The sequence below is a fragment of the Pseudomonas kilonensis genome, assembly GCF_001269885.1.
In the GTDB taxonomy this organism is placed as follows: domain Bacteria; phylum Pseudomonadota; class Gammaproteobacteria; order Pseudomonadales; family Pseudomonadaceae; genus Aquipseudomonas; species Aquipseudomonas kilonensis.
Map to the genome: position 1 here is coordinate 57,672 of NZ_LHVH01000008.1, position 56,730 is coordinate 114,401.

50 protein-coding genes (2 of these 50 running past the window's edge) are annotated in these 56,730 nt (G+C 62.4%); 22 read left to right on the top strand and 28 right to left on the bottom strand.

All coding sequences use genetic code 11. From position 1 onward, the window contains the following. Positions 1-826, bottom strand: partial view of a 50S ribosomal protein L11 methyltransferase gene (gene prmA / locus AD662_RS03310; RefSeq protein WP_018605709.1) — the 5' portion only. It extends 53 nt beyond the left edge of the window; only the first 826 of its 879 coding nucleotides appear in the window; its start codon is at positions 824-826; the stop codon falls past the left edge of the window. A 193-nt stretch (positions 827-1,019) separates the two neighbouring features. On the opposite strand from prmA, the gene AD662_RS29480 reads away from it, so the two are divergent. Beyond that, a complete protein-coding gene (locus AD662_RS29480) occupies positions 1,020-4,991 on the top strand; it encodes a dermonecrotic toxin domain-containing protein (protein ID WP_053185433.1) in 3,972 nt (1,323 codons plus the stop codon). 80 nt (positions 4,992-5,071) lie between these two features. Here AD662_RS29480 and accC read toward each other — a convergent pair whose 3' ends face one another. The 5 genes from accC to AD662_RS03340 form a co-directional block, all read right to left on the bottom strand. Then, entirely contained in the window at positions 5,072-6,427 is a 1,356-nt protein-coding gene (gene accC, locus AD662_RS03320; RefSeq protein ID WP_018605713.1) for an acetyl-CoA carboxylase biotin carboxylase subunit, read from the bottom strand. A 17-nt stretch (positions 6,428-6,444) separates the two neighbouring features. After that, a complete protein-coding gene (gene accB / locus AD662_RS03325) occupies positions 6,445-6,909 on the bottom strand; it encodes an acetyl-CoA carboxylase biotin carboxyl carrier protein (protein ID WP_018605714.1) in 465 nt (154 codons plus the stop codon). A 47-nt stretch (positions 6,910-6,956) separates the two neighbouring features. Then, positions 6,957-7,409 carry a type II 3-dehydroquinate dehydratase gene (gene aroQ / locus AD662_RS03330; RefSeq protein ID WP_018605716.1) on the bottom strand — a complete coding sequence of 151 codons (453 nt, stop codon included), beginning with the start codon at positions 7,407-7,409 and terminating at the stop codon, positions 6,957-6,959. Positions 7,410-7,717: 308 nt separating this feature from the next. Next, positions 7,718-9,664 carry a methyl-accepting chemotaxis protein gene (locus tag AD662_RS03335; RefSeq protein ID WP_053185437.1) on the bottom strand — a complete coding sequence of 649 codons (1,947 nt, stop codon included), beginning with the start codon at positions 9,662-9,664 and terminating at the stop codon, positions 7,718-7,720. A 52-nt stretch (positions 9,665-9,716) separates the two neighbouring features. Then, positions 9,717-11,387, bottom strand: coding sequence for a GGDEF domain-containing response regulator (locus AD662_RS03340; RefSeq protein WP_014336390.1), 1,671 nt, complete (start codon positions 11,385-11,387; stop codon positions 9,717-9,719). Between the two features lie 284 nt (positions 11,388-11,671). Here AD662_RS03340 and AD662_RS03345 point away from each other — a divergent pair, with 284 nt between their 5' ends. The 6 genes from AD662_RS03345 (at position 11,672) to AD662_RS03370 (ending at position 18,493) form a co-directional block, all read left to right on the top strand. Further along, positions 11,672-12,739 (top strand): DUF2333 family protein, encoded by a 1,068-nt coding sequence (locus tag AD662_RS03345; protein ID WP_053185440.1) that lies wholly within the window; start codon positions 11,672-11,674, stop codon positions 12,737-12,739. 3 nt (positions 12,740-12,742) lie between these two features. Beyond that, positions 12,743-13,300, top strand: a complete 558-nt coding sequence (locus tag AD662_RS03350) for an NUDIX hydrolase (protein ID WP_024617882.1) — start codon at positions 12,743-12,745, stop codon at positions 13,298-13,300. A gap of 168 nt (positions 13,301-13,468) precedes the next feature. Then, positions 13,469-13,840, top strand: coding sequence for a translation initiation factor Sui1 (locus tag AD662_RS03355; RefSeq protein WP_003197435.1), 372 nt, complete (start codon positions 13,469-13,471; stop codon positions 13,838-13,840). Positions 13,841-14,051: 211 nt separating this feature from the next. Beyond that, a complete protein-coding gene (gene speA, locus AD662_RS03360; protein WP_014336393.1) occupies positions 14,052-15,965 on the top strand; it encodes an arginine decarboxylase in 1,914 nt (637 codons plus the stop codon). Positions 15,966-16,391: 426 nt separating this feature from the next. Then, positions 16,392-17,699, top strand: coding sequence for a type VI secretion system Vgr family protein (locus AD662_RS03365; RefSeq protein ID WP_053185443.1), 1,308 nt, complete (start codon positions 16,392-16,394; stop codon positions 17,697-17,699). Further along, the gene (locus AD662_RS03370) at positions 17,696-18,493 is read left to right on the top strand and encodes a DUF4123 domain-containing protein (RefSeq protein ID WP_053185446.1); all 798 of its coding nucleotides are present in this window, start codon (positions 17,696-17,698) and stop codon (positions 18,491-18,493) included. Before AD662_RS03365 ends, AD662_RS03370 begins: the two co-directional genes overlap by 4 nt. Before the next feature lie 3 nt (positions 18,494-18,496). Here the strand turns inward: AD662_RS03370 and AD662_RS03375 are convergent, their stop codons facing one another. Then, the gene (locus AD662_RS03375) at positions 18,497-19,846 is read right to left on the bottom strand and encodes an MATE family efflux transporter (protein ID WP_053185449.1); all 1,350 of its coding nucleotides are present in this window, start codon (positions 19,844-19,846) and stop codon (positions 18,497-18,499) included. A 183-nt stretch (positions 19,847-20,029) separates the two neighbouring features. After that, positions 20,030-20,323 (bottom strand): hypothetical protein, encoded by a 294-nt coding sequence (locus AD662_RS03380; RefSeq protein WP_018607618.1) that lies wholly within the window; start codon positions 20,321-20,323, stop codon positions 20,030-20,032. A gap of 164 nt (positions 20,324-20,487) precedes the next feature. Here AD662_RS03380 and AD662_RS03385 point away from each other — a divergent pair, with 164 nt between their 5' ends. Genes AD662_RS03385 through AD662_RS03400 form a run of 4 tightly spaced genes read left to right on the top strand, consistent with a single transcriptional unit; the run spans position 20,488 to position 22,746 of the window. Continuing rightward, a complete protein-coding gene (locus AD662_RS03385) occupies positions 20,488-20,793 on the top strand; it encodes a MazG-like family protein (RefSeq protein WP_003186192.1) in 306 nt (101 codons plus the stop codon). Further along, positions 20,790-21,539, top strand: a complete 750-nt coding sequence (locus AD662_RS03390; protein ID WP_018607621.1) for a methyltransferase — start codon at positions 20,790-20,792, stop codon at positions 21,537-21,539. The genes AD662_RS03385 and AD662_RS03390 overlap by 4 nt, the downstream gene beginning before the upstream one ends. A gap of 11 nt (positions 21,540-21,550) precedes the next feature. After that, positions 21,551-22,168: a DUF4136 domain-containing protein gene (locus AD662_RS03395; RefSeq protein WP_053185452.1), complete on the top strand. Its 618-nt coding sequence runs from the start codon at positions 21,551-21,553 to the stop codon at positions 22,166-22,168. A 20-nt stretch (positions 22,169-22,188) separates the two neighbouring features. Beyond that, the gene (locus AD662_RS03400) at positions 22,189-22,746 is read left to right on the top strand and encodes a DUF4136 domain-containing protein (protein WP_053185455.1); all 558 of its coding nucleotides are present in this window, start codon (positions 22,189-22,191) and stop codon (positions 22,744-22,746) included. A 125-nt stretch (positions 22,747-22,871) separates the two neighbouring features. Here the strand turns inward: AD662_RS03400 and AD662_RS03405 are convergent, their stop codons facing one another. Both AD662_RS03405 and AD662_RS03410 read right to left on the bottom strand, forming a co-directional pair. Then, entirely contained in the window at positions 22,872-23,726 is an 855-nt protein-coding gene (locus AD662_RS03405) for a MaoC family dehydratase (RefSeq protein WP_053185458.1), read from the bottom strand. 2 nt (positions 23,727-23,728) lie between these two features. After that, positions 23,729-25,081 carry a 3-oxoacyl-ACP reductase gene (locus tag AD662_RS03410; RefSeq protein ID WP_018607629.1) on the bottom strand — a complete coding sequence of 451 codons (1,353 nt, stop codon included), beginning with the start codon at positions 25,079-25,081 and terminating at the stop codon, positions 23,729-23,731. 257 nt (positions 25,082-25,338) lie between these two features. Here AD662_RS03410 and AD662_RS03415 point away from each other — a divergent pair, with 257 nt between their 5' ends. Then, on the top strand, positions 25,339-26,616 hold the full coding sequence (locus tag AD662_RS03415; protein WP_018607631.1) for an acetyl-CoA C-acetyltransferase: 1,278 nt from the start codon (positions 25,339-25,341) through the stop codon (positions 26,614-26,616). On the opposite strand, the gene AD662_RS03420 is transcribed toward AD662_RS03415, so the two are convergent. Beyond that, entirely contained in the window at positions 26,603-27,631 is a 1,029-nt protein-coding gene (locus tag AD662_RS03420; RefSeq protein WP_053185461.1) for a bile acid:sodium symporter family protein, read from the bottom strand. The genes AD662_RS03415 and AD662_RS03420 overlap by 14 nt on opposite strands. A gap of 79 nt (positions 27,632-27,710) precedes the next feature. On the opposite strand from AD662_RS03420, the gene AD662_RS03425 reads away from it, so the two are divergent. Both AD662_RS03425 and AD662_RS03430 read left to right on the top strand, forming a co-directional pair. Next, the gene (locus AD662_RS03425; protein WP_018607635.1) at positions 27,711-28,502 is read left to right on the top strand and encodes an AraC family transcriptional regulator; all 792 of its coding nucleotides are present in this window, start codon (positions 27,711-27,713) and stop codon (positions 28,500-28,502) included. Positions 28,503-28,742: 240 nt separating this feature from the next. After that, positions 28,743-29,636 (top strand): PA4780 family RIO1-like protein kinase, encoded by an 894-nt coding sequence (locus AD662_RS03430; protein WP_018607638.1) that lies wholly within the window; start codon positions 28,743-28,745, stop codon positions 29,634-29,636. 1,128 nt (positions 29,637-30,764) lie between these two features. On the opposite strand, the gene cueR is transcribed toward AD662_RS03430, so the two are convergent. The 3 genes from cueR to AD662_RS03450 all read right to left on the bottom strand — a co-directional run bounded on the left by cueR (position 30,765) and on the right by AD662_RS03450 (position 34,183). Next, a complete protein-coding gene (gene cueR / locus AD662_RS03440) occupies positions 30,765-31,166 on the bottom strand; it encodes a Cu(I)-responsive transcriptional regulator (protein WP_018603223.1) in 402 nt (133 codons plus the stop codon). Further along, positions 31,163-33,556 (bottom strand): heavy metal translocating P-type ATPase, encoded by a 2,394-nt coding sequence (locus tag AD662_RS03445; protein WP_053185466.1) that lies wholly within the window; start codon positions 33,554-33,556, stop codon positions 31,163-31,165. Before AD662_RS03445 ends, cueR begins: the two co-directional genes overlap by 4 nt. A gap of 243 nt (positions 33,557-33,799) precedes the next feature. Next, complete coding sequence (locus AD662_RS03450) at positions 33,800-34,183, bottom strand: hypothetical protein (RefSeq protein ID WP_018603226.1); 384 nt, start codon at positions 34,181-34,183, stop codon at positions 33,800-33,802. Positions 34,184-34,331: 148 nt separating this feature from the next. On the opposite strand from AD662_RS03450, the gene AD662_RS03455 reads away from it, so the two are divergent. Together AD662_RS03455 and AD662_RS03460 are read left to right on the top strand one after the other, a co-directional pair. Next, complete coding sequence (locus tag AD662_RS03455; protein WP_053185469.1) at positions 34,332-34,529, top strand: heavy-metal-associated domain-containing protein; 198 nt, start codon at positions 34,332-34,334, stop codon at positions 34,527-34,529. A gap of 95 nt (positions 34,530-34,624) precedes the next feature. Then, a complete protein-coding gene (locus tag AD662_RS03460; RefSeq protein ID WP_053185475.1) occupies positions 34,625-35,827 on the top strand; it encodes a multidrug effflux MFS transporter in 1,203 nt (400 codons plus the stop codon). Position 35,828: 1 nt separating this feature from the next. On the opposite strand, the gene AD662_RS29485 is transcribed toward AD662_RS03460, so the two are convergent. Next, on the bottom strand, positions 35,829-35,999 hold the full coding sequence (locus AD662_RS29485) for a hypothetical protein (RefSeq protein ID WP_014336412.1): 171 nt from the start codon (positions 35,997-35,999) through the stop codon (positions 35,829-35,831). Positions 36,000-36,216: 217 nt separating this feature from the next. Then, on the bottom strand, positions 36,217-37,230 hold the full coding sequence (locus tag AD662_RS03465) for a zinc-binding alcohol dehydrogenase family protein (protein WP_053185478.1): 1,014 nt from the start codon (positions 37,228-37,230) through the stop codon (positions 36,217-36,219). A gap of 113 nt (positions 37,231-37,343) precedes the next feature. Here AD662_RS03465 and AD662_RS03470 point away from each other — a divergent pair, with 113 nt between their 5' ends. From AD662_RS03470 to AD662_RS03480, 3 genes are all read left to right on the top strand, one after another. Then, the gene (locus AD662_RS03470; protein WP_053177950.1) at positions 37,344-38,273 is read left to right on the top strand and encodes a LysR family transcriptional regulator; all 930 of its coding nucleotides are present in this window, start codon (positions 37,344-37,346) and stop codon (positions 38,271-38,273) included. Positions 38,274-38,414: 141 nt separating this feature from the next. After that, positions 38,415-39,149 carry an ArsR/SmtB family transcription factor gene (locus tag AD662_RS03475; RefSeq protein ID WP_018603237.1) on the top strand — a complete coding sequence of 245 codons (735 nt, stop codon included), beginning with the start codon at positions 38,415-38,417 and terminating at the stop codon, positions 39,147-39,149. Between the two features lie 112 nt (positions 39,150-39,261). Further along, entirely contained in the window at positions 39,262-40,644 is a 1,383-nt protein-coding gene (locus AD662_RS03480) for an MFS transporter (protein WP_053185481.1), read from the top strand. Between the two features lie 253 nt (positions 40,645-40,897). Here the strand turns inward: AD662_RS03480 and AD662_RS03485 are convergent, their stop codons facing one another. The 3 genes from AD662_RS03485 to AD662_RS03495 form a co-directional block, all read right to left on the bottom strand. After that, positions 40,898-41,851, bottom strand: coding sequence for an adenosine deaminase (locus AD662_RS03485; protein ID WP_003197486.1), 954 nt, complete (start codon positions 41,849-41,851; stop codon positions 40,898-40,900). Positions 41,852-41,934: 83 nt separating this feature from the next. Then, the gene (locus tag AD662_RS03490) at positions 41,935-42,900 is read right to left on the bottom strand and encodes a 2-oxoglutarate and iron-dependent oxygenase domain-containing protein (protein ID WP_053185484.1); all 966 of its coding nucleotides are present in this window, start codon (positions 42,898-42,900) and stop codon (positions 41,935-41,937) included. Positions 42,901-43,046: 146 nt separating this feature from the next. Continuing rightward, complete coding sequence (locus tag AD662_RS03495) at positions 43,047-44,129, bottom strand: BMP family ABC transporter substrate-binding protein (RefSeq protein WP_033062469.1); 1,083 nt, start codon at positions 44,127-44,129, stop codon at positions 43,047-43,049. A gap of 376 nt (positions 44,130-44,505) precedes the next feature. Here AD662_RS03495 and AD662_RS03500 point away from each other — a divergent pair, with 376 nt between their 5' ends. After that, positions 44,506-45,597, top strand: coding sequence for a calcium:cation antiporter (locus tag AD662_RS03500; protein WP_018603248.1), 1,092 nt, complete (start codon positions 44,506-44,508; stop codon positions 45,595-45,597). A 98-nt stretch (positions 45,598-45,695) separates the two neighbouring features. On the opposite strand, the gene AD662_RS03505 is transcribed toward AD662_RS03500, so the two are convergent. The 3 genes from AD662_RS03505 to AD662_RS03515 form a co-directional block, all read right to left on the bottom strand. After that, the gene (locus AD662_RS03505; protein WP_053178016.1) at positions 45,696-47,054 is read right to left on the bottom strand and encodes an 8-oxoguanine deaminase; all 1,359 of its coding nucleotides are present in this window, start codon (positions 47,052-47,054) and stop codon (positions 45,696-45,698) included. 253 nt (positions 47,055-47,307) lie between these two features. Next, positions 47,308-47,994: an SDR family oxidoreductase gene (locus AD662_RS03510; protein WP_014336422.1), complete on the bottom strand. Its 687-nt coding sequence runs from the start codon at positions 47,992-47,994 to the stop codon at positions 47,308-47,310. A gap of 25 nt (positions 47,995-48,019) precedes the next feature. Further along, entirely contained in the window at positions 48,020-48,370 is a 351-nt protein-coding gene (locus AD662_RS03515; protein ID WP_018605117.1) for a MerR family transcriptional regulator, read from the bottom strand. Positions 48,371-48,451: 81 nt separating this feature from the next. Between AD662_RS03515 and AD662_RS03520 the strand changes: the two genes are divergently transcribed. Further along, positions 48,452-48,880, top strand: coding sequence for a hypothetical protein (locus tag AD662_RS03520; protein ID WP_053185487.1), 429 nt, complete (start codon positions 48,452-48,454; stop codon positions 48,878-48,880). A 68-nt stretch (positions 48,881-48,948) separates the two neighbouring features. Here the strand turns inward: AD662_RS03520 and AD662_RS03525 are convergent, their stop codons facing one another. The 6 genes from AD662_RS03525 to AD662_RS03550 all read right to left on the bottom strand — a co-directional run bounded on the left by AD662_RS03525 (position 48,949) and on the right by AD662_RS03550 (position 55,446). Continuing rightward, the gene (locus AD662_RS03525; RefSeq protein WP_053185490.1) at positions 48,949-49,875 is read right to left on the bottom strand and encodes an ABC transporter permease; all 927 of its coding nucleotides are present in this window, start codon (positions 49,873-49,875) and stop codon (positions 48,949-48,951) included. Further along, positions 49,875-50,981, bottom strand: a complete 1,107-nt coding sequence (locus AD662_RS03530; RefSeq protein ID WP_046064423.1) for an ABC transporter permease — start codon at positions 50,979-50,981, stop codon at positions 49,875-49,877. The genes AD662_RS03525 and AD662_RS03530 overlap by 1 nt, the downstream gene beginning before the upstream one ends. Positions 50,982-50,992: 11 nt before the next feature. After that, a complete protein-coding gene (locus AD662_RS03535; protein WP_053178020.1) occupies positions 50,993-52,546 on the bottom strand; it encodes an ABC transporter ATP-binding protein in 1,554 nt (517 codons plus the stop codon). 534 nt (positions 52,547-53,080) lie between these two features. After that, a complete protein-coding gene (locus AD662_RS03540; protein ID WP_018605110.1) occupies positions 53,081-53,662 on the bottom strand; it encodes an IMPACT family protein in 582 nt (193 codons plus the stop codon). 7 nt (positions 53,663-53,669) lie between these two features. Next, on the bottom strand, positions 53,670-54,320 hold the full coding sequence (locus AD662_RS03545) for a TetR/AcrR family transcriptional regulator (RefSeq protein ID WP_018605108.1): 651 nt from the start codon (positions 54,318-54,320) through the stop codon (positions 53,670-53,672). Between the two features lie 205 nt (positions 54,321-54,525). Continuing rightward, positions 54,526-55,446, bottom strand: coding sequence for a LysR family transcriptional regulator (locus AD662_RS03550; RefSeq protein WP_014336429.1), 921 nt, complete (start codon positions 55,444-55,446; stop codon positions 54,526-54,528). Positions 55,447-55,568: 122 nt separating this feature from the next. Here AD662_RS03550 and aptA point away from each other — a divergent pair, with 122 nt between their 5' ends. After that, positions 55,569-56,730 carry the 5' portion of an omega-aminotransferase AptA gene (gene aptA / locus AD662_RS03555; RefSeq protein WP_053185499.1) on the top strand. The gene runs 188 nt beyond the window's last position, so the window shows 1,162 of its 1,350 coding nt (coding positions 1-1,162); it begins with the start codon at positions 55,569-55,571; the stop codon falls past the right edge of the window.

The window sequence follows — 56,730 nt, forward strand, 5'->3', positions numbered from 1 at the left end:
CCAGGTCAAAGTCCGCGGCATAAGCGGCGGCGACTTCTTCACCTTGTTCGGCGAGGATGCCCGACAGCGCCAGGCGTCCGCCCGGCTTGACCAGGCTCGACAGTTGCGGCGCCAGGGACACCAGCGGGCCGGCAAGGATGTTGGCCACCAGCACGTCGGCCTGGACCTGTGGCAAGTCCTGCGGCAAGTACAGCGGGAACAGGGCTTCGGCAATGTTGTTGCGCCCGGCGTTGTCGCGGGAGGCTTCCAGGGCCTGGACGTCGATGTCGGTGCCGACGGCTTCCCGGGCGCCCAGCAGGAGCGCGGCAATCGCCAGGATCCCCGAGCCGCAGCCGAAGTCGAGCACGTTGCAGCCCTTCAGGTCCTGGCCGTCGAGCCATTCCAGACACAGTGCGGTGGTCGGGTGGGTGCCGGTGCCGAACGCCAGGCCCGGGTCCAGCAGCAGGTTGACCGCCTCCGGTTCTGGCGCGGCATGCCAGCTTGGGACGATCCACAGGCGCTGGCCGAAACGCATCGGCTGGAAATTGTCCATCCAGCTGCGTTCCCAGTCCTGGTCCTCGATCACTTCGCTGTGATGCTCGGGCAGCGGGCTGCCGGTCAGCAACTCGAGATGGGCCAGTACGCTGGCCGCCTCGGTGCCGCCTTCGAACAGGGCCAGCAGGTGGGTGTGGGACCACAGCGGGGTGGTGTTGAGCTCCGGCTCGAAGATCGGCTGGTCTTCGGCGTCCATGAAGGTTACCGATACAGCGCCTACTTCAAGAAAAGCGTCTTCGTAGGTTTCGGCTTGTTCCGGGCTGATGGCCAGACGTACTTGCAGCCAAGGCATGGCGGGCACCTTTGAAAAAAATCTACAGGGGGCAGCGCTGGGCTGCAAAGGCGCGCAGTGTACGCCAGGTCGCGGGCAAAGTGGATAAGCGAGTCTCGTGCCGTCCGGGTGGGTGTTTCGATATATATATGTATGCCATGGGCGTATCGCCGGGCGGATAAGGTGCAGGTCCACACAGCAGGGAGGAATGTGTATGGACATCACTGCCGAACGGCACAGCAACATGGCGCGCACGGGGCTGGTTTCTTCCCCGCAGGCGGCGACTGCACACGTGACCCTGGAGAAATTGACGCGTTGGCAAGTGGCTATCGACGCGCGACTGCAAACCCAGATGAGCTTGCTGGAGGTGCTGGAAGAGTACCTGCTGGTCGAGCTGCGCACCCATTATCACCAAGGCAACATTGATCCACACTTCATCGACACCCTGCTCGACACGGTGTTGCAGCGCATGATCGACCAGGCGCCTGTGGTTTATGACGAAGAGCAGGATTTGCCCTACCGTTGGCCCGAGGGAGTAGACCTGGGGTTCGCCCCCGAGCGTCGTGAGTGCGTTGCCCAGGCGGTGGAAAGTGCGGCGCTGAGGTTTGTCAGTCACTACAAGGACTATCTGCGACGGCATTGGCGAATGGCGTCGCAGGACGCCTCGCTCGAAGCGTTGGTCAGGAAAAAACTTGATGAGCATGGGGTAGCGGTCGACGGGCTTTTTCAGCCTGACCATCTGGCCGGCCTGGACGTCGATGAATTGCGAGAACAGATCGAAGAGCTCCAGGACGCCTGGCGCCAGACGAGTCGCTTGACCGCGTTGGCAACAACCCGTGAGCGGCGGGATCTTGGAGCGCTCGCGCGATTGCAATTGCCGCATTGGCTGCGGGGTTTGAGCAATCCGGATCGTGAACGGCTGCGGGCGCTTGAAAACCAGGCCGCGCTGGCGCAGATACAAGTCGATGAACTGGTCGATGACCTGGTTTCGCTGCGGACCTTCGCTCGGCAATTGGCCAGGGACTATGTCAGGGATGAATTGGACATGCGGGTCGAACCCGACAGCATTCGCGTGCAGTTACGGTGGCGAACGGTGATGGGGCAGCCGGTGCACACCTACAGCCTGAGTGAGCTGGTGGCGGCAGGCCCGGTACGGCCGGACGCGGTGTCGGTGTTCCTGGTGGAAAATGGCGGCATGCTGCGTAACCAGTCCCTTTCGCCAGCCTTCATTGGCCGATTGTTGGCGAACGTCGATGCGCCTGCCGGGTACCTGCAAGCACTGGCCGACCGATATGAGCGGGCAGACCTGAAAGAGGCCATGCTCGATTGGTTTTTGGCGCGCCTGCAGCACAGTGCGTTTATCGCGCGTTGTGCGGGCCAGTTGTCGGCGACCGGCAATGACGCTCTCCGTGCCCAATGGGAGAGTGACGTCGCGACGCCAGCCGCCAGCGTGTGGCGTATCGCCGGCCTTGTGCTTCCCAATGGCCTGAAGTGTGCCGATCTTCTTCTGTTCTACCGCGAAGACCTGGGCGACGACGTCAGCGGCTTGCTGCTGTATGCCCCCGGCAAGCCCGATGGCCAGGAATGGGTCGAATTGACCTCGCTTCGGGCGCTGAGCGGGGAGGTCGGTGCCTGGACCCAAAACGAAGCCGGTCGCGAGTATCTGCTGCAGCAACTCTCTGCGACCGATCATGGGCAAGCCCGGGAATACTTTGCCGGCGTGGCGGAAAAACCAGCCTCGTGGGACCTGGGCAAAGACCTCAGGGGGGCGGTCAGCGGTTTCAGGGCCGGTCTTCAGAACACGGTCTTGACCGGCCTGGCCAATAACCTGACGCAAGTGGAACTGAACGAGTCGCCTCGCTGGTACTCGGCGTTGCCGCTTGAGTCCCGGCGCAACATCAGCGGCTTGAACCAGGAGTTTCTGGTTCAGCGGCAGGTGTTCGATGACCAACTGGTCGACTATGAAGTCTTCATCGACTTTGCCAAGCGCACCTTCGCCCATTCGATTGCGCCTTACCTGCGTAGCAAGGGGGTGCTTGAAGCGGTCGATCCGGCTACGGTCCTCATTGACTACAGCCCAGGGCTGGCAGCCGAGAAAAAAACCGCCAACCTCTTGGACCTTGCCATTTTTGGATACGAGCACAACTCGGATATCGACGACCCTGCAAAAGGGGTGCGTTCTTCTGTCGGGCAGGACTTGAAGCAGGTTCGCAGCGCGGAACTGGCGTCATACATCCGCGTGGCTTACCTGGGGGAACGATATGCCAAGCACATCCGCGCCAGCTTTCTCGATGCCAAGGACCCTGAGTATTCGAAACGCCGCGAGGCATATCGCTACATGCTGTTGGCCCGAATGGATCGCGACCTGCGTGTGGCCCATGGCAAGTCGATGTTGAACACCGACGAATTCCAGTGGCTCACCCGGCAAGTCACGCTGCTGAGCGATGGGAGGCCAGTGAACAGCGCCACGCACCCCGGCGCTGCCGTGACGCGCGAAGGCGTGATCAAGTTGACCGTCGGCGGTCATGTCGTACAAGGGGTCTACGTTTTCACCTACTTCGACCCTAAGGTTTTTTACTGGTTGTACACACCCGACGCCCCGGACGGGATCCTGTTTCGCAAGTACCTGGATTTCTCCGGGAGCATCGCCGCGCAACTGCATCATTACCTACTGGAGCGGGTCGCACTGAGCGCGCGTGCCGCTGCAGGACGTTCGCTGGTGGCTTTGGCGAGCGGGAGCACGCGCGTCGATACAGTGCGCGAATTCAATCGGGTCGTGGACATCAGCGCTGAATTCGATGCCTGCATCGAGCGCGCTGTCACCGATGTGGAGGACATCACCACAAGTCGTGCCGAAATGATCAGGGATCAGGTGTTCAAGGGCCTGATCTTCGCGGCGGCTCCTGTGTGCATGGTCTATCCCCCGTTTGCCTTGTTGCTGGACATTGGCTTGGTGGCGGTCAGTGCCGGGCAGGCGGTCGAGGCGCATGGGCAGGGCGACACGGAAGGCGCGCTTGGCCACTGGCTGGCCGCGACCTGGGGGACGCTGTTCGCCACGCTCGGTGCCGCAAGCATGGCCACGCTGCTAGGACGCGCGGCCAGGAACCTGAAGCTTGCGGTGAAACCGCTGTCGTTGTCCGCTCAACGCTTGAGGCGCGCGACATCGGGCATCGCCAAAGAGGCTGGGCCGGTGATTCCACCCATACGCCTGAAGCCGCAGCAGGCGGTCAGCAGAACACCGGAGCACTTGCAGCCGGTGACCGAGGAGGGGATTTTTTTTGGCACCTATCGCAGCCCACCCAGCGCAACGCAACCGCGAGGCGCTCACTACATCCGGAGCAAGGGCCGGTACTACCAGGTGATGGAGGATCCCTACTTCGGCGGGTTATGCCTGGTGGATGCCAGGCGTCCCGGGGCGTTGTACAAGCTGCCCATCCGCAGGCTGGCGAATGGCAAATGGACCCATAACAAGGTTGGCTTGAGAGGCGGCAATGACCATGTGCGTAACCTCGGGCGAGTGGGGGAGCTGCGGGAGGCGTTTCCCGGGCATGTCTTCCCGGACGTGACCAGGGGGGCGTTGCAGGGCGAAGCCGTGGTGGCGAGGTTCAGCGAGGCGGCGGACAATTATCTGTTCTCGCTGAATGCGCAAACGTGCGTGATCGCTTCGTTGTACAACCCTGCCACCAAGATGGGGGCGGTCATTCATTTCGATCACAACATCCGCACGCTGATCGAGCGCAGTGTTCGCGATGTGACGCGGCGCCTGGGGGGATCGCCCAAGGATATTCGTGCCACGCTGGTGGGTGGGGACTGGCTGACGGGGGCCGACATCGGCGAGCCGGTCAGGACAGTGCTGAGGCAACACGGGCTGCGACCGACCTGGGATCACTGGTCGTATTCTTCCTGCCTCGGCAATACCTATGGCGTGTCACTGGATCTGCGCAATGGGGTCACTTCGGTGTTCAAGACCTCCCGCGGACAAGTCGAGCGCTATTACATACCGGTACTGGCGAGGGCGAAGCAGGGCTCTGATCCGGTATCGATACGTGCGCGCGGGTTCATGACGCGCTTGCGCAGCGAACCGTTGGTGGCCAATGCCAACGGTGCCGTTCGCACCCATCAGGGCCGGCCGGCGACTGCGGCGCAACTGGCCTTGCAGGAATTCTCTACGGTGCTGCTGAGCTGATGTTCTTGCCTGCATTGTGAACGACAGGCAAAAAAAGACCCCGGCCAATGGACCGGGGTCTTTTTACATCACTTGAAGCATCAGTGCTGGTTGCCCAGCTTGTGTTCCAGGTAATGGATGTTGACGCCGCCTTTGCAGAAGCCTTCGTCACGTACGAGGTCGCGGTGCAGCGGGATGTTGGTCTTGATCCCGTCTACCACGATTTCGTCCAGCGCATTGCGCATGCGCGCCATGGCTTCGTCACGGGTCGCCCCGTAGGTGATCAGTTTGCCGATCAGCGAATCGTAGTTCGGCGGAACGGCATAACCGCTGTACAGGTGCGAATCGACGCGAACGCCATTGCCGCCCGGGGCATGGAAATGCTTGACCGTGCCTGGGCTTGGCATGAAGGTTTTCGGGTCTTCGGCGTTGATCCGGCATTCCAGCGAGTGACCGCGGATGACCACGTCATCCTGGGTAAACGACAGCTTGTTGCCGGCGGCGATGCTGAGCATCTCCTTGACGATGTCGATACCGGTGACCATTTCCGAAACCGGGTGCTCCACCTGAACACGGGTGTTCATTTCGATGAAGTAGAAACGACCGTTCTCGTACAGGAACTCGAAGGTACCGGCGCCGCGATAGCCGATGTCGATGCAGGCCTTGACGCAACGCGCCAGGACTTCTTCGCGAGCCTGCTCGTCGATGCCCGGTGCCGGCGCTTCTTCGAGGACTTTCTGGTGACGACGTTGCAGCGAGCAATCGCGGTCGCCCAGATGGATCGCATGGCCCTGGCCGTCGGACAGCACCTGGACTTCGACGTGACGTGGGTTGGTCAGGAATTTTTCCAGGTAGACCATCGGGTTGCCAAACGCCGCGCCAGCTTCGGAGCGGGTCAGTTTCGCCGAGGAAATCAGGTCTTCTTCCTTGTGTACCACGCGCATGCCGCGACCACCGCCGCCGCCAGCGGCCTTGATGATCACCGGATAACCAACTTCGCGACCGATGCGCAAAGCGGTTTCTTCGTCTTCAGGCAGCGGGCCGTCGGAACCCGGAACGGTCGGCACACCCGCTGCAATCATGGCGTGCTTGGCCGAGACCTTGTCGCCCATCAGGCGGATGGTGTCGGCTTTCGGGCCAATGAAGGCAAAACCGGAATTTTCGACCTGTTCGGCGAAGTCGGCGTTTTCCGCCAGGAAGCCGTAGCCAGGGTGAATGGCGGTGGCGCCGGTCACTTCGGCAGCGGCGATGATCGCCGGGATGTGCAGGTAGGAGTGCGCAGCCGACGCCGGACCGATGCAGACGGATTCGTCCGCCAGGCCCAGGTGCATCAGTTCTTTGTCGGCCTTGGAGTAAACGGCGACGGTCTTGATGCCCATCTCTTTGCAGGCACGCAGAATCCGCAGGGCGATCTCACCGCGGTTAGCGATCAGAACTTTTTCCAACTTCGCAGTCATCAAAGGCTCTCCGCGGTTCAAACGATGGTGAACAGCGGTTGGTCGTACTCAACCGGCTGGCCGTCTTCGACGAGGATGGATTCGATCACACCGCTGGTTTCAGCTTCGATGTGGTTCATCATCTTCATGGCTTCGACGATGCACAGGGTGTCGCCTTTCTTCACGGTCTGGCCGACTTCAACGAAGGACGGCGAGGATGGCGAAGACTTGCGATAGAACGTGCCCACCATTGGCGAACGGGCGACAGTGCCATTGAGCACTGGCGCAGCCGGTGCGGCTGGCGCTGCTGCGGCAACCGGCGCTGCTGCTGGAGCAGGCGCGGCGGCTGGAGCATGCATCGGTGCCGGTGCATAGAACTGCTGGGCCGGGGTCTTGCTGTGGCGGCTGATGCGTACGGACTCTTCGCCTTCCTTGATCTCAAGCTCGTCGATGCCGGACTCTTCCAGCAATTCGATCAATTTCTTAACTTTACGGATATCCATGAATCATCAACTCCCAAGGGTCGGTCAGGGGCGCTTAACGCTTGTTTTCAAGCTGTTGCCTGTTTTTCAAGCTGCTCTAGGGCGGCCTCCAAGGCCAGCCGGTAACCGCTGGCGCCAAGGCCGCAGATCACTCCCACTGCTACATCCGAGAAGTAGGAGTGATGGCGGAAAGGTTCGCGTTTGTGCACGTTGGACAAATGCACTTCGATGAATGGGATGCTCACCGCCAGCAGCGCGTCACGTAATGCGACGCTTGTGTGTGTAAAAGCTGCTGGATTGATCAAAATGAAGTCCACGCCTTCGCCACGCGCGGCATGGATACGGTCGATCAATTCATATTCGGCGTTGCTTTGCAGATAGAGCAAATGATGGCCGGCGTTACGGGCCCGCTGCTCCAGGTCCTGGTTGATCTGCGCCAGTGTCACGGCGCCGTAGACGCCCGGTTCACGGGTGCCCAGCAGGTTCAGGTTGGGTCCGTGCAGGACCAATAGGGTCGCCATCTGCTGTTCCTTGTTATCTGTGAGCAGGTATCAGAACTTGGCGACTATGCCGCAAAGCCTTTGTGACTGTCCAGTTCTCTGCAATAGCCAGCACGATGACCGATGTTTGCGCGAAATTTGTGACCATGCCCCAAGATCCGGTCACCCGCGTTCGGAAAACCTGCACTGGACCTTGTGGGAGCTTGTGGGAGCAAGGCTTGCCCGCGATGGCATCGCCTCGGTCTATTAGTTACACCGAGGTGTCTGCATCGCGGGCAAGCCTTGCTCCCACAAGTTCGCTCCCACAGGGATTCATGCAGTCGGTGGTGCTAAACCCGAAAGGCCTGCACGGCGGTGTGCAAGCGTCCGCCGAGTACCAGGAGATGGTCGCCCTGTTCGCGCCCCTGGCCGATGCGCAGCAGGTTGTCGCCGCCCAGTTGGTGAATCCGCTCGCTGTGATCGCGGATTTCGCTGACGGCGCCGCTTTGTTGGGCGGTGACGTCGGCGATGCGTACCGCGGTGTCGGAGATGGTCTGGATGGCGCCGACGATCTCATCCAGTGCGCCGTCGGCCGCTTGCGCCTGGTTGGCGGTGGCTTCGGCGTGTTCGACCTGGGTGCGCATGCCGTCCACCGATTGGCGTGCAGCCTGTTGCAGACGGGCGATCAGCGTCTGGATTTCGGCGGTGGCGCCGGCCGTGCGTTGGGCCAGGGAGCGGACTTCTTCGGCCACCACCGCAAAGCCCCGGCCCATTTCCCCGGCGCGGGCGGCTTCGATGGCGGCGTTGAGGGCCAGCAGGTTGGTCTGGTCGGCAATCGAGCGAATCACCGTCAGCACGCCACCGATGGTGGCCGACTCCTCGGCCAGTTGCTCGATCATCTGCGCGTTGCCTTGCACTTCTCCCACCAGCGCATGCAGGCCTGTGAGGCTCAGGCCGATGACTTTCTGCCCTTGTTCCACCGCCTGCCCGGCGCTGCGGCTGGCGTCTGCGGCCTGGCTGGCATCGCCGGCCACTTGCTGGATCGTCGCTTCCAGTTCGCTGAGGGAGTCGCGGATCAGCGCCGTGTCGCCAGCCTGATGCTCGGCCCCACTGTGCAGTTCGCCGCTCAGCTCGGCCAGGGTCCGGCTGCTACCCGCGACCTGTTCGGCGTTCACCCGAATGGTGCCCACCAGGTCTACCAGGTAAGCGCGCAGACGATTGAGCGAGGCCCCGATGTCTTGCAATTCGCGGTTACTGGCACCTACGTGGATATCACGACTGAAGTCGCCCTCGGCCCAGGTCGACAGGGCCGGAGCCAGGTGCGTCAAGGTGCGCGCCAGGCGCCGCTGCAAGGTGTCGATGAGCAGCGCGATCAGCAGGATCAGGCCAATCATTACCCCCTGGATCAAACGAACCTCTCCCTGGATCTGCCCATGCTGGGCCCGTACCGCCGGCTCCATGGCATCGATTGCCTGTTGCACATCGGCGATTTTCAGGTGCGTGGCGCTGCTCAGTTCGGTGCGTTTCTGGATCAGTTCACGGGTGCGGGCCAGTTCTGCCGGGTAACGACCGAGCAGGCTGTTGAGTTCGCGCTTGAGGGCGATGCCCGCATCTTCGGCGGCGGTTTTTTCCTGGGTTTCCAAACCCATCAGCGCGGCGAAATCATCGCTGCCTGATTCGCTGCTGGCGGTGACGCCCAGCAGTGGCAGGCTGCCTAGGCGTTCGGCCTCGACACGGATGCTCGCCAGTTCCCGCTCGACGTCGACGGCCAATTCGCTGCGGCCACTGCTGACCAGTTTGTCCCGCGTGAGGGATAGCCGGCCCAGGTGCTGAGAAGCGGCAAACAACGCAGGCAAGTAGGCCGGGGCGCCATTGGCGTATTGGGCCAGTTGGTCGAGGCTGGCGCTCAGTTCACGCTCGGCCTGCAGCAGCAAGGCCTGCGGATCGCCGGCCAGTTTGCCGGCGGCCAGCAGATCGGTCTTGCTGAAGCCATCGAGGTTCGACAGGCTGGGGCGCAGGGGCTTGGCCAGTGCCGGGGGGAATTGATCGAGGTCTTTTTGCAGGGTTTCCAGGGCCTGGGTCGCAGCACTCAGGCGCAAGGCGTCGCCGCTGGCCAGGTAGTCCTCGATATTGCGCGCCACTTCGCCCTGGAACTGCCGCGACAATCCCAGGTAGCGCTCCATCAGCAGATAGGGTCGTTCCAGGGCGATCTGCGACCACCACAGCGTGGCCCCAAGGCCCAGGCACACGGCAACTAAAAGAAGGGTGTTGAGATTGGTCAGCAGCTTCAGGCGCATTAAAGGTCTACCAGGGGCAGAATCGTAAGTGCCTGAAGTTATTGCGTTTGCGTTACAGGTTTATGACCGAATCGGTCGATTCCGATGAAAAGGTGGCACTTTGCTTTGATTGGCGGGCGCTCTGTACCCGGTTGCGCCCGGCATGCTTGGCGCGGTACAGCGCTTCGTCCGCCTGGCTGGCCATCATCAGGCTGTCGGAGTCATCGCTCATCTCCACCACGCCGGCGCTGAAGGTGCACCACAAATCATGGGGCTGGGCCGGGTAGTGGATTTCGGCAAAGCGCTGGCGAATTTCATCCAGCACTTTGCAGGCGGCGTCGATATCGGTGTCGGGCATGACGATGGCGAACTCTTCGCCGCCGTAACGGCCGATGAAGTCGGTCTTGCGCAGGCGCTGCTTGAGAAACAGCGCCAGGCTCTTGATCACGCGGTCGCCCATGGGATGGCCGTGGCTGTCATTGACCCGTTTGAAATGGTCGATGTCGAGCATGGCAAAGCTCAGGGGCTTGCCTTCGCGACGAGCGCGAAAGCTGCAATCCTCGAGCAGTTGCAGGATATGGGTGTGGTTGTACAGGCCGGTGAGGCTGTCGCGCACCATCCGCGCCTTGAGGTTGCGCGCCCGGGCGGCACGGTTGCGCACCGTGGTGATCAGGTGCCGGGGCTTGATCGGTTTGGTCAGGAAGTCGTCGCCGCCTTCGCTCATGGCATCGAGTTGTTTGTCCAGGTCATCTTCGGCGGACAGGTAGATGATCGGCACGCTGACGTAGCGGTCGTTGTGGCGTATCACCTTGGCCAGTTCCGTGCCGGTGCAGGCCGGCATGTACATGTCGAGGATGATCAGGTCGGGCTGGAAGTCCGCCAGTTCGGCCATGGCCTGGATCGGTTCGATCAGCGTGCGGGTGATGATGCCGGCGCTGTTGAGCAGGCGTTCGGTGTGCATGGCTTGGGCGCGGGAGTCATCGATGATCAGCACTTTGTACGGATCGTACTGGGCGACGCAGGTCAGCACTTCGATTTTTTCCAGCAGGCTCGAGGCTTCAAGGGTGCCGGTGAGAAATTCCTGCCCACCGGCGCGCACCGCGGCCAGGCGGGTGGGCGTGTCGGTTTCCAACAAACTGAAGAACAACAGCGGCAGCGGTTGCTCCAGGCCTTCCTGGGCTTCGGCGGCCAGTTTCAGGCCGGCGCCAGGGGCGCTGAAATCCACATCCATGACAATCGCCGCCGGCAGGCGCTCGACCATCGAGGCGCGGAACGCCGCGACGCTGTCCAATGCCTGGGCGCTGAGGCCGAAGAACTCCAACTGCTTGGCCAGGCGCTCGGCGCGGTCATGGTCCTGCAGCAACACGTAGATGGGTTTGCGCAGCGGCGGCAGGAAGGTTTGTTCCAGCTGGTCGCCATGGCGCAGGCCGGTACGAGACAAACGCTGCATCAGGCGGTTGATTTCGGTGATCAGGTGGCTGCTCAGGCGCCCACGATTGGCGTCCACCGCTTGCAGCGACTGGCTGATGCCCTGGGCCAGCTGGGAGTGCTCGGGTTGTTCGAAGCGCTCGGCAAAGCGCAGCAGGCGCAGATTGGCTTCGCTGAGCTCCGACAGGTCGGTGCTGGACCACTCACTGCGTTGCAGGCGCTGCCAAATCTCCAGGATTTGACGAGCCTGATGAATTACCCGCTGGGCAAAGTGGTGCTTGAGGCGCTCACGGCTGGGGTCTTCTGGCTCGGTCATATCCTGACTACTAGTTAGGGTGCATGCTGAGATCGACTGGTGGCTCTATGCTAGCACCTCTTTTCCTCGGCATGAGTGTCATACGTCAATATTCTGTCCAGTCGCGAAATTCAGTTTGTGACTGACCAGTCTCATAGGCCGATGGCAGCGCTTCCTTTATAGTGCTGTTCGATTGCCCTGTCGCGCCCGGCATGATTGGCGCCGCATTATCGCGTTTCAAATCAGGCACGATGGCGTAGGGTTGTGGTCGAACCGAGAACTCAAGTGATTGAAGGGATATCACCATGCTGGACTGGAAAAACCGCGCGGGCAGCGCGCCTGAACGTGCCGCCGAGCCGAAATCGGACACCCGCAGCTACCTGGGTGGGCTTTTTTTCAGCCGCGCACTGGCCACGCTGATCGCCCTTTACCTGCTGGTGACCATTGGCGTCGGCTGGTATTGGAGCCAGGAGCCTGCGCTGTTCCCCGTGCAGCAGAACGCCCAGGCCGCGGCCGAGAAAGATGGCCGGCAGATGGTGGTGGGCTACACCACGGTCGAGACGCTCAAGACAGTGGCCGGGACCCTGCTGACCAAGCAAGGCGGCTACATCTCCAATGACCGCTTCCCGCCTGGCCTGTGGATGGACAACATGCCGAGCTGGGAATACGGCGTGCTGGTGCAGGTCCGCGACCTGAGCCGCGCCTTGCGCAAGGACTTCGCCCGTTCCCAGTCCCAGTCCGCCGAGGACGCCGACCTGGCCAAGGCCGAGCCGCGCTTCAACTTCGATAACCGCAGTTGGGTGCTGCCCTCCAGCGAGTCTGAGTACCAGGAAGGCATCAATTCCCTGAGCCGCTACCAGGCGCGCCTGTCCGACCCAAGCCAGAAAAGCGCACTGTTCTACGCCCGCGCCGACAACCTGAACAACTGGTTGGGGGATGTCGGCACTCGCCTGGGTTCGTTGTCCCAGCGTCTGTCGGCCAGCGTTGGCCGGGTCAAGCTCAACACCTCGCTGAAAACCGAAGTCCCGGCCCCGGGCCAGGTGCCGCAGGTGGACGAAGAGGTGGTCGAGACCCCGTGGCTGCAAATCGATAACGTGTTCTATGAGGCCCGTGGCCAGGCATGGGCGTTGTCGCACCTGCTGCGCGCCATCGAAGTGGACTTCGCCGATGTCCTGGCGAAAAAGAACGCCACGGTCAGCGTGCGGCAGATCATTCGTGAACTGGAAGCGTCCCAGGAACCGGTCTGGAGCCCGATGATCCTCAACGGCAGCGGCTTCGGTGTATTGGCGAACCACTCGCTGGTCATGGCCAACTACATTTCTCGAGCCAACGCAGCGGTCATCGACTTGCGACAACTGCTGAACCAGGGTTGATTCATGAGCGAAAGCCCCCGGGAGGTCGCTCACCGAGTGGCCTCGGATGCCGAGCTGATTGCGTGGGTCGATGAGCACGACAACCTGCTCGGCAGCCTGGTGCGTTCAGAGCTGCGTGAGCGTGGCCTGATCGGACGCGGCACCTACATCATGCTGTTCAATTCGTCCGGTGAGCTGTGTGTTCATCGGCGTACCCTGAGCAAGGCCATTTACCCCGGCTTCTGGGACGTGGCGGCGGGCGGCATGGTGCAGGCCGATGAGACCTACGCCGAATCGGCTGCCCGTGAGTTGGCGGAAGAGCTGGGCGTGAGCGGCGTGGAACTGACCGCCCACGACCATTTTTATTTCGAAGACCCTGGTAGTCGCCTGTGGTGCTCGGCGTTCTCGGCGGTGTGGGACGGCCCGTTGGTCCTGCAGCCCGAAGAAGTCCTCGAAGCGCGTTTCCTGCCCCTCGAGCAGGTGCTCGATGAAATTCAGCGCAAGCCTTACTGCCCGGACTCCCTGGCGGCGCTTGAACGCTATTTGCGGGTCCATGGCGGCAGCGTCGCAAAGAAGCTATAAATTGGCGCTGATTGGCCCTTAGCAAGTCGGCTTTTTGCCGTTACACTGCGCGACTTTTCAAGCTGAACCGTGTCTGCGGTCCAGTAGCGCTGCCCCTGCCTGAGTGGGGTTTCGCGGTCGAGGCATGTTCCCCCTCGACCAGTCTTTGTCCTCCCAAGAGGATTGCCGGTGGCCAAAAAAGCCGCATCCTTCGCCGCCCTGGGCGGCCTGGTATTTTCTACCGACGCCGGTCGTCATTGTCCTGATTGCCGTCAGCCGGTGGATGCCTGCATCTGCAAACAGACCGCCATCCCCGCCGGTGACGGCATTGCGCGCGTGCGCCGTGAAAGCAAAGGTCGCGGCGGCAAGACGGTGACCACGATCACCGGCGTGCCGTTGGCCGAAGACGCGCTCAAGGAACTGGCCACCACGTTGAAGAAACGCTGTGGCACCGGTGGTGCGTTGAAAGACGGCATCATCGAGATCCAGGGCGATCACGTCGAGCTGCTGTTGGCGGAACTGGTCAAGCACGGCTTCAAGGCAAAGAAATCCGGCGGCTAGCAGCTTCTGTGAAAACCACCCTCGGCTTGACCCGAACCCGACGTTCGAGGTCGCCCGCATGGTTTTCACAGAGCCTGTTCTGAACGGGTTTCTAAACTCATCGCTGGGAGCAGGGTCTACCTTGCTAACAGGCAATTCGTCATTTTCACTCTCTAGACTGCCCCAGCCTCCGACCGGATGGTGCATTTTGACTTCTTTATAGGGGACTTCGATGTCCGTACGACGCACACGCAAAGACGATGGCAGCCAATGGACAGTTGCGGACAGCCGCAGTGTTTACGGGATTCGCCATTGGGGGGCCGGGTATTTCGCGATCAATGAAGCCGGTCGCGTCGAAGTCCGTCCGAACGGTCCCGACAGCTCGCCCATCGACCTGTTCGAGCAAGTCGACCAGTTGCGCCAGAGCGGCCTGTCGCTGCCCTTGCTGGTGCGCTTCCCCGACATCCTGCAAGACCGTGTGCGCCAGCTCACCGGCGCCTTCGACAGCAACATCGCGCGCCTGGAATACCAGAGCAAGTACACCGCGCTCTATCCGATCAAGGTCAACCAGCAGGAAGCGGTGATCGAGAACATCATCGCCACCCAGAACGTCTCCATCGGCCTGGAAGCCGGTTCCAAGCCGGAGCTGCTGGCGGTCCTGGCCCTGGCGCCGAAGGGCGGGACCATTGTCTGCAACGGCTACAAGGACCGCGAATTCATCCGTCTGGCGCTGATGGGCCAGAAGCTCGGTCACAACGTCTTCATCGTCATCGAGAAAGAGTCCGAAGTCGGCCTGGTGATCGAAGAGGCCGCAACGCTCAAGGTCAAGCCGCAGGTCGGCTTGCGCGTGCGCCTGTCGTCCCTGGCGTCGAGCAAGTGGGCCGATACCGGTGGCGAGAAGTCCAAGTTCGGCTTGTCGGCCGCGCAACTGCTGTCGGTGGTCGAGCGCTTCCGCGCTGCGGGCCTGGACCAGGGCATCCGCCTGCTGCACTTCCACATGGGCTCGCAGATCGCCAACCTGGCGGACTACCAGCACGGCTTCAAGGAAGCGATCCGTTACTACGGCGAGCTGCGCAACCTCGGCCTGCCGGTGGATCACATCGATGTCGGCGGTGGCCTGGGCGTGGACTATGACGGCACGCACTCGCGCAATGCCAGTTCGATCAACTACGACATGGACGATTACGCCGGTGTCGTGGTCGGCATGCTCAAGGAGTTCTGCGATGCCCAGAGCCTGCCGCATCCGAACATCTTCTCCGAAAGCGGCCGCTCGCTGACCGCTCACCACGCCATGCTGGTGGTGCAGGTGACCGACGTCGAGAAACACAACGACGACGTGCCGGTGATCGACAACAAGCAGGAACTGCCGGAAACCGTGCAATGGCTGGTTGACCTGCTGGGCCCGACCGACATCGAGATGGTCACCGAGACTTACTGGCGCGCCACTCACTACATGAGCGACGTGGCGACCCAATATGCCGACGGCAAGCTGACCCTGGCCGAAAAAGCCTTGGCCGAGCAGTGCTACTTCGCGGTGTGCCGTCGCCTGCACAACTCGTTGAAGGCGCGCCAGCGCTCGCACCGCCAGGTGCTGGATGAGCTCAACGACAAGTTGGCCGACAAATACATCTGCAACTTCTCGGTGTTCCAGAGCCTGCCGGACACCTGGGCCATCGGCCAGGTGTTGCCGATCCTGCCGCTGCATCGCCTGGACGAAGAGCCGCTGCGCCGCGCCGTGCTGCAAGACCTGACCTGCGACTCCGACGGCAAGATCAAGCAGTACGTCGACGAGCAGAGCATCGAGACCAGCCTGCCGGTTCACGCTCTCAAGCCGGATGAAGACTATCTGCTGGGCATCTTCCTGGTGGGCGCCTACCAGGAAATCCTCGGTGACATGCACAACCTGTTCGGTGACACCGACTCGGTGAACATCTACCAGAACGCCGATGGCAGCGTGTACCACGCCGGTATCGAAACCCACGACACCATCGAGGACATGCTGCGCTACGTGCACTTGTCGCCGGAGGAGTTGATGACTCACTACCGCGACAAGTGCGCCAGCGCCCGTATCAGCGCCGCCGAGCGTACCCAGTTCCTCGATGCCTTGCGCTTGGGGCTGACGCGTTCGTCTTATCTGTCTTCTTGATAGAGCCATGAGTATTCGCTGAGCAAAGAACTCCCTTTGTGGCGAGGGGATTTATCCCCGCTGGGGCGCGAAGCGGCCCTAAATGCCGACAACCGGTGTGTCAGGCAGATTGAGTTGACTGCTTAGGGGCTGCTGCGCAGCCCAGCGGGGATAAATCCCCTCGCCACAGGGTTACATCAGCTCTACCTCTTGGCTGATCGGCACCGCCCTCCGGGGCTGTCAGAAAATGCACCGCACGCTGCGGGTTTTTTCGGACAGTCCCGGAGGGCGTTTTTATTTGTGCCGTCGTTATTTCTGAACGTCGGTGCATTTAATCGGCGATGTCCTTATTTCGTGTAGTCCCTTTCCTAACTTGTACTTGGCCCCTCTACTCGGCCATGGCTCTCGGCGAGAATCCCCGACCGCCCCTCCTGTAGAGAAATGCCGATGTCCGATCCAGCCAGCGCGCCAGCCTTTCGTCTGGAGATAGCGGGTCTGCCCGAGCCTTTTGACGTCGTGGCTTTCACGGGTAGCGAAGCGATCAGCGAACCCTTCGTCTATGAAGCGCAGCTGTCGTTGCGCGACGCGAACCTGGACCTGGCGGGCCTGTTGTACCGCAGCGTCTGGTTGAGTTTCGGGGCCCCGGGCCGGGGCATTCATGGTCAGCTTCATGAGTTGGTCCAACACCGTCATGGCGCCGGCTGCCGGGTGCGTATCGGGCCGAAGCTGGCCTGTCTGGCGCAGCGTTTCAGCCAGCGGGTCTTCAGCGCCCGCTCGGTGCCGCAGATCATTCGCCAGGTGCTCAAGGCTCATGGCATCAGAGGTCGCAGCCTGTGCCTGGATTTGAGTGGCGATTATCCACTGCAGGATTTCTGTACCCAGTATCGAGAGTCGGACCTGCAGTTCCTGCAGCGCGTGTGCGCCCAGGCGGGTATCCACTTTCATTTCGAACACACCCGGGACGGGCATTGCCTGGTGTTCGCTGATAATCCGCACAGTTTTCCCCCTGCCGGTAAGGCGGTCTATGTGGACGACGACCCGATTGCCGCGGTGCGGTCCTTCAGTGTGCAAACCGATGTGTCGGGGGAGCAGGTCGCCCAGGGCCGCAGCGACTTGATGAACCTGCACGGTGGTCAGGTGCTGGCGCTGACGGCCCATCCGTTTGCCGGCTGGAACCGGCGCTGGCTGCTGACGAAGGTCGAGCACCGCGCAGAGGCGGGGGTGTACGGCAATCATTTCAAGGCCATTCCCCGGGGCGTGCTGTTCACGCCGGACGAGGTCCCGGCAAAACCGCGCATGGTGAGCCGGCAACGTGGCTGGGTCGTGGCGGTGGACGAGCCGTCGGAGCTGGGAGCGGGGCGCGTGGCGGTGCAGTTTGACTGGCTCTACCAGGGTGAAGGTTCCAGCCCCAGTCATTGCTGGCTGCCTTTGGCACCCGAACTGGCCACGGGCGTGGCGGGCGCCTTGAGTGACGGCACCGAGGTGCTGGTGAGCTTTATCGAAGGCGATCCGGATCGGCCAATGATCAGTGCATTTCTGGATGCGCCTGCCTCGGTAGAGGTTGTGGATGAGTCATCCACAGGCGAAACACATGGGCCATCGGTTGCCGATCCGCTCCTGTTGTCTGCAATCCGGGATGCGGAGCCTTTGGTCTTGTTGTGCTTGTTGCCCGAAGGCGGGCCTTTCAGCCCCTGCGCTCAACCGCTGTGCACCTGCCGTATGCTCATGCGGCGCGGCGCGGGCGTTGCTCGATGAATGCCGCGGCCTTGTCTGGATCAACGCCGCAATGGCTGTTGCTCGACGTACCGAGTGCGCCTGGCGCTGCGCAGCTTGTGCACGCGCAGTTCGCCAAGGCCCGGTGCTTTGCCTTGTTTGAAAACACCGAGCTGCATGGGCTGCGAGAGCACGGTCCGCTGCTGGTGGATCTGCGCCACTCGCCTGCGTTGGTCAGCCTCTGTCACCTGGACCCACGCTCGTGGCCGGGGTTGTTGTTGGTCAGCCCATCGCCCGCTGCGCAATTGCTGGCGCATCTGCGCCGCATGCTGACGGTGACCCTGGGTCTGCATCACAAAGCCTTGTTGAGCTATTACAACCCACACATCGCCAGCTATTTCTTCGACGGTTGTGACCCGCAAGAACTCAGTTGCTGGCTGGGCCCGATCAGTTTGTTGCGCTGGTTTGGTGGCACCTGGGCCGACCGGGCGATCGGCAGCCAGGGTTGGCAACAACTGTCCAACCCGGGGTTGTCGGTGGCGGCGCTGGAGAAAGAGCACGGCCTCAGCGACCGACAGCAGGACCAGTTGCAACGATGCCTGCTGGAGCGTCACGCCTGGCAATGGTCCCGTTCCACCGGATGTGATTACCAGCGGCTCTGGAGGGATTTGCAGCAGGGCCTGGCGCTGGGGTTTACCGAGCGGGCGGTGCTCGATGACTGGCTGTGGCTGCGCCTGCAACACCCCGATGCCCGGCCAGTGCCTGGCCTGGTGGGTGGTTCGCAGCGCGAGCGGCTCGAACATCTGCGCCGGCTCTGGCAGGGCAGCCAGGATTGAACGTTAGTGGGCTGATGCACCGAGCCAGCGGTCGTGCCGCTGCAAGTGCCAGGCGAAAGCGCCGAGGGTCAGGCTGCGCAGGGCCATGAACAGCAGGAAGGTGATCCACAGCCCATGGTTGCCCAGCCCTTGCAGCGCCCAGGCGATGGGCAACACCAGCAGCAAGGTCAGCAGCATGCCGTTGCGCATTTCCCGGGCACGGGTGGCACCGATGAAGAGCCCGTCGAGCAAGTAACTCCAGACGGCAATCAGTGGCAAGGCGGCCAGGTAAGGCAGGTAGTGATAAGCGGTGGCGCGCACGTCGAGTATGTCGGTCTGCATGTCGATGAACAGGTGGCCGGCGAGCAGGAACAGCAGGGCAAAGCCCAGGCTTGCGATCAACGACCAGCCGCACGCCACCACCAGCGAGCGACGCAGCGCCAGGCGGTCGCGGGCGCCAATGGCATGGCCGCACAGCGCTTCGACGGCATGGGCCAGGCTGTCCAGGGCGTGGGCCGTCAGTAGCAGGCCGTTGAGCAGCAAAGCATTGGCTGCCACGGTCGCATCCCCCAGGCGTGCGCCTTGCACGGTGATCAGGAAAAACACCGCTTGCAGCGCCAGGCTACGGATGAAAATGTCCCGGTTCACCGCCAGCAGCGGGCGCCAACTGTGCCACAGCCCCAGGGCGGCCCAGGCGATCTGTCCGGGCCAGGCGCGCAGTGTGTTGCGGGCCAGGGCCAGGCCGACCAGCGCACCGGTCCACTCGGCAATGACCGACGCCCGGGCCGACCCGGTCACGCCCCAGTCCAGGCCGATCACGAACCACAGGTTCAGGGCAATGTTGACCAGGTTGGTCACCAGCAGGATCGCCAGCGGGGCCCGGGCATTCTGGGCGCCGAGGAACCAGCCGACCAGCGCATAGCTGGCCAGCGCCGCTGGCAAGCCGAAGAGCCGGGTGTGGAAGAAGTCTCGGGTCAACTGGTTGAGCTCGGCGGACGGCTGCATGAAGTGCAACGCCACGTCGCTCAACGGCACGCCGATGGCACCGAGCAGCACCGCCAACCCCATCGCCAACAACAGTCCTTGTAGCAACACTTGTCGCAACGCTGCCCCATCACCACGCCCGGCAGCCTGGGCGGCGAACCCGGTGGTGCCCATGCGCAGGAAACCCATGGCCCACGCCAGCACCGTATACAAACTCGCTCCGACCGCCACGGCGCCCAGCTGATGAGCATGGGGCAAATGGCCGATGACCGTGCTGTCCACCAGCGCCACCAGCGGTACGGAAATGTTCGAGAGAATCATTGGCGCAGCCAGCACCCAGACCCGGCGATGGGTAAGGCGGTCGCGCCAGTCGGTGGTCAGGTTGGGCATGCGGGCTCCTTGATGGAGCGCGATTGTAGCGGGTTCTCGCCTGATCGTTCCCACGCCGGAGCGTGGGAAACGAGCAAAATCTGTGGGAGCAAGGCTTGCCCGCGATGAAGATGACGCGGTCTTTCAGGGAACCGAGGCGCCTGTATCGCGAGCAAGCTTTGCTTCCACCCAGTGCTCTGAGCCCTAGTGAATGATCCAACTCAATAACCACAACCCCAGCACCAGCCAGATGATGCCCATGACGATCGAGGCCCGCATGAACGCGCGGATCGCCGAGTAGAGCAGCATCAGCCCGAGGATCAGCGCGATGATGCTGATGATCGAGGTGTCCATGCCCAGGGTGCGTGACAGCCCATCGACAAAATTTCCGCCAGCATTGGCCAGGGTGTTGAAGAGACCGCTGAGCAGGTCGACGATGAAACGGATCACCGAACCGAGCGCCTGGCCGAGCCATTCGAAAAAGCTTTCTGCCTGCATATGTGCATCCTGATGGGAGGGGATCTGAGCTGAGCCGTTGGCTCCTGATTGTAGGAGCTGTGGCGGCCGAGTTGGTTCGATTATGGGGCAAACCGTCGCTGCGTACCGAGACTCTTGCCTTCCCTGGTCATCCCCCTGAAGCTATGCGCATTCAGGAGAACCCGATGAACCTTGTTGAACTGACCGAACGCCTGCATGCCATTCGTGACCGTAACGACTGGCGGCAATTCCACAGCCCGAAAAACCTCGCCATGGCCGCCAGTGTGGAAATGGCCGAACTGGTGGAGATTTTCCAGTGGCTGACCGAGGACCAGTCGCGCCAGTTGCCGGCGGACAAACTGGCCCACGCCGGGCAGGAGGTCGGTGACATCGTGTTGTACCTGTTGCTGCTTTGCAGCGAGCTGGGCCTGGACATGGACGCTGTGGTACGCAGCAAGCTGGCCGACAGCGAACGGCGGTTCGGCCAATGAGCGACCGTCATTTCGATCAGCTCGCCACGCGTTTTGCCGAAAAAATCTACGGCGGGGCCAAGGGCGCGATCCGCCTGGCGGTGCTTCAGGCCGATCTGCTGGAAAGCTTGCCACAGCGTCCGCTGCGCGTGCTGGACATCGGCGCCGGCCTGGGCCACATGTCGTTGTGGCTGGCCGAGCGCGGTCACCAGGTGACCCTGGCCGAGCCGGCCGAGCCCATGCTCGAAGGCGCCCGCCAGCGTTTTGCCGAGGCGGGCCAGAGCGCCACGTTCATCCAGGCGCCGTGGCAGGATCTGCTCGGCCAGCTCACCGAGCCTTACGACCTGGTGTTGTGTCACGCGGTGCTGGAATGGCTGGCCGAACCTCACGCGATCCTGCCGGTGCTGCATCAACTCACGGTCCCGGGCGGTTGGTTGTCCCTGGCGTTCTACAACCGCGACGCGCTGGTCTATCGCAACCTGCTCAAGGGGCATTTTCGCAAGTTGCGCAAAAATGACATGGCCGGTGAAAAACAGAGCCTGACGCCGCAACAACCCCTTGATCCGCGAGAATTGGCGGCGCAACTTGAAGGCCTGTGGCAGGTCGAAAGCCAGAGTGGCGTGCGGGTTTTCCATGACTACATGCCGGTGGAGTTCCAGGGCCGCGTGGAGCTTGCGCAGTTGCTGGAAATGGAACTGGCCCACCGTCGCCATCCGGCGTTTGCCGGGTTGGGACGTTATCTGCACTGGATCTGCCGTCCAGTGTGACGGAGAGCGAAATGAAAGGTCGTTCAGGGTTGTTGATGCTGTGCCTGGGACTGGCGGCCTGCCAGGGCAGCAATCCCTATGTCGCCACGTCCAATCCACTGCCGCCGGCGCCACCCGAGGCCGCCACGGTGTTCGACCGCAGCGCTTACCCTGCGCCGCCCCGTGACTATGGGCGCTATCGCAGTTGGGCCTGGCGCGACGGGCGCCTGCCGTCGGGTACCGCCTGGGCGGATTCGGCCCAGGTGGCCGAAGCGGTGAGCAATGCCCTGGACCAGCGTGGCCTGCGCCCGCTGCATGACAACCGGCCCGCCGACCTGTTCGTCAGCGCCGACCTGCGCCTGGAGACCCGCGTGCGTCAGGTTCGGGATGATTATGATACCGGCTACTACGGCGGCTATAACCGTTATGACCGCTACGGTCCGGGTTATGGCATGTACCATTCGGTGCCGATGGTGCGCACGTATCAGGAGCAGGTCGTGGTGGTTCGGGTGGATCTGTTCGATGCCCGCACGGGGCAACCGGTGTGGAGCGCCAGCGCCGAGACCGGCCAGCGGGGCAGTCAAAGCGAGCGCACCGATGCCATTCGTGCGGCAGTGGAAAAAGCCATGTCGGCGTATCCACCAAGTTGATTACGCAACGGAGAAAAACCATGTTTCGCCGTCTCGCTCTACTGGCCTTCACCCTGTTGTTGGGCGCTTGTGCCTCTAACCAGGTCAACCATGACTTCGACACCAGCCGCGATTTCGCGGCGTATCGCAGCTGGAGCTGGAAAGACCCGGCGCTGCAATATCGCCCCGATGACCCACGCATCAAGAGCGACCTGACCGAACAGCGGATCCGCCAGGCGGTGGCCGATCAACTCGACCAGCGCGGCCTGCGTCCGGCGGCTGGCGGGCATGGTGATGTGCTGGTCCAGGCCTATCTGATCGTCGAGGACCGCCAGCAGCAGGTCACCACCAACTACGGCGGTGGTGGGTGGGGCGGGCCTTGGAATGGCTATTGGGGCGGGCCGATGTACAACGAAACCCGCAACATCAGCTACAAGGTCGCCACCGTGCAGATCGACCTGCTCGATGGCAAGGACGGCAAGCTGGTGTGGCGTGGCAGTGATGAACAGCTGCTCAGCAACTCGCCCAACCCGACCGACCGCAACACGGCCGTGCGCGAGACGGTGGGGCGGATCCTGTCCAATTACCCGCCGCGCTGAATAACTGTGGGAGCGGGCTTGCTCGCGAAGACGGTTGCACAGTCAACATTGATTCAGACTGACCCACCGCTTTCGCGAGCAGGCTCGCTCCCACAGGGGATGCGTGTGGAGGCCATTTATTCTGCTCAGGCCACCGGCCGCCACTCTCCCACCATATGCTCCAACTCCCCAGCCCCCATCAGTTGCAGTTGCCCGCTGGACCCCGCCGCACTCGCCAGCAGTGTCACCTCACTGGGCAGGCGCACCGGTTTCTTGAAGGTCACATCGATCTCGATGTTGGCCTCGGGCAGGTGGTCATCCAGCGCCGCCAGGGTCCTGGCCTTGTTCCACAAACCATGGGCGATGGCAGTGGGGAAGCCGAACAACCGGGCGCTGATGCCGCTCAGGTGAATCGGGTTGTAGTCGCCAGACACCTTGGCGTATTGCCGACCGATGTCCGTCGGTGCGGTCCAGTGCGCGACTTCAATCAAGGGCAGGCTGGCCTGCGGTGAATCCTCCACGAGTGCCCCGTCGAGCTGGACACCTTTGCACAGCATCTGGCTTTGGGCCTCCCATAGCGGCCCCAATTGATCATCAAGGCGAGTCACCAGGTCGAATACCGCACCTTTAGGGTGGGCTTGCAGATTTTCGACATGGACGCTGGCCCGCACCTGGCCAACCCCGCCCATAGGCCGCAATACGCGGATGCGATTGCTCAAGTGGATCAGCCCCAGCAGCGGAAATGGAAAACTCCGGGCGGTGAGCAATTGCATTTGCAGGGCGAACGCCAAGACGTGGGGATAGGTCGGCGGCAGCAGTCCGTTATCGATGAAACCGCAGACTTTGCGATAGGCCGCCAGGCGTTGCGGGTCGACCTGAAGCACCTGGCGCAGGCCTTCCTCGGGCAAGGTCGTTCCGGTGACCTTGCGTCGTGTCGCCGCTTTCGAATAAAGCCCGGACATCGATGGCGGGCTGCTGACTTCGTGCCATTGGATCGTCATGGTCACGCTCCCAGAAGGCTTTGCCCGCATACCCGCAGGGCCTGACCGGTCACGGCACCCGTGCCTGGTTGCGCGAGCCAGGCCACGGCTTCGGCGACATCCTGGGGCAGGCCGCCCTGGCCCAGGGAGCTCATGCGCCGCCCGGCTTCGCGCAAGGCGAAGGGAATGTCGGCGGTCATGCGGGTTTCAATGAAGCCCGGCGCCACGGCGTTGATGCTGATGCCGCGTGGCTGCAGCAGCGGCGCCCAGGCCTGGGCCAGGCCGATCAGCCCGGCCTTGCTCGCCGCATAGTTGGTCTGCCCACGGTTGCCGGCAATGCCGCTGATGGACGCCAGCAGAATCACCCGGCCATTGTCGCGCAGGGTGCCGCTGTCGAGCAGGGCCTTGGTCAGCACTTGCGGGGCATTGAGGTTGACGGCCAGCACGGCGTCCCAGAATTCCGGGGTCATGTTGGCGAGGGTCTTGTCCCGGGTGATGCCGGCGTTGTGGACCACGATATCGACGCCGTCGGGCAGGTGCTCGATCAACTGGGTGGCGGCGTCTTCGGCGCAGATATCCAGCGTGACGCTGCGTCCGCTCAGGCGTGCCGCCAGGGCGTCGAGGTCGGTCTTGGCTTGCGGGACGTCCAGCAGGATCACGTCGGCGCCATCGCGGGCCAGGGTTTCGGCGATGGAGGCGCCGATCCCGCGGGCTGCGCCAGTGACCAGCGCCTTGAGCCCCGTGAGCGGTCGGGTCCAGTCCTGGACCTGGGTGTCACAGGCGTTGAGGCGAATGACTTGCCCGGAAATGAAAGCGCTCTTGGGCGACAGGAAAAACCGCAGCGCACCCTCCAACTGGGCGTCGGCGCCGTCGCCGACGTACAACAGTTGCAGCGTCCCGCCGTTGCGCAACTCTTTGGCCAGGGAGCGGCTGAAACCTTCCAACGCCCGCTGGGCACTCGCGGCGAACGGGTCGGCAAGACTTTCCGGCGCGCGACCGAGGATGACGACATGGGCGCTGTGGTCGAGGTTTTTCATCAGCGGCTGGAAAAATTCCCGCAGCTGCTTGAGCTGGTCGGCCTGCACCAAATGGCTGGCGTCGTACACCACCGCCTTGATTTTCGGGCCATGGCCGGGGATCCACTCGGTGGCCAGGGTCGGCTCGCCGCCGTAGATGAAGATGGTGTCGGTCAGGCGCTTGGCAAACCTGCCGATCTGTTCGGTCAACGGCCCGCCGCCCAGCAGCAATGCGCCTTCGATCGGCCGCAGGCGCCCGGCCTGCCAGCGCTCCAGGCGCACCGGCGAGGGCAGGCCGAGGGACCCGACCATGCGCCGGCCAATGGGCGAATTGGCGAAGTCGATATAACGGTCAGACATGGAACACACTCCGGCTGATGAGGTTCCAAGTGTGGACCATGATTGGCAATCAGTCGTTCGATCGGCGAGATAAAGCCTAAGCTTGAGCGGGAGCGCTTTTTTCAGGGCACCGAATCCCTGTGGGAGCAAAGCTTGCTCGCGATGCAGACACCGCGTTTTTCAGGTAGGTCGCGTCATCGTTCATCGCGAGCAAGCTTTGCTCCCACAGGGTTCGGTTGAGTCTTCACAGGGCACTAGACCTACACAGGGAGTTCTTCATGACACAACTACGCCGCGTCGCGATCATCGGTGGTAACCGCATTCCGTTCGCCCGCTCCAACGGGCCCTATGCCACCGCCAGCAACCAGGCGATGTTGACGGCTGCCCTCGAGGGGCTGATCGAACGCTACAACCTGCATGGCTTGCACATTGGCGAGGTGGCTGCCGGTGCGGTGCTCAAGCACTCCCGGGATATGAACATGACCCGCGAATGTGTGCTCGGCTCGCGGCTGTCACCGATGACGCCGGCCTATGACGTACAACAGGCCTGTGGCACCGGGCTGGAGACAGTGCTGCTGGTGGCCAACAAGATTGCCCTGGGGCAGATCGACAGCGGCATTGCCGGCGGCGTCGACACCACCTCGGACGCGCCGATCGCGGTCAATGAAGGGCTGCGCAGGATCCTGCTGCAAGCCAATCGCGCCAAGACCACCGCCGACAAGATCAAGACCTTCCTACAGTTGCGCCCTCAGCACCTCGTCCCCGACCTGCCGCGCATCAACGAACCGCGCACCGGCCTGAACATGGGTGAGCATTGCGAGTTGATGGCCCAGACCTGGCAGATCCCCCGGGAGGCGCAAGACCAGTTGGCCCTGGAAAGTCATCAGAAAATGGCCGCGTCCTATGCCGAAGGTTGGCAGAATGACTTGATGACACCGTTTCTTGGCCTGACCCGGGACAACAACCTGCGCCCGGACCTGACCCCGGAAAAACTCGCTTCCCTCAAGCCGGCCTTCGAAAAAAGTGCCAAGGGCACGATGACCGCGGGTAATTCCACGCCACTGACCGATGGCGCTTCGTTGGTGCTGCTGGGCAGCGAAGAGTGGGCCAAGGCTCGAGGCCTGCCGATCCTGGCGTACCTGCGCGACGGCGAAACGGCGGCGGTGGATTTCGTCAATGGCGCCGAAGGGCTGTTGATGGCCCCGGTGTACGCCGTGCCGCGGTTGCTGGCGCGCAACGGCTTGACCTTGCAGGACTTTGATTACTACGAGATCCACGAAGCGTTCGCCGCCCAGGTGTTGTGCACACTGAAGGCCTGGGAAGACCCGGACTACTGCAAGACCCGCCTGGGCCTCGATGCGCCGCTAGGGTCCATCGACCGCAGCCGGTTGAACGTCAAGGGCAGCTCCCTGGCCGCCGGGCACCCGTTTGCCGCCACGGGCGGGCGCATTGTCGCCAACCTCGCCAAGTTGCTCGATGCGGCCGGGCGAGGTCGCGGGTTGATCTCCATCTGCGCCGCCGCGGGCCAGGGCGTGACGGCGATTATCGAGCGCTGAGGACGGCGCCGTCCTGGCGGGACGCCAGTTCCCGGTGATGGCTGGCGTAGCGCTCGGCGAGGATCGAGCAGACGATCAACTGCAGCGGGTGATAGATCATGATCGGCAGTAGGATCAACCCCAGGCCGGGATGGTTGCCGAAAATCAACGCCGCCATGGGCACGCCGGCGGCGAGGGATTTCTTGCTGGCACAGAACACCGCGGCCACTTCATCGGCGCTGCGCAATTGCAGGGCGCGGGCGGTACGGGTGGTCGCCCACAAGATGATCGCCAGCAGCACGGCACTGCCAAGCACTGCGCTCAATAGCACGCCGTGGCCTTGCTGTTGCCAGATGCCGGACACCATCGAGTTGCAGAATGCCGCGTAGACCAGCAGCAGGATCACCAGTTTATCGATGATGCTGGTGTAGCGCTTGTACCTGCCGAAAAAGCCAGCCAACCAACGCCGCAGGAGCTGCCCCAGCACCAGTGGCAGCAGCAACATCATGCACAGGTCGAGCAAGGTGGACCCCAGGTCGATGCCGCCGGCGCCGCTGCCGACCACGAAGCTGACCAGCAGCGGTGTCAGGAAAACCCCCAGTACGCTGGACAGGCTCGCGTTGAGAATCGCCGCGGGCACGTTACCGCCGGCACTGCCGGTCAGCGCCACCGAGGAAGAAATGGTCGAGGGCAGGGCGCACAGGTAGAAGAACCCCAGCATCAGCAGCGCCGGCACATGGCTGCCGACGAGCCAGTGGCTGAGCAGCCAGATCAACGGAAACACGCCAAAGGTGAAACCCTGCACCATCACATGCAGGCGGATGTTCTTCAAACCGTGGCGGATCTGTTCGCCGGACAGGTTGACCCCGTGCAGGAAGAACACCACGAAGATGCCGATGTTGACCACCCATTCGGCATGCATGGCGCCGCCCGTGGCGCCAAAGGTTGGAAAGAAGTACGCCAACAGCGTGGCGAGTAACATGCCGCAGAGGAACCAGTCGGTCACCATGCGTTTGAGGTGTCTGAGGATATGCATAGGGCACCGCAAGTTGTAAGAAAAGTCGACTTAGCCTAACGTCGTCCCTACCAGTCGTCTTGCGACATAAGGCCAATCAATGCCGCCTAACGGACACCAACAGCTCGAACGCCGCATCCCCGACCTGGCGCAATTGCCGAGGCCGCTGTACGCCCGTGTCGAAAGCTTGAGCGCCGGTTCCTGGACGCAAGCCCATCGTCATGACTGGGTGCAGTTTTCCTACGCCATCAGCGGCGTTCTCGGCGTACACACCGCAGCGGGTAGCTTCTTTGCCCCGCCACAACGGGGCATCTGGATCCCGGCCGACCTGGAACACCATGTGGTGACCTCCACCCGAGCGGAAATGCGCAGCCTGTATGTGCATCGCCACGCCTGCCCCTGGGCCGATGAGCGTTGCCGGGTGCTGGAAGTCACGCCACTGGCCCGTGAGTTGATCAAGGTGTTCTGTCAGCTTCCGGTCGATTACCCGCAAGGCGATACCCAGGAACAACGGTTGGTGCAGGTGTTGCTGGACCAGTTGGCGACTTTGCCGGAGGTGGGGTTCTCCCTGCCGCTGCCACGACATGCCCGTCTGCTGGGGCTGTGTAACGAGTTGATCGAACAGCCTGAGCAGAACGTCACCTTGCACGCCTGGGCTGAGCGCCTGGGCACGTCGGAAAAAACCTTGATGCGCCTGTTCCAGCGCGAGACCGGCCTGAGCTTTCGCGCCTGGCGCCAGCGCATGCGCTTGTTGTCGTCCCTGGGCTCGCTGGAGCAGGGCGACAGTGTCACCAGCGCCGCGTTGTCCTGCGGGTATGATTCAACGTCCGCGTTCATTGCGGCGTTCAAGGGGATGTTCGGGTTTACGCCGGGGGAACTGTTCAAACATTGAGTCGTCGCACTTTCCTACAGCCGATGGTAGACATGACTGTCAGCTCTTGTCGCAAATGCCTGGGCATTCAGTTAGCAATGTCAGGTTCGGTCTCGGCTATGATTCGGCTCGGTCGATTGATCCGGCACATTGTGTGCATCACAGGTTCATAGGTCGGCAACCCCTCCCCGTGGAGGAAGGATTGCCGTATAACGACTGTCATTCGCGTGTTTGGTAATAAAGGACCCACAATAAAAGCTGATGAAGACTCCAAAACGCATTGAACCCCTGATCGAGGACGGTCTGGTCGACGAGGTGCTGCGCCCACTCATGAGTGGTAAAGAAGCAGCTGTTTATGTGGTGCGCTGCGGTAACGAGCTACGTTGCGCGAAGGTCTACAAGGAGGCGAACAAGCGAAGCTTTCGTCAGGCGGCCGAATATCAGGAAGGCCGCAAGGTCCGCAACAGCCGTCAGGCCCGGGCCATGGCCAAGGGCTCGAAGTTCGGGCGCAAGGAAACCGAGGACGCCTGGCAGAATGCTGAAGTAGCGGCGCTGTTCCGCTTGGCTAGCGCGGGTGTGCGCGTGCCCAAGCCGTACGACTTCCTTGAAGGCGTGCTGCTGATGGAACTGGTGGCCGACGAGTACGGCGATGCAGCGCCGCGTCTGAACGATGTGGTGCTGGAGCCGGACCAGGCCCGTGAATATCACGCCTATCTGATTTCCCAGATCGTGCTGATGTTGTGTACCGGTCTGGTGCACGGCGACCTGTCGGAGTTCAACGTCCTGCTCACGCCGACCGGGCCGGTGATCATCGACCTGCCGCAGGCCGTGGATGCTGCGGGTAACAACCATGCCTTCAGCATGCTGGAGCGGGACGTGGGCAATATGGCGTCCTACTTCGGTCGGTTTGCCCCGGAGCTCAAGCGCACCAAGTACGCGAAGGAAATGTGGGCGCTGTACGAAGCCGGCACCCTGCACCCGGCCAGCATGCTGACCGGCGAGTTCGACGAGCCGGAAGAACTGGCGGATGTCGGCGGGATCATGCGCGAGATCGAGGCCGCCCGCCTGGACGAGGAACGCCGCCAGGCTGTCCGCGCCGCCGACGATGCCCCGCCCGGCAAGACCGAAGAGCCGCCTCCGCCATGGATGCAATGATCGGTTGAACAGAAACCCGGCCAATGGCCGTAATGCTGTTCACTTAGAAAAAACGGCGCTTCTTTCAGAAATGGAAAGGCGCCGTTTTTTTGGGTTGGTGTGTATATCCATTTCTTCGGTAACGGCCGCTTAGGGTTCCGCCCTTACGGCGGGTCACTTTTGAAGAGCGCCAAAAGTAACCAAAAGCGCTTTGCCCCACCACTCGGTGCCTCGCTTAGGCTCGGCATGCCTGAACGAAGGCATTGCTCCGTGGGCCCGCCGCGAAGGGCCATCCATGGCCCAGCGCGGCTACCTCGGCATCCATGCCGAGGTGCCCACTGCGCGACACCTTCGTTCAGCCATCGTGGTTAACGGGGCGCCCGAGATCAACGTCCACCGCGAGGCGGCCTAGTAGCCGACCTGGCTCTTGCGGTCGTACACCCATCAGATCTGTGGGAGCAAAGCTTGCTCGCGATGACGGTGTCCCAGTCAATGAAGATGTTGGATGTGCCGGCCTCTTCGCGAGCAGGCTCGCTCCCACAGGGGGCTCTAGATGCACATAAGTATTGTGTCTACGGAAGATCCAATGTGCGAGCTTGCTCGCGATAGCGGTGGCTCAGCCACATAGATGCCGGCATGTGCCCCGCTCTTGCTTTGGATCTTGATCTGGACGCCCCGTTAAACCACGCTGGCTGAACGAAGGCATTGCGCAGTGGGCATCCCGGCATGGATGCCGGGATAGCCGCGCTGGGCCATGGATGGCCCTTCGCGGCGGGCCCACGGAGCAATGCCTTCGTTCGGGCACACCGAGCCTAGGCGAGGTGCCGAGTGGTGGGGCAAAGCGCTTTTGGTTACTTTTGGCGCTCTTCCAAAAGTGACCCGCCGTAAGGGCGGAACCCTAAGCCGCCGTTACCGCAGAAACGGATATACACCCTTACCCCAATGGGTCGAAACTGAAGATCCACAGCCTTAAGTGAACAGCATTAGGCCCTGGCCGGTTTTTTTGTGGGCACTCCAAAATCTCATACCCACCGCAGCCCCCTGTGGGAGCGAGCTTGCTCGCGATAGCGGTGGATCAGCTTGCATCGATGTTGAATGTGCCGCCGCCTTCGCGAGCAAGTTCGCTCCCACAAGGGCCGGCGGTGGGCATCAACTCTGGCAACACCCCGACGCCAGTTCCTTGAGGATCGGGCAGTCCGGGCGGTGGTCGCCGTGGCAGTGTTCCACCAGATCCTGGAGGGTGTCGCGAAGCTCAGCCAGTTCGCGGATTTTCTGGTTCAGTTCTTCGATGTGCTGGCGGGCCAGGGCCTTGACGTCGGCGCTGGCGCGTTGGCGGTCTTGCCAGAGGGTCAGCAGTTTGCCGACCTCTTCCAGGGAAAACCCCAAGTCGCGAGAGCGCTTGATAAAGGCCAGGGTGTGCAGGTCATCGGCGCCGTAGATCCGATAGCCGCTGTCGGTACGATGGGCGGCCTTGAGCAGGCCGATGGATTCGTAATAGCGGATCATCTTCGCGCTCAGGCCGCTCTGGCGGGCCGCTTGGCCGATGTTCATCGCTTGTCCTCCAGCTGCTTGGGTGTCCAGAACTTCAACAGTAACGCATTGCTGACCACACTGACGCTCGACAGCGCCATGGCCGCGCCGGCCAGCACCGGGTTGAGAAACCCGAACGCCGCCAGGGGGATGCCGACCAGGTTATAGACGAACGCCCAGAACAGGTTCTGGCGGATCTTGGCGTAGGTCTTGCGACTGATGTCCAGCGCCGCCGGCACCAGTCGCGGATCGCCGCGCATGAGGGTGATGCCCGCGGCATGCATCGCCACGTCGGTGCCGCCGCCCATGGCAATGCCGATGTCGGCGGCGGCCAGGGCGGGGGCGTCGTTGATGCCGTCGCCCACCATCGCCACCACCGAATGGCGCTTCAACTGTTGGACGATGGCGGATTTGTCCGCTGGCAAAACCTCGGCATGGACATTGGAGATACCCAGCGCCTGGGCCACGACCCGGGCGCTGCCTTGGTTGTCGCCGGTGAGCAAGTGGCTGGCGATGTGCTGTTCATTCAAGGCCTGTACCGCGGCGAGGGCACCGGGCTTGAGCGTGTCACCGAAGGCGAACAGGCCGAGCACCCGAGGCGTCGCGCCTTGTTCGATCAGCCAGGACAACGTGCGGCCTTCGTTTTCCCAAGCCTGTGCCGACTCGGCCAGCGAACCGGGCTCCAGGCCCAGTTCGTCCAGCAGGCGTCGATTGCCCAGGGCCAGGCGGCGTCCGTCGAGGCTGCCGGCGATACCGCGTCCAGCCAGGGACTGGCTGTCGCTGACATCCGCCACGTCCAGGCCACGCTCGGCGCAGGTGTCCAACACGGCTTTGGCAAGAGGGTGCTCACTGCCGCGTTGCAGGGCGCCGGCCATTTTCAGCAGCGCGTCTTCATCTCCCTCCAGAGCCGTCAAGTGGGCGATGCGCGGCGTGCCGGAGGTCAGGGTGCCGGTCTTGTCGAATACTACGGTGTCGACTTCATGGGCGCGCTCCAGGGCCTCGGCGTCCTTGATCAGAATCCCGTGGCGAGCGGCCACGCCGGTGCCAGCCATGATCGCCGTGGGCGTCGCCAGGCCCAGGGCGCAGGGGCAGGCGATCACCAGCACGGCGACGGCGTTGATCAGCGCGGTTTCCAGTGGCGCACCGTACAGCCACCAGCCGATCAACGTCGCCAGGGCCAGCACCAGCACCACCGGTACGAACACCTGGCTGACTTTATCCACCAGTTTCTGGATCGGGGCCTTGGCGGCCTGGGCGTCTTCCACCAGGCGGATGATGCGCGCCAGGACGGTTTCGGTACCCAGGGCCAGCGTGCGCACCAGCAGCCGGCCTTCGCCGTTGATGGCGCCGCCAGTGACTTTGTCGCCGGGCTGCTTGGGCACCGGCAGGCTTTCGCCGCTGATCAGCGCTTCGTCGGCGTGGCTCTGGCCTTCCAGCACTTCGCCGTCCACCGGGAAGCGTTCGCCGGGTTTGACCAGCACCCGATCATTCAAGCGCAGGGCGCTGATGGCAACGTCCCGCTCCTGACCATCGATCACCTGGATCGCCCGCTCTGGCCGCAAAGCCTCGAGGGCGCGGATGGCGCTGGCGGTTTGTCGCTTGGCGCGGCTTTCCAGGTATTTACCGAGCAGTACCAGGGCAATCACCACAGCCGAGGCTTCGAAATACAGGTGCGGCATGCCGCCAGGGCGGGCAATCACCCATTCATAAAGGCTCAAACCGTAGCCGGCGCTGGTACCCAAGGCCACCAGCAGGTCCATGTTCCCCGCACCGGCACGCACGGCCTTGAAGGCGGCGACGTAGAAACGTGCACCGAAGATGAATTGCACTGGCGTGGCCAGGGCGAACTGCACCCAGGCCGGGAGCATCCAATGCACGCCGAACGGCTGCAGCAGCATGGGCAGTACCAGCGGCACGGACAGCGCAATCGCCAGCATCAATATCAGGCGTTCACGGTTCAGGCGATTGGCCTGCGTGTCAGCGGGCTGTTCGGCCTGCCAGACAGTGGCGTCATAGCCGGCGCGCTTGACCGCATCGATCAGGGTTTGCGGATCCACCTGGCCGAGCAGTTCGAGGTGGGCCCGCTCATTGGCAAGGTTGACGCTGACCCTGTTCACACCGTCGACCTTGCCCAGGGCGCGTTCGACCCGGCCGACACAGGAGGCGCAGGTCATTCCGTCGATGTTCAGCTCCAGGGTTTGCACGGGGACGCTATAGCCGGCCTGTTCGACGGCCTGCATCAAGGCCGGCAGGCTGCCTTCGGGGGCCTGCACGCGCGCCAGTTCAGTGGCCAGGTTCACACTGACAGCACGGGTGCCGGTGACTTTGCTCAAGGCCCGCTCGACCCGCCCGGCGCAGCTGGCGCAGGTCATGCCGGCAATCGGTAGATCGAACGTGGTGGATTCGGACATCGGTCAGGCTCCCTGTAGTGAATGACTACAGGATCAACCTTGCCATGCGGGCAAGGTCAAGCGCCAATCCAAAAAGCGCTGCCGATCCCTGATTTGGGAGCTGGCTCTGTGGGAGCAAGGCTTGCCCGCGATGGAGGCACCGCAGTCTGTTGAGTGACCGCGGCGCCTGGGTCGCGAGCAAGCTTTGCTCCCACAAAGCTCGCTCCCACAGGGGGGCTCGCAGCCACAAGATTAAGCGGTGTGTCAGTAACCGAGCCCAGCTTGCTTGAGGTACATGCCTTGTTCATTCATGGCGATGCGGAACTTCAGGATGTCACCGGCCCTGAGGGTGATGTTCTGCGACCCTGGCGCGAGCATGCCCGGGTTGCACCCCGGTGCCTGGCCTGGCAGCAACTTCAGGCGCAAGGAAAACTGGCCCGGCGGCAGGTTGAACGAAGTGCTTTGCTCCTGGAACAGCCTGGCCGAGAGCTGATCCTGGATGTAGATGCCGATTTCGCAATTGGTCGACACTTCCAGGCGCTCGCGGGAAATGATCACCACGCCATAGTCTTCGCCGGCGGCCGAGGCCTGGGGCGCCACCGCTGAAAAACCGAGCATGCAAAACAGGCTGAACGCTGACCAGCGCATGGCTGAACCTCCGGTGTTAAATCCTTGATGTGTGCAGCTTGGCTGAGCGCGATGCCGATTGCCAGCCCGGCAGTTTTTGTCAGAACTTGACCTTGCCATGATGGCAAGCTTGAGACTGCTGGCAACCTCAATCCCAAGGAGTCATCTCATGCACACTTTCAATGTCCAGGGCATGTCGTGCGGTCACTGTGTCAAGGCCATCACCCAGGCTGTCCAGGCCAAGGACCCGGCGGCCGACGTGCAAATCAACCTGGGTGCCAAGACTGTCCAGGTCCAGAGTTCGTTGCCGGCCGATGCCGTGCTTGCGGCCATCAAGGAGGAGGGCTATGAGGCCAGCCCTGCTTGAAGTTTTTTAATCGTTAGCGACCTACCGGAATGTTCAAGAGCGTCCGGCACGGCTAGACTGTCAGGCTGTCGAACGACGCCTGAGCGGGACGCCCGATGAACCTCCGTACCATTCTGATTCTTGGCGCCTTGAGCGCTTTCGGTCCCTTGGCGATCGACTTCTACCTGCCTGCCTTTCCGGCGATGGCGACGGCCTTCGGTACCGACGAAAAACACATTCAGTTGACCCTGGCGGCTTATTTCCTCGGCTTGTCCATCGGGCAACTGGCCTATGGGCCGGTGGCGGATCGCTTCGGACGGCGCATTCCATTGCTGACCGGTGTTGGTTTGTTCACCCTGGCCTCCCTGGCCTGCGCCTACGCGCCGAGCCTGGAATGGCTGATCGGCGCCCGCTTCGTCCAGGCCCTGGGTGGGTGCGCCGGGATGGTGATCTCGCGGGCGGTGGTCAGCGACAAATGCGACGCGGTGGGTTCGGCCAAGGTGTTTTCGCAGTTGATGCTGGTGATGGGCCTGGCGCCGATTCTCGCGCCGATGCTGGGCGGGTTGCTGGTGAACCTGCATGGTTGGCAATCGATCTTCATTGCCCTGACCGTGTTCAGCGCATTGGCGTCGATGGCGGTGGCCTTGTGGCTGCCGGAAAGCTTGCCGGACCATGTGCCTCGGCAACCGTTGTCGGGGGCATTGCGCCAATATGGCCGGTTATTGACCGACGCCGTCTTCCTCGGTCATGCGCTGACGGGAGGCATCGCTATCGCTGGGATGTTTGCCTACATCGCCGGTTCGCCTTTCGTCTTCATCAAGCTCTACGGGGTACCGGCCGAACACTTCGGTTGGCTGTTCGGCACCAACGCGGCGGGCTTCATCCTGGTTGCCCAGGTCAACGCCCGGCTGCTGTCCAAGCGCGGTCCGGCGTTCCTGCTGAGCCGCGCGGTATGGGTCTACCTGGGCGCCGGGCTGAGCCTGTTGGCCGTCAGCGCCTTGCAACCTGCGCAGTTGTGGCCGCTGCTGGTTCCGCTGTTTATCTGCATCGCCAGCCTGGGGTGCATCCTGCCCAACGCCTCGGCTTGCGCCATGAATGGGCAGGGCGCCCGGGCCGGCAGTGCTTCGGCGATGCTGGGATGCCTGCAGTTTTCCGTGGCCGCCGGGGCAGCTGCGTTGGTGGCGGCGCTGCATGACGGCACCGCCGTGCCAATGGCGCTGGTCATCAGCCTTTGCGGGCTGTTGGTGGTGGGCGCAGCGATGCGGACCCGTCGCCTGCAAAATGCCCGGGCGCTGGCCCAGGCCAGTCGCGAAGGCTGACTCAGCCGGCCGCGCGCTGCTGTTGTTCGGGGAAATGATGGGGCGCGAGGATCCGCGCTTGCAGGGTGTTGGCGAAGGCCTGGGCTTCGGCCTCGGTACGGAAGGTGACGACGTGCTGGTCAAGGCGTACTTGCCATTGGGATTTTGCCACTTCTTTTATCAGGATCTTCATTGCTGACCTCCTCACGAAAAGATTGCGTTGCAAAGGCCTCGAGTGTAGACCCGAATGCGATCGCAATTGTGACAAGGATCAATTCTCGGACTGACGGCATGGGTTTTGTGGGAGCAAAGCTTGCTCGCGATAAATGGTGACGCGGTTTTATAGAGAACCGCGGTGCCTCCATCGCGAGCAAGCTTTGCTCCCACAAGCGCTAGGCCCTCATCGTGGGTCAGAAACCCTCGAGCACAATCTTGCCCTTGGCCTTGCCGCTTTCCAGCAAGGCATGCGCCCGGCGCAGGTTCTCGGCGTTGATGGTGCCGAAATGCTCGCCAACCGTGGTCTTCAGCGTGCCGGCGTCGATCAGGGCGGCCACGCGGTTGAGCAGTTTGTGTTGTTCAAGCATGTCGGCCGTCTCGAACAGCGAGCGGGTGTACATGAATTCCCAATGCAACGACAGGCTCTTGCGCTTGAGCTTGGTCACGTCCAGCGCCTTGGGATCGTCGATCAGCGCCAGTTTGCCCTGGGGCGCGAGGGCTTCGACCAACTGGTCCAGATGCTGGTCGGTCTGGGTCAGGCTGGCGACGTGAGTCACCTGGGGCTGGCCCGCTTCTTTCAACACTTCGCTCAATGGCTGGCTGTGGTCGATCACCAGGTCGGCCCCCAGGCTGCGCACCCAATCCTGGGTCTGCACACGGGACGCGGTGCCGATCACCTTCAGCCCGGTGAGTTGGCTGGCCAGTTGCGTCAGGATCGAACCCACGCCGCCCGCAGCGCCGACGATCAACAGGCTCTGGCCCAGGTCGCTTTGGCCTTCCTGGATTTGCAGGCGCTCGAACAACAACTCCCAGGCGGTAATGGCCGTCAGCGGTAGCGCCGCCGCTTCGGCGAAACCGAGGGTTTTGGGCATGTGGCCGACGATGCGCTCATCCACTACGTGCAACTCGCTGTTGCCGCCGGCCCGGGCGATGGAGCCGGCGTAGAACACCTGGTCCCCGGCCTTGAACAGCGTGACCTCGCTGCCCACCGCCTTGACCACGCCGGCCACGTCCCAGCCCAGCACCTTGGCTGCGCCACCTTCGGGCTGGACGTTCTGGCGGACCTTGGTGTCCACCGGGTTTACCGAGATGGCCTTGACCTCCACCAGCAGGTCCCTGGGACCGGCGACCGGTTCCGGCAGCTCGATGTCCTGGAGCGATTGCGGGTCGGTGATGGGCAATGAGTGGTAGTAGGCGATGGCTTTCATGAAGCGGCTCCGTGAGATGAGTTCGATGAAGGCCATGTTTAGCTATTTATCGTCGAGATAAAACCGGCTAAAAGAACAGGCTCTTTCAATAATTTTTTGATAATGGAGTCGTCATGCTTCGCTTCGATGACTTGCAGTTGTTTGTCCGGGCGGCGGACCTGGGCAGTCTTTCGGCTGCGGCCAGGGTCATGGACCTGTCGGCGGCGGTGGCCAGTGCCGCGTTGAAACGGATCGAGCAGCACCTCGGCGCGCGGCTGTTGGCCCGCTCCACCCGTAGCCTGCGCCTGACGGCCGAAGGTGAGGGTTTTCTCGAATATGCCCGGGCTGCATTGAGCAGCCTTGACGAGGGCCGGCGGTTGTTGACCAGCGGCCAGGATCAGGTCAGTGGGGTGTTGCAGTTGTCCGCACCGTCGGACCTGGGACGCAACCTGCTGCTGCCCTGGCTGGACGCGTTCCAGCGCGAGCACCCCGGGCTGACGGTGCGGCTGTTGCTGGGCGATCGCATGGCCGATCTGTTCAAGCAGCCGGTGGACATCGCCTTGCGTTATGGCGAGCCGGAAGATTCAAGCCTGGTCGCCTTGCCCATTGCCGCGGATAACCGCCGGGTGTTGTGTGCATCGCCGGACTATCTGGCTCGCCAGGGTGAACCCCATCAGCTGGAACAACTGGCCCAGCACAACTGCCTGTTGTACATGCTTGGCAGTCGGGTCCATGACCGATGGGGTTTTCATGACGGCAAACGGGAAGTGAGCCTCACCGTCAGTGGCGACCGTTTCAGTGACGACGCCGATGTGGTGCGGCGCTGGGCGGTGGCGGGTGCCGGGATTGCCTATAAATCGTGGCTGGATGTGTCCACCGACGTGCTGGCCGGGCGCTTGAAAATCCTCTTGCCGCACCTGCAATGCGAACGCGCGCCCCTCAATCTGCTGTGTGCCCACCGGGCGCAATTGAGCAAGCCCATCAACCTTTTGCGAGACATGCTCCAGGTCCGCTGCGGTGAGTTGACGGCTCGTTTTCCACGCTCGACGGGGGCCGGCCATTAGTCGCGGGCAAATAGAGAATTTTCCCTCAGGAACAATCGCCTCCAAAGGTTTCCGGAGGACAGGAAAGCTCGACCGCCCCGCTTATACTAGCGACCGCCTGCGCCAGAGCAGTAGACGAATGATTCAACAGGGAGTGAATACATGGAACATGCACCTTGCATCAGCCAGATCGCCACGCTGCTGGCTGACCCCAAGCGCAGCGCAATGATGTGGGCCTTGATGGACGGCACGGCCCGCCAGGCCGAGGAGTTGGCGTTGCTCGCCGGGTTGTCGCCGTCCTCGGCCAACGCGCATCTGGGACGCCTGTCCGCCGGAGGCCTGTTGAAAGTCGAGGCCCGGGGCCGCAAGCGGTTTTTCCGCCTGGCAGCGCCTGAAATCGGTGCTGCCGTCGAAGCGCTGGCCAGCGCGACGCTGGTCAGTACGCCGCGGCAGATTCCAGACGTCTTCAAGCGCCGGGTCATGCCGACCAAGGCGCCGTCGGCCCCTGCTTCGTTGATGCGCGCCAGGCTTTGCGACGATCACCTGGGGGGAACCCTGGCGGCCGACCTCTACCAGCGCCTGCTGGACGCCGGATGGATCGAGCAGTTCGAGCAGCGGGTGATCGTCACCCACAAGGGCGCCAATCAACTGGCCGGACGTGGCCTGTTCATCCAGGCCCTGGCCCATCGCAACACCCACATCGCCTGTGCCTGCCCGGACTGGAGCGAGCGTCGTCCACACCTGGGGGGCGCGCTGGGGGCGGCCCTGCTGCAACTGTTCATGCAGTCGGGTTGGCTGAGCTTGCCCAACGATTCGCGAGCCCTGCAGGTGACGACGCTCGGCCAGCAGGAAATCCACCGGTTCGCCCGGCAGGACACGGTGGAGATGGCAATCTAGGGAACGCTCCTGATGCGTCGCTCAGGGCTGTCGGCAGGTCGTATTCAGCAATAGCCACCTGCGAGGTTCGCGCACACTCGGTCCGGGGAATTATCGGATTGGGGGAGGCAGCATGGACACTCACGGCTACAGCGCGGCGGAACGCCTGGAACGGTTACCCATCAGCGGTTACCACCGGGTCATCTTCATCATCATCGCCCTGGCGTTTTTCTTCGACTCCATGGACCTGGCGATGATGACGTTCCTGTTGGGATCGATCAAAGCCGAGTTCGGCCTGAGCACCGCCCAGGCCGGTTTGCTCGCCAGCTCCAGCTTCTTCGGCATGGTGGTAGGGGCGTCGCTGTCGGGCATGCTGGCCGATCGTTTCGGGCGCAAACCGGTGTTCCAGTGGAGCATCGTGCTGTGGGGCATTGCCAGTTACTTGTGCTCCACGGCCCAGGACATCGAGACCTTGACGCTGTTTCGCATCCTGCTGGGCATCGGCATGGGCATGGAATTTCCGATTGCCCAGTCGATGCTTTCGGAGCTGATCCCGGCCAAGCGTCGGGGCCGCTACATCGCTTTGATGGATGGCTTCTGGCCGCTGGGTTTCGTGGCGGCGGGGGTGCTGTCGTATTTTCTGCTGCCGGTGATCGGCTGGCGCGACATCTTTCTGGTGCTGGCGGTGCCGGCGGTGTTTGTCCTGGCGATTCGTTTCTTCATTCCCGAGTCGCCGCGCTGGCTGGAACAGGCCGGCCGGGGTGATGAAGCGGACGCGGTGCTCAAGCGAATCGAAGACAAAGTCCGGGCCTCGCTGGGGCGTAGCGACCTGCCGGAGCCGATTCGTTTGCCAAGGGTTGAGAGCACGCCGGGTAATTTCTTTTCGGCCCTGGCGCAGATCTGGTCGCCGCTGTATCGCCAGCGCACGATGATGATCTGGAGCGTCTGGTTCTTTGCCTTGCTCGGTTTCTACGGCCTGACTTCCTGGCTCAGTGCGTTGTTGCAGCAGTCGGGGTTCGCGGTGACCCAGTCGGTGTATTACACCGTGCTGATTTCCCTGGGCGGGATTCCCGGCTTCTTGATGGCGGCCTGGCTGGTGGAGCGCTGGGGGCGCAAACCGGTGTGCGTCATCACGTTGCTGGGCGGTGGGGCGATGGCGTTTCTGTATGGGCAGAGCGCGGTGTTTGGCGGCAACGTCGGCCTGTTGATCGGCACCGGGCTGCTGATGCAGTTTTTCCTGTTCGGCATGTGGGCGGTGCTCTACACCTACACGCCAGAGTTGTACCCCACCTCGGCCCGGGCCACCGGCTCGGGGTTTGCTTCGGCCGTGGGACGCGTCGGTTCGCTGCTCGGCCCGCTGGTGACCGGGATGGTATTCCCCATCACCGGCCAAGGGGGTGTGTTCGCCCTGGGCGCGTTGTGCTTCGCCGTGGCGGCGGGGGTGGTCTGGTTGTTCGGGATGGAGACGCGGGGCAAGACGTTGGAGGAGTTGAGCGAAGCGACCGTCGCCGACTAAACACTAATCCCCTGTGGGAGCGAGCCTGCTCGCGATTGCGGTCTGGCATTCGACATCGATGTCGACTAATACACCGCCATCGCGAGCAGGCTCGCTCCCACAATTGGATCTGCGTCCAACCGTGGATTTACAGGCGATCAAAAAACTGTGGGAGCGGGCTTGCTCGCGATGGCGGTGTGTCAGTCGATATTGATGTTGGCTGATCCAAAGCTATCGCGAGCAAGCTCGCTCCCACAAGGGTTGATTGTCGGGCCTAAGGTTTCACCAGCCGCGCATCCAGGCTGTTCTGGGCCAGGCGCTTGGCCTGGTCCTGGGTCATGCCCAGGTGGGTATACAGCGCGTGGAAGTTCTCGGTGACGTAGCCGCCGAAGTACGCCGGGTCATCGGAGTTCACCGTCACCTTCACGCCGCGCTCGAGCATGTCGAGGATGTTGTGCTGCGACATGTCGTCGAATACGCACAGCTTGGTGTTGGACAGCGGGCACACGGTCAATGGAATCTGCTCGTCGATGATCCGCTGCATCAGCCGCTCATCTTCGATGGCTCGCACACCATGGTCGATGCGCTGAATCTTCAGCAGGTCCAGGGCTTCCCAGATGTACTCGGGCGGGCCTTCTTCGCCGGCGTGGGCGACGGTCAGGAAGCCTTCGTTGCGCGCGCGGTCGAATACCCGTTGGAACTTGCTCGGTGGATGGCCCATTTCCGAACTGTCCAGGCCCACGGCCACGAAGGCCTCGCGGAATGGCAGCGCCTGGTCGAGGGTCTTCTCGGCTTGTTCTTCGCTCAGGTGGCGCAGGAAACTCAGGATCAGGCCGCTGGTGATGCCCAGTTGCTGCTCGCCATCCTTGAGGGCGGCGGCGATGCCGTTGAGCACCACTTCGAACGGGATACCACGGTCGGTGTGGGTCTGCGGGTCGAAGAACGGTTCGGTGTGGATCACGTTCTGCGCCTTGCAACGCAACAGGTAGGCCCAGGTCAGGTCGTAGAAATCCTGGGAGGTGCGCAGCACATCGGCGCCCTGGTAATACAGGTCGAGGAATTCCTGCAGGTTGTTGAAGGCATAGGCCTTGCGCAGGGTATCGACGTCGCTCCACGGCAGGGCGATCTTGTTGCGTTCGGCCAGGGCGAACAGCAACTCAGGCTCCAGCGAGCCTTCCAGGTGCAGGTGCAGTTCAGCCTTGGGCAGGGCGTTCAGCCAGTCGTACATGGTCTTTTCTCATCAGCGAATCGATGGCGGGCATTCTACAGGCGCTGGCCGCCCTGTCGGGTAAAACCTGACCGGCTGATCCACTACACGGCAAGCGACTCACGCCGGTAAGCATAGGTGTCGGCGAAGCGCGACAGCAGGAATTCGGCGCAGGTAGTCGTTGGGTACTTTGGCGGGTGGGCGTCATCCTGGCAACCGGGCAGGCATTGGATCAGCGTGTCGGGGTGCGGCTCGGCAAAGAACGGCATCGAGTACCGGTCCACCCCCAGCGGGCTGATCACCCGATGCGGCGTGGACAGGTAACGGTCGTTGCTCCAGCGCGCCATCATGTCGCCGAGATTGACCACGAAGGTGCCGTCGAGGGGCGGCGCGTCGATCCACTGGCCGTCGACGTTGCGCACTTGCAGGCCGCCGGCGGCGTCCTGGTAGAGCAGGGTGATGCAACCATAATCGGTATGGGCGCCGGCACCTTGCTGCTCGGCGCTACTGGCGGTGTCGCGGGGCGGGTAGTGGATCAGGCGCAGCACGCTGACCGGTTCGTTGAAGCGCGTGTCGAAAAAGTCCCGCTCGATACCCAGGGCCAGGGTCATGGCCCGCAGCAGGGTTTGCGCAAGCGCCTGCATGTCGCGGTAATGCTGCTCCATCAAGTTTTCCCAGCCCATCAGGTCGGGGTGGCGGTTCGGGCCACGCAGGGGTTTTTCCGCCAGCACTTCCGGGTGATCGGCCGGCAGGTGCAGGCCCATGTCGAAGGTTTCCTTCAGGTCGCTGGGTTTGGTCGGGTCCAGTTGTTCCGTGGCGACGGCGCCATAACCACGGTGGTGGCGGGTCTGGGTGATGTCGATCTTGAGTTTTTCTTCGACGGGCAGGGCGAAGAAGCGTTGGGCACTGCCCAGTACCTCGGCGATGCGCGCCGGGCTGATGGGGTGGCCCTTGATATAGAAAAAGCCCCATTGGCGGCAGGCAAGGTCGATCTGCTCGGCGACGGTTTGCCAGGCGCCGGCTTCATCGCCGTAGAGCGGGCTGATGTCGATGATGGGAAGGCTGTTCATACTGCTTTCCTGATTTAAAAATGGAGATCCCTGTGGGAGCGGGCTTGCTCGCGAAGGCGGAGTGTCATTCAACATTGATGTCGACTGATACACCGCCTTCGCGAGCAAGCCCGCTCCCACATGGGGTGTTGTGTTGAGCCTGGGGTTTATTTCGGAATCTCAGCCTTCATCCCTTCGACGTAGTAATTCATTGACGCCAGTTCCGCGTTGGTGGCGCTCACGCCCGCCGGGATTTTCTCGACGCCGGCCTGGTCCTTGATCGGGCCGGTGAACGGATGGAAGGCGCCGCTCTCGATGTCAGCGATGATCTGCTCGGCTTCGCCCTTGACTGCTGCCGGCACCAGGTCGCTGATCGGCAGTTTCACCGTGCCTTCCTTCAGGCCACCCCAGTAGTCCTGGGATTTCCAGCTATGGTCGAGCACGCTCTGGGTCGCCTGGATGTAATGCGGGCCCCAGTCATTGACGATGGACGTCAGCACCGCCTTGGGCCCGAAGTGAGCCATGTCCGAAGCGTAGCCCACCGCATAGACGCCGCGTCGCTCGGCAGCCTGGATCGGCGCCGGGCTGTCGGTGTGCTGGAACACCACGTCCACGCCCTGGTCGATCAGCGCGTTGGCGGCGTCGGCTTCCTTGCCCGGGTCGAACCAGGAGTTGACCCACACCACTTTGATCTCGGTACCGGGGTTGTACTTGTTCAGGGCCAGTTGGATGGCGTTGATGTCGCGGATGACTTCCGGGATCGGGAAGGAGGCGACATAACCGATCTTCTTGGTCTTGGTCATCTTGGCCGCGAGGAAGCCACCGACGTAGCGGCCCTCGTAGGTGCGAGCCAGGTACGTGCCCAGGTTCTTGTCCTGCTTGTAACCGGTGGCGTGTTCGAAGGTCACCTTGGGAAACTGCTTGGCGACTTTCAACGTCGGGTTCATGTAGCCGAAGGAGGTGGTGAAGATCAGGTCGTATTTGTCCTTGGCCATGTTGCGGATCACTCGCTCGGCGTCGGCACCCTCCGGCACGTTTTCCACGTAGTTGGTGGTGATCTGCTCGCCGAATTTCGCCGCCAGCTCCTTGCGCCCTTGTTCATGCTGATAGGTCCAGCCGTGGTCGCCGATCGGGCCGATGTAGACGAAGCCGACCTTCAGCGGGTCGGCGGCACTGGCATTCAGACCGGCGCCCAGGCCGACGGCGGCGACGACGGCGCAAAGCAACTTCTTCAAGGGGCGTTTGTGCATGAACTCGAACTCCATTTTGTTGTGAGGTTGGCTGTGCGGCATCAATGCAAAATGCTGACCAACAAGACAACAAATAGTTAACACCTTGATGCAGCCATCGCGGGCAAGCCTTGCTCCCACAAGTGCAAGGCCAAACCATGTGGAATCAGGCCTTGCCCCAACAGATGGGCAGCCCAACCTCATGGGAGGGCAAGCTCGCTTCACAAGTGCGCCGCGATACTTGTGGGAGCAAGGCTTGCCCGCGATGAGGCCCTTGAGAACAATAAAGGTGCACCCTGCCTGCAAGCGCCACCCCCTGGTGCATCACCCCGAACGAAACGTTCACCGCCCCCTATAGTCAGTAACTCATGACCCCGCCCACGGTGACAGGCCCGCGATGCTCACTTTGCTCAAGCAAGAAAAACTGCTGTTGCTGGCGCTGATCGCTGCGTGTATCGCCTATCCGCTGGAGCACTGGCTGCTGGGCAGCGGGCAAGTGGTGGCGCTGACCGGCGGCCTGGCCCTGATCGGTTTCATCGTCGCGGCGTCCATGCGCGTGGCCCATCACGCCGAACTGCTGGCGGAAAAGGTCGGTGATCCCTACGGCACCATGATCCTGACGCTGTCGGCGGTACTGGTGGAGGTGGTGATCCTGGCGATCATGATGAGCAACGAGGCTTCGTCGACGTTGGTGCGGGACACGATCTACTCGGCGGTGATGCTCGACATCAACGGCATCCTCGGGCTCGCGGCGCTGATGGGCGGGATCAAGCATGGCGAGCAGGCTTACAACGACGATTCGGCGCGCACTTACAGCGTGATGATTCTCACCGCCATGGGGGTATCGATGGTGGTGCCGGAGTTCATTCCCCGCGAGAGCTGGAAAATCTATTCGGCCTTTACCATCGGCGCGATGATCGTGCTGTACACCTTGTTCCTGCGCATGCAGGTCGGGCCCCACAGTTACTTCTTCAGCTACAGCTATCCGGAAAAACGTCGCAAGAAAGAGCCGGTGGAAAATGAACCGGAACCCATCAGTCTGACGCTTTCCATCGGCGCGCTGGTGTTTGGCGTGGTGGTGATCGGCGCCCTGGCCGAAGTCATGTCCAAGGCCCTCGACCTGGGGTTGGAAGGCTCGGGTGCGCCGCCGGTGGTCACGGCGATCCTGGTGGCCGCCATCTCCGCCGCACCGGAAATCCTCACCGCCCTGCGCGCCGCCCTCGCTAATCGCATGCAGTCGGTGGTGAATATCGCGCTGGGCGCTTCGCTGTCCACCGTGATCCTCACTGTGCCCATTATGGAAGCCATGGCCCTCTACACCGGCCAGCCGTTCCAGATGGCAATGACCCCGGTGCAGACGGTGATGATCTTCATCACCCTGATTGTCAGCGCGATCAACCTCAACGATGGCGAGACCAATGCCATCGAAGGCATGACCCATTTTGTGTTGTTTGCGACGTTCATCATGTTGTCCCTGCTGGGCCTCTAGAAGAGCATCGCGGGCAAGCCTTGCTCCCACAGAGCAATGAAAGTCTGTGGGACTCATGGACATCTGTGGGAGCAAGGCTTGCCCGCGATGGCGTCCGGTCAGGTGCCGGCGATCAATTCCCGCGCCGCCTGGCTGTGATCGGCAATCAGGCCCTTCAAGTCCAACCCCTCGACCTGCCCGTCGATGACCCGCCATTGCCCACCGATCATCACCCGATCAGCCCGATCTGCACCGCACAGCAACAGCGCCGAGACCGGGTCGTGGCTGCCGGAAAAGCGCAGCTCATCGAGCTTGAACAGCGCCAGGTCGGCCTGTTTGCCCACCGCCAGTTCGCCGATATCGCTGCGCCCGAGCAGTTGCGCCGAGCCCCGGGTCGCCCAGCCCAGCACGCGTTCCGGCGTGATCGCTTGCGCGCCGTAGCGCAGGCGCTGGATGTACAGCGCCTGGCGGGTTTCGAGGATCATGTTCGAGGCATCGTTGGACGCCGAACCGTCTACCCCCAGGCCTACGGGAGCGCCGGCGGCGGTCAGGTCCAGGGTCGGGCAAATGCCCGAGGCCAGGCGCATGTTCGAACTCGGGCAGTGACAGATGCCGGTGCCGGCGGCGCCGAGACGGGCGATTTCATCCGGGTTGAAATGAATGCCGTGGGCCAGCCAGGTACGCGGGCCAAGCCAGCCGACGCTGTCCAGGTAGTCCACGGTGCGCAGGCCAAAGCGTTGCAGGCAAAACGCTTCTTCATCGAGGGTTTCAGCCAGGTGCGTGTGCAGGCGTACGTCGAGCTTTTCCGCCAGTTCGGCGCTGGCGCTCATGATCTGCGGCGTGACCGAAAACGGCGAGCAGGGTGCCAGGGCAATCTGGATCTGCGCGCCGTCGCCGCGCTCGTGGTACTGACCGATCAAGCGCTGGCTGTCGTCGAGAATCACCTGGCCCTGCTGCACGGTTTGCTGCGGCGGCAAGCCACCGTCGGCCTCGCCCAGGCTCATGGAACCGCGGGTCAGCATCGCGCGCATGCCCAGTTCACGAACACTCTGCACCTGCACGTCGATGGCATTTTCCAGGCCTTCGGGAAACAGGTAATGGTGGTCGGCCGCCGTGGTGCAGCCCGACAGCAGCAACTCGGCCAAGGCCACTTTGCTGGCCAGGGCAAGTTTTTCCGGGGTCAGCCGCGCCCACACCGGGTAGAGGGTCTTCAGCCAGGGAAACAGCGGCTGGTTCACCACCGGCGCCCAGGCGCGGGTCAGGGTCTGGTAGAAGTGATGGTGGGTGTTGATCAACCCCGGCAGGATCACATGCTCGCGCGCGTCGAAGAGGTTGTCACAGGGCTGGGCGGGTTGCTGGCCGGCGCTCAGCAGTTCGACGATCACACCGTCCTGCAGGACGAGGCCGCCACGGGCATCGAGGTCGTTGGCCGTGAAAGTGGCGAGGGGATTTTTTAACCAGGTACGGGTCGCAGGCATGGTGGCCGGCTCCTCTGAAAGTGGGTTCAGGTTAGCCAGCTCAGTGATGCCCTGTCTGCTGATCCAGGGTCGCCCGGTGAATAGGGCGAGGTGCGGAGTTTACTCAGGTTGCCGGACACATTTCCAGTGCCCACTGAGATCAAAAATGTGGGAGCGGGCTTGCTCGCGAAGGCGGTGTATCAGGCGACATTATCGTTAACTGACCCAGCGCCTTCGCGAGCAAGCCCGCTCCCACATTAGGGGACTGTGGTGGTTACCAAGGGATTGTTTCGCCCCTGTAGTTGACGAAGTGATGCCCGCCCTTGCCGGCGAAGGCATTCACTTGGTCGATCAGCCCGCGAGTGCTGGTCTCGACATCGATGTCCGCGCCTTCGCCGCCCATGTCGGTCTTCACCCAACCCGGGTGCAGCGACAGCACGGTCAATGTCTGCTCGCCCAGTTGGCTGACAAAACTATTGGTCATGGAGTTGAGCGCCGCCTTGCTGGCCTTGTACAGCGCCAGCTCCGGCGCGTCGGGCATGGTCACGCTGCCCAGCACCGAACTCATGAAGGCGAGCACGCCGCTGCCGTCGCGGATCTGGCCGACAAAGCGTTGGGCCAGGTTGATCGGCGCCACGGCGTTGGTGAAGAACAACTGGCCGACTTCGGCCAGCGTCGCGCCGCCCGGGTTCTGGTTGTCCGGGCCCTTGACGCCGGCATTGACGAACAGCAGGTCGAAGGTCTCGCCCTTGAGCTGTTGGCTCAGGGCGATGACCGCTTGCTGGTCGTCCATGTCGAGTTTTTCGATCCGCACCGGGCCCAGCGCCTTCAAAGCCTCTGCGTTCTGCGGGTTGCGCACGGTGGCGGTCACGTTCCAGCCATCGCTGAGCAGCGTCTTCACCAGACCGAGGCCCAGGCCCCGGGAGGCGCCGATGATCAATGCGTTTCTTGCCGAATTCATGAGAGGCATCCTTGAAAGAAAAAGGTCATGGATTTAATGGACAGCGTTGCCCGAGCCGTTGTTTCAGCTCGTGACGCAACGCATCGAGTTCGGTGATGCGGGTTTCGATCAGGTTCAGTTTGTCTTGCAGCAATTGCGTCACCGCGCAGTCCGGATCGGGGGCGTTCCACAGGGCGCCAACGCTGGCGCTGATCTCGCCCAGGGTAAAGCCCAGGCGCTGGGCGGTCTTGATATAGAGCACCAGTTGCACTATGTCGGCGGGGTAGTCGCGATAGCCATTGGCGCTACGCGACGCCGCGATCAGGCCCCGTTGCTCGTAGAAGCGCAGCGTGTCTCGACTGACGGCACAGGCCTGGGCTAATTCACCGATGCGCATTGCGGAACTCCAGAGGACTTGACCTTGGAGCATACCCCAGGCTTTAGCCTCTTCGCTCCCCAATTATCTGGAGCAAAGTGTATGTGGACTTCGATGCAATACCGCCGGGTGGTGCTTGGCAGCGCCTGGTACGACCTGATCGTGTCGGCCGCGCTGGTCACGCCGTGGAGCTTTGCGGCGCTGCATGGTGTGTTGATGAGTTTGACTCAGCTATTCGACCTGCCTGGAGAACTGCCGCCGTTTGCGCCGGCGCATGTGCTGATGGTGAATCTGCTCGGCTCGATTGTCTGCGTGTGGTCGGTGCTACGGATTCGGGATCCGCAGGCACTGTATGGGCGTTATGACGCGGTGGGGCGTTTCTTGTTTGCAGCCTGGATGCTGTATGCGCTGCTTCATGGGGCCAGTGCGGTGTTGTGGGTTTTCCTGTTTTTCGAGGTGGTGTGGGGCTTGGTTCAGGTATTGCCTGTTCGGGACTCATCGCGGGCAAGCCTAGCTCCCACAGATCACTGAAAGTCTGTGGGACTCAGGAAAATCTGTGGGAGCAAGGCTTGCCCGCGATAGGCGCGCCGCAGTCTATATCAATGCCCCGCCTGCCAAGGTTGCCCCAGGGACACCGGCGCATACAGCCGGGTACGCACGGCATCCCGGGACAACAGCACCAGCACCACAATGGTCGCGGCATACGGCAGCATTGCCAGCAGACTCGATGGAATCGCCAGGCCCAACCCCTGGGCCACCAGGTGCAGGATGCTGGCGAGGCCGAACAGGTAGGCGCCCAGCAGCAGGCGCCACACCCGCCAACTGGCGAACACCACCAGCGCCAGGGCGATCCAGCCGCGCCCGGCGCTCATGTTCTCGGCCCACATCGGCGTGTAGGCCAACGACAGATAGGCGCCGGCCAAGCCGGCCATGGCGCCGCCAAACAATACCGCCAGGGTTCGCACCCGTAGCACCGGCAGGCCCATGGCGCTGGCGGCATCGGGGTTTTCCCCGACGGCCTGGATGATCAATCCCGCGCGACTTTTCACGATCACCCACGCCACCAGGGCAAACAGGGCGAAGGACAGGTAAACCAGCAGATCCTGGGCAAACAGCATTCGCCCGATCAATGGAATGTCACTCAAGTAGGGAATCGCCAGCGGCTCGAACCCGGCCAACGGTTTGCCGACCCAGGCCGCGCCGACAAAGCTCGACAGGCCCACGCCGAAAATCGTCAGCGCCAGCCCGGTGGCCACCTGATTGGCGTTGAACACCAGCGCCACCAGCGCGAACAACGCCGACAACAGCATGCCGGCAGCCATCGCCAGCAGCACGCCGAGCCAGAGGTTGCCGCTGTTGAACGCGACGATAAAACCGATCACCGCACCGAACAGCATCATGCCTTCCTGGCCCAGGTTGAGGACGCCGCTTTTTTCGCAGACCAATTCACCCAAGGCTACCAGCAGCAATGGCGTACCGCAGCGGACCATGGCGTAGAAAATATTGCTCAACAGGTCGATATCCATCACAGCGCTCCTGCCTGTACGGCGGTGGTTCGGGTACGTCGGGCCCAGCGCAGGTTGAGGCGTGGCCGGTACAGAATCAGCACGTCGCAGGCCAACAGGAAAAACAGCATCATCCCCTGGAACAGTTGGGTGATTGCCTGGGGCAGGTTCAACGACATCTGCGCGCTCTCACCGCCGATGTACAGCAGGGCCATCAGCAGGCTGGCAAACAGAATGCCGATGGGATTGAGGCGCCCCAGGAACGCCACGGTAATCGCCGCATAGCCGTAGCCCGGCGACACCTGCGGCACCAGTTGGCCGATCGGCCCGGTCACTTCGCAGACGCCGGCCAGCCCGGCCAGCGCACCGCTGATCAACAACGCCAGCCACACCAGCGGTTTCTGGCGAAAGCCGGCGAAACCGGCGGCGCGGGCGTCGAGACCCAGCACCTTGATCTGAAAGCCGACGAAGCTTTTCTGCAACAAGACCCACACCGCCACCAGCGCCAGCAGGGCGAAATACAGCCCGGCATGGACCCGGCCATCCTCCAGCAGCAACGGCAGGCGACTGGCCTCGCCGAACATCGCCGACTCCGGGAAGTTGAACCCCGCCGGGTCTTTCAACGGTCCGTGAACGCAAAACAGCAACAGGTTCAAGGCGATGTAATTGAGCATGATGCTGGTGAGGATTTCATTGGCATTGAAGCGCGTGCGCAGCCACGCCGTGAGCCCGGCCCACGCCGCTCCGGCCAAGGTGCCGGTGAGCAGGATCAGCACCAGTGCCCAGCGACTTTGCAGGCCGATGATGTTCACCGCCAAGGCACTGCCGGCCAGGGCGCCCAGCAGCAGTTGGCCTTCGGCGCCGATGTTCCAGATCCGCGCCTGATAGGCCACTGCCAGGCCGAGGGCGCACAGCAGGATCGGCAAGGTTTTGACCAGCCATTCGGATACGCCGTACAGGTCGCTGATCGGGGCGATCAACAAGGTGTACAGCGTTTGCAACGGGTCATGCCCGAGGGCGATAAACAGCAGTGAGCCACAGCCCAGGGTCAACACGGCGGCCAAGAGCGGCGAGCACCAGAGCATCAGGCGCGATTGCTGGCCGCGAGGTTCGAGAGAAAGCAGCATGTAGAACTCCGTTAAACCGGCGCGCGGGCAGGGGATTGAGGGGCGTCGAACTGGCCGGCCATCCAGCCGCCGACGTCACTGAGCCGGGTCTCGACGGTGGGTCTCAAGGCCGACAGACGCCCACCGCACAAGGCACCGAGGCGATCGCTGATCTGGAACAGTTCATCGAGGTCTTCGGAGATCACCAGAATCGCCGCGCCTGCATCGCGCAGGGCAATCAGGGCGCGATGGATGGTCGCCGCCGCGCCGACGTCCACGCCCCAGGTCGGGTGAGCGGCCACCAGCAGCTTCGGCTGTTGGAGTATTTCCCGACCGAGAATGAATTTCTGCAGGTTGCCTCCCGAGAGGCTGCGCGCCGGGGTTTTGGTGTCGGGTGTCTTCACGCCAAAGCGACGGATGATCTCCTCGGCCAGGTGTTCGACCTTGCTGCGGCGAATCAGTCCGTGGCTGACCAGGCCCTGTTGGAAAGCGCTGAGCAAGGCGTTATCCGCCAGACTCAATTGCGGCACGGCGCCATGGCCCAAGCGTTCGGCGGGGACAAAGGCCAGCCCGAGCCGGCGACGGGCGTCGGGGCGTAGATGAGCCACGGGTTGCCCGTCGAATCGGATCGTTTCGCCTTGCTGGCGGGCAAGCGGAGTTTCTCCGCTGAGCAACGCCAGCCATTCGTCCTGACCATTACCCGCCACCCCGGCGATGCCGACGATTTCGCCGCTGCAGACCGCAAGGTCAATGTCCCGCAACGAGCAGCCGAACGGGTCCGGGTTGTGCCAGGACAGCTTGTTGATTTGCAGGAAGGCTTTGTCTGCGCTGACCTTGGGGTAGTCCGTGATCAGTCCAGCCGCTTCGCCGACCATCAGTTGCGCCAACTCCCTGTCCGAGCAGTGCGCCGGCGTGCAATGCCCCGACACCCGCCCGCCGCGCAGCACCGTGGCGCTGTGGCACAATGCTCGCACTTCCCCGAGCTTGTGGCTGATAAACAGGATGCTGCAGCCCTCGCTCGCCAGGCGGCGCAGGGTCACGAACAATTCTTCGGCTTCCGCGGGCGTGAGCACCGAAGTCGGTTCGTCGAGAATCAGCAGGCGAATGTCCTGCATCAGGCAGCGAATGATCTCCACCCGCTGCCGCTCGCCAATCGACAGGCTGTGGACCAGCCGCTGCGGTTCCAGCGTCATGCCATAGCGCCGGGAAACCTCGCGGATCCGAGGTTCCAGCTGCGCCGGCGTACCGGCTGCAGCGCCCATTGCCAGGGCAATGTTTTGCGCAACGGTGAGGGTTTCAAACAGCGAGAAATGCTGGAACACCATGCCGATTCCCAGGCTGCGGGCCTGGGCCGGGTTGCGCAGGTTGACGCGCTGGCCTTGCCAGATCACTTCACCCGAATCGGCAGGGGTGACGCCGTAGATAATTTTCATCAGGGTACTTTTTCCCGCACCGTTTTCCCCGAGCAGGGCGTGGATCTCGCCGGGTTGGATGCTCAGGTCGATGGCGTCGTTGGCCAGGCAACCGGGGTAGCGTTTGCTGATGTTGCGCAATTGCAGGCGCGCGATTGAGTCGGGGTTGGACATGACAGGCTCGGGCCGATGGACAGGAATGCCTGTGGATAAAGCAATTTCCTGGCCATCAGGTCAGGAAATCACCTTGATCCCGCCGCCAAGGCCTTCTACGTGTGGCCCGGACGCCTGTCCAAGGGAAAATCTGCACCGGCTTGGCGCACGAGGATTGGGTGCAGGCACCGGTTTGCCCTGAAATGGGTGGTTAAAAATTGAGCAAGCGGCTGCGAGCCATGCCCTTCTTGGGGTGGCAGGAGCCATGAACGGGTTATCCACAGGTTGCTCCACAGTTATTGTGCGCAAGCCGGAAACTCGGGCATAAGCACTGCGAGGCTTTCTTCTAAAGGTGATAAACCGCTGCAAGCACTTGTTTTGTGGATAAATTTGTCGGTTCGGCGGGACTTTGGCTGAAAAATGAGCAACCCTCTCAAACCCGCATGACAGAAGGGTTACAGAGGGATGTGCTCAGGTTATCCACAGTCGGGTGCACAGTGGATGTGGGCAAGTTGAACGATTGCGAGGCGCCCTGAAAGGTTGCAGCCTTTGAACTCAGCGCCCTAACCGAATCCGTCCACGGCTCAGGTCGGCCAGTTGCGTTTGCAATGTTTCGATCTGCGCTTCACCCACGGCCAACTGCAGGTCTACGCCATTGGCCGTAAAGCGTTCTTCATTGACCAGCCCGCCGCATTCGGCGACGCGCAGTTTCACCAAGGGCAGTTCGGCGAACCCGCAGCTACAGTGCAAGGGCACGCGGCTGATCAATTCGATTTTCTCGGCGTTTTGCAGGCATTTGTTCGCGCCGCCGCCATAAGCCCGGGCCAGCCCGCCCGTGCCCAGTTGAATCCCGCCGTACCAGCGGATCACCAGCACTGCGACCTGATCGCAAGCCTGTGCTTCGATCGCGGCCAGGATTGGCCGCCCGGCGGTGCCGCCCGGCTCGCCATCGTCGTTGCTGCGGTATTGGTCGCCGAGTTTCCAGGCCCAGCAATTGTGCGTGGCATTCAGGTCACTGTGCTGCTCGATAAAGGCCTGGGCGTCGGCGGGGCTGGTGATGGGCGCGGCGAGCGTAATGAAACGGCTTTTGCGAATTTCTTCGCGGTATTCGCAAAAGCCGGCAAGGGTAAAGGTCATGGCGATCTTAGAGGGCAGGTGTCAGGCCGCAGCCCTTGAGAATGATGCGGATCAGGTTGTCGCCAGCCTCGACCATGTCTTGCTTGGTCAACTTGCTGCGCCCGGTCACGCGACAGATCTGGGTGGCGAAGTCGGCGTAATGCTGGGTGCTGCCCCACAGCAGGAAAATCAGGTGCACCGGGTCGATCGGGTCCATCTTGCCGGCATCGATCCAGGCCTGGAATACGGCCGCCCGACCATTGAACCAGGCGCGATAATCCTGGTTGAAATATTCGCTCAGGCATTCGCCACCGCTGATCACTTCCATGGCAAACAATCGCGAGGCCTGGGGTTGGCGACGAGAGAACTCCATTTTGGCGCGGATATAGCGGGTCAAGGCTTCGGCGGGATCATCCTCGGCTGTGAGGGTATTGAAGGTGCTGTCCCACAATTCGATGATGTTGCTCAGCACCGCCACGTACAAGCCGAGCTTGTTGGTGAAGTAGTAATGAAGGTTCGCCTTGGGCAGCCCGGCCTTGAGGGCGATGGCATTCATGCTGGTGCCTTTGAACCCGTGACGGGCGAACTCATCTTCGGCAGCCTTGAGGATCGTCTCTTCATTCTTTTGACGAATGCGACTGGTGGGCTTGCCACCGTGGGCAGGGACTTCAAAGGTCATGGGCGTTTCCGGGCTGGGTCTGTGGGCAAGCAAATGCGTTGATAGCGCACCGGCATCAATCCGACAAGTGCCATCACACTAAAAGCCTCTCGATGGCGATCCTCTGCCCCTTGTGGGAGCGGGCTTGCTCGCGAAAGCGGAGGGTCATTCAATATAGGTGTCGCCTGATACACCGCCTTCGCGAGCAAGCCCGCTCCCACAGGGGTTAACGGGTGGCCGCCAGGCTTTCGAGAAAGCTCTCCAGCACCAAGTGAGGCCGGCGGCCCTTGCGCGTGACCGACGCCAGGCTCAGGTCATAGAACCGTACCGCCGGTTTCAAGGCTCGCAGCCGACCTTGCTGGACCCAGAGGCTGGCGTAGTGATCGGGCAGGTAACCGATGTAGCGCCCGGTGAGAATGAGGAACGCCATGCCTTCGCGGTCCGATGCACTCGCGGTGCAATTGAGCGCCTGGTAATGGGCCTGTATTTCGGCTGGCAGGCGGAAGGTCGGCGCGATGGCGTCCTGGCTGTTGAGGCGAGCGTCCTCAAGTTGCTGGTCATCGACATAAAACAGCGGATGCCCGACCGCGCAGTACAGCAGCGATCGTTCACTGTACAGCGGTTGATATTCCAGCCCGGACAGGGCGCTGGCCTGGGGAACTACGCCAACATGCAAGCGCCCGTCGAGCACGCCTTGCTCGACTTCGTTGGGGGCGATCATGCGAATCTGGATCTGCACGTCGGGCCCGCGCTCTTTCAATTGCGCCAAGGCATGGGTGATGCGCATGTGGGGCAGGGTGACCAGGTTGTCGGTCAGGCCGATGGTCAATTCACCGCGCAAATGCTGGTGCAGGCCGTTGACCTCGGTGCGAAAGCTTTCCAGTGCGCTCAATAACTGCAACGCCGATTGGTACACCTCGCGACCTTCCTCGGTCAGGGAAAACCCCGCGCGCCCACGCTGGCACAGACGCAAGCCGAGGCGTTGTTCGAGGTCGCTCATCTGCTGGCTGATGGCCGAGCGACCGATGCCCAGCACGGTTTCAGCGGCGGAAAATCCACCACATTCCACTACGCTGCGGAAAATGCGCAGCAGGCGAATATCAAAGTCGCTGACCTGGGCCAGTGGATCGGGACGACGAACGCTCATAGTTTAGTGATCCACCGACTGAAGGTTACAAAAGTTGGATTTCACCGACTTTATCGCCGTGGCAACTTAGCTGCAAGAACGCCTTTCGATCCCTGTCGCTTATGACCTGCGAGGTTTTGTCGATGAACATGCCCGAACACGCTGCCGGTTCCCTGGCTAGCCAGCTCAAGCTGGATGCCCACTGGATGCCTTACACCGCCAACCGCAATTTCCAGCGCGATCCGCGCCTGATCGTCGCTGCCGAAGGCAGTTGGCTGGTGGATGACAAGGGGCGCAAGGTGTACGACTCGCTGTCGGGTCTGTGGACATGTGGCGCCGGCCACACGCGCAAGGAAATCCAGGAAGCGGTCGCCAAGCAACTGGGCACCCTCGATTACTCGCCGGGGTTCCAGTACGGCCATCCGCTGTCGTTCCAGCTGGCGGAAAAAATCACCAGCCTGACCCCGGGCAATCTCAATCATGTGTTCTTTACCGACTCCGGCTCCGAGTGCGCCGATACCGCGGTGAAGATGGTCCGCGCCTACTGGCGTCTCAAGGGCCAGGCGACCAAGACCAAGATGATTGGTCGTGCCCGCGGCTATCACGGCGTGAACATCGCCGGCACCAGCCTCGGCGGTGTCAACGGCAACCGCAAACTGTTCGGCCAGGCCATGATGGACGTCGACCACTTGCCTCACACCTTGCTGGCCAGCAATGCCTATTCCCGTGGCATGCCGAAAGAGGGTGGCATCGCCTTGGCCGATGAGCTGCTGAAGCTGATCGAGCTGCACGATGCGTCCAACATCGCCGCAGTGTTCGTCGAACCGATGGCGGGTTCGGCCGGCGTGCTGGTGCCGCCTGAGGGTTACCTCAAGCGCCTGCGGGAAATCTGCGACCAGCACAGCATCCTCCTGGTGTTCGATGAAGTGATCACTGGTTTCGGTCGCACCGGTTCGATGTTCGGTGCCGACAGCTTCGGCGTGACCCCGGACCTGATGTGCATCGCCAAGCAAGTCACCAATGGTGCGATTCCCATGGGGGCGGTGATTGCCTGCTCCGAGATCTACCAGACGTTCATGAACCAGCCGACGCCCGAGTACGCGGTGGAGTTTCCCCACGGCTACACCTACTCGGCGCACCCGGTAGCCTGCGCGGCTGGCCTGGCGGCGCTGGACCTGCTGCAGAAGGAAAACCTGGTACAGAGCGTGGCCGAGATCGCCCCGCATTTCGAGAATGCATTGCACGGCTTGAAGGGCGCGAAGAACGTCATCGACATCCGCAACTATGGCCTGGCCGGCGCGATCC

Coding starts and splice junctions, on each gene's coding strand:
- AD662_RS29480 (WP_053185433.1), top strand. CDS start 1,020: ATGGACATCACTGCCGAACGGCACAGCAACATGGCGCGCACGGGGCTG.
- accC (WP_018605713.1), bottom strand. CDS start 6,427: ATGACTGCGAAGTTGGAAAAAGTTCTGATCGCTAACCGCGGTGAGATC.
- accB (WP_018605714.1), bottom strand. CDS start 6,909: ATGGATATCCGTAAAGTTAAGAAATTGATCGAATTGCTGGAAGAGTCC.
- aroQ (WP_018605716.1), bottom strand. CDS start 7,409: ATGGCGACCCTATTGGTCCTGCACGGACCCAACCTGAACCTGCTGGGC.
- AD662_RS03335 (WP_053185437.1), bottom strand. CDS start 9,664: ATGCGCCTGAAGCTGCTGACCAATCTCAACACCCTTCTTTTAGTTGCC.
- AD662_RS03340 (WP_014336390.1), bottom strand. CDS start 11,387: ATGACCGAGCCAGAAGACCCCAGCCGTGAGCGCCTCAAGCACCACTTT.
- AD662_RS03345 (WP_053185440.1), top strand. CDS start 11,672: ATGCTGGACTGGAAAAACCGCGCGGGCAGCGCGCCTGAACGTGCCGCC.
- AD662_RS03350 (WP_024617882.1), top strand. CDS start 12,743: ATGAGCGAAAGCCCCCGGGAGGTCGCTCACCGAGTGGCCTCGGATGCC.
- speA (WP_014336393.1), top strand. CDS start 14,052: ATGTCCGTACGACGCACACGCAAAGACGATGGCAGCCAATGGACAGTT.
- AD662_RS03365 (WP_053185443.1), top strand. CDS start 16,392: ATGTCCGATCCAGCCAGCGCGCCAGCCTTTCGTCTGGAGATAGCGGGT.
- AD662_RS03370 (WP_053185446.1), top strand. CDS start 17,696: ATGAATGCCGCGGCCTTGTCTGGATCAACGCCGCAATGGCTGTTGCTC.
- AD662_RS03375 (WP_053185449.1), bottom strand. CDS start 19,846: ATGCCCAACCTGACCACCGACTGGCGCGACCGCCTTACCCATCGCCGG.
- AD662_RS03380 (WP_018607618.1), bottom strand. CDS start 20,323: ATGCAGGCAGAAAGCTTTTTCGAATGGCTCGGCCAGGCGCTCGGTTCG.
- AD662_RS03385 (WP_003186192.1), top strand. CDS start 20,488: ATGAACCTTGTTGAACTGACCGAACGCCTGCATGCCATTCGTGACCGT.
- AD662_RS03390 (WP_018607621.1), top strand. CDS start 20,790: ATGAGCGACCGTCATTTCGATCAGCTCGCCACGCGTTTTGCCGAAAAA.
- AD662_RS03395 (WP_053185452.1), top strand. CDS start 21,551: ATGAAAGGTCGTTCAGGGTTGTTGATGCTGTGCCTGGGACTGGCGGCC.
- AD662_RS03400 (WP_053185455.1), top strand. CDS start 22,189: ATGTTTCGCCGTCTCGCTCTACTGGCCTTCACCCTGTTGTTGGGCGCT.
- AD662_RS03405 (WP_053185458.1), bottom strand. CDS start 23,726: ATGACGATCCAATGGCACGAAGTCAGCAGCCCGCCATCGATGTCCGGG.
- AD662_RS03410 (WP_018607629.1), bottom strand. CDS start 25,081: ATGTCTGACCGTTATATCGACTTCGCCAATTCGCCCATTGGCCGGCGC.
- AD662_RS03415 (WP_018607631.1), top strand. CDS start 25,339: ATGACACAACTACGCCGCGTCGCGATCATCGGTGGTAACCGCATTCCG.
- AD662_RS03420 (WP_053185461.1), bottom strand. CDS start 27,631: ATGCATATCCTCAGACACCTCAAACGCATGGTGACCGACTGGTTCCTC.
- AD662_RS03425 (WP_018607635.1), top strand. CDS start 27,711: ATGCCGCCTAACGGACACCAACAGCTCGAACGCCGCATCCCCGACCTG.
- AD662_RS03430 (WP_018607638.1), top strand. CDS start 28,743: ATGAAGACTCCAAAACGCATTGAACCCCTGATCGAGGACGGTCTGGTC.
- cueR (WP_018603223.1), bottom strand. CDS start 31,166: ATGAACATCGGCCAAGCGGCCCGCCAGAGCGGCCTGAGCGCGAAGATG.
- AD662_RS03445 (WP_053185466.1), bottom strand. CDS start 33,556: ATGTCCGAATCCACCACGTTCGATCTACCGATTGCCGGCATGACCTGC.
- AD662_RS03450 (WP_018603226.1), bottom strand. CDS start 34,183: ATGCGCTGGTCAGCGTTCAGCCTGTTTTGCATGCTCGGTTTTTCAGCG.
- AD662_RS03455 (WP_053185469.1), top strand. CDS start 34,332: ATGCACACTTTCAATGTCCAGGGCATGTCGTGCGGTCACTGTGTCAAG.
- AD662_RS03460 (WP_053185475.1), top strand. CDS start 34,625: ATGAACCTCCGTACCATTCTGATTCTTGGCGCCTTGAGCGCTTTCGGT.
- AD662_RS29485 (WP_014336412.1), bottom strand. CDS start 35,999: ATGAAGATCCTGATAAAAGAAGTGGCAAAATCCCAATGGCAAGTACGC.
- AD662_RS03465 (WP_053185478.1), bottom strand. CDS start 37,230: ATGAAAGCCATCGCCTACTACCACTCATTGCCCATCACCGACCCGCAA.
- AD662_RS03470 (WP_053177950.1), top strand. CDS start 37,344: ATGCTTCGCTTCGATGACTTGCAGTTGTTTGTCCGGGCGGCGGACCTG.
- AD662_RS03475 (WP_018603237.1), top strand. CDS start 38,415: ATGGAACATGCACCTTGCATCAGCCAGATCGCCACGCTGCTGGCTGAC.
- AD662_RS03480 (WP_053185481.1), top strand. CDS start 39,262: ATGGACACTCACGGCTACAGCGCGGCGGAACGCCTGGAACGGTTACCC.
- AD662_RS03485 (WP_003197486.1), bottom strand. CDS start 41,851: ATGTACGACTGGCTGAACGCCCTGCCCAAGGCTGAACTGCACCTGCAC.
- AD662_RS03490 (WP_053185484.1), bottom strand. CDS start 42,900: ATGAACAGCCTTCCCATCATCGACATCAGCCCGCTCTACGGCGATGAA.
- AD662_RS03495 (WP_033062469.1), bottom strand. CDS start 44,129: ATGCACAAACGCCCCTTGAAGAAGTTGCTTTGCGCCGTCGTCGCCGCC.
- AD662_RS03500 (WP_018603248.1), top strand. CDS start 44,506: ATGCTCACTTTGCTCAAGCAAGAAAAACTGCTGTTGCTGGCGCTGATC.
- AD662_RS03505 (WP_053178016.1), bottom strand. CDS start 47,054: ATGCCTGCGACCCGTACCTGGTTAAAAAATCCCCTCGCCACTTTCACG.
- AD662_RS03510 (WP_014336422.1), bottom strand. CDS start 47,994: ATGAATTCGGCAAGAAACGCATTGATCATCGGCGCCTCCCGGGGCCTG.
- AD662_RS03515 (WP_018605117.1), bottom strand. CDS start 48,370: ATGCGCATCGGTGAATTAGCCCAGGCCTGTGCCGTCAGTCGAGACACG.
- AD662_RS03520 (WP_053185487.1), top strand. CDS start 48,452: ATGTGGACTTCGATGCAATACCGCCGGGTGGTGCTTGGCAGCGCCTGG.
- AD662_RS03525 (WP_053185490.1), bottom strand. CDS start 49,875: ATGGATATCGACCTGTTGAGCAATATTTTCTACGCCATGGTCCGCTGC.
- AD662_RS03530 (WP_046064423.1), bottom strand. CDS start 50,981: ATGCTGCTTTCTCTCGAACCTCGCGGCCAGCAATCGCGCCTGATGCTC.
- AD662_RS03535 (WP_053178020.1), bottom strand. CDS start 52,546: ATGTCCAACCCCGACTCAATCGCGCGCCTGCAATTGCGCAACATCAGC.
- AD662_RS03540 (WP_018605110.1), bottom strand. CDS start 53,662: ATGACCTTTACCCTTGCCGGCTTTTGCGAATACCGCGAAGAAATTCGC.
- AD662_RS03545 (WP_018605108.1), bottom strand. CDS start 54,320: ATGACCTTTGAAGTCCCTGCCCACGGTGGCAAGCCCACCAGTCGCATT.
- AD662_RS03550 (WP_014336429.1), bottom strand. CDS start 55,446: ATGAGCGTTCGTCGTCCCGATCCACTGGCCCAGGTCAGCGACTTTGAT.